At 56.8% G+C, this 57,671-nt stretch carries 45 protein-coding genes (1 of these 45 running past the window's edge); 23 read left to right on the forward strand and 22 right to left on the reverse strand.

The window, feature by feature from the left end; all coding sequences use genetic code 11:
• Positions 1–220: 220 nt before the first annotated feature.
• The 6 genes from II896_00385 to II896_00410 all read right to left on the reverse strand — a co-directional run bounded on the left by II896_00385 (position 221) and on the right by II896_00410 (position 7,978).
• Positions 221–1,273: a two pore domain potassium channel family protein gene (locus II896_00385; GenBank protein ID MBQ4443100.1), complete on the reverse strand. Its 1,053-nt coding sequence runs from the start codon at positions 1,271–1,273 to the stop codon at positions 221–223.
• Positions 1,270–2,832 (reverse strand): hypothetical protein, encoded by a 1,563-nt coding sequence (locus tag II896_00390; GenBank protein ID MBQ4443101.1) that lies wholly within the window; start codon positions 2,830–2,832, stop codon positions 1,270–1,272. Before II896_00390 ends, II896_00385 begins: the two co-directional genes overlap by 4 nt.
• Positions 2,833–2,860: 28 nt before the next feature.
• Complete coding sequence (locus tag II896_00395) at positions 2,861–4,357, reverse strand: M20/M25/M40 family metallo-hydrolase (protein MBQ4443102.1); 1,497 nt, start codon at positions 4,355–4,357, stop codon at positions 2,861–2,863.
• A gap of 11 nt (positions 4,358–4,368) precedes the next feature.
• Entirely contained in the window at positions 4,369–5,844 is a 1,476-nt protein-coding gene (locus tag II896_00400; GenBank protein MBQ4443103.1) for an MFS transporter, read from the reverse strand.
• A gap of 170 nt (positions 5,845–6,014) precedes the next feature.
• Positions 6,015–6,980 carry a hypothetical protein gene (locus tag II896_00405; GenBank protein MBQ4443104.1) on the reverse strand — a complete coding sequence of 322 codons (966 nt, stop codon included), beginning with the start codon at positions 6,978–6,980 and terminating at the stop codon, positions 6,015–6,017.
• Positions 6,981–7,054: 74 nt separating this feature from the next.
• Positions 7,055–7,978, reverse strand: coding sequence for a lysophospholipase (locus tag II896_00410; protein MBQ4443105.1), 924 nt, complete (start codon positions 7,976–7,978; stop codon positions 7,055–7,057).
• Positions 7,979–8,147: 169 nt separating this feature from the next.
• Here II896_00410 and II896_00415 point away from each other — a divergent pair, with 169 nt between their 5' ends.
• From II896_00415 to II896_00440, 6 genes are all read left to right on the forward strand, one after another.
• Entirely contained in the window at positions 8,148–9,131 is a 984-nt protein-coding gene (locus tag II896_00415) for a PCRF domain-containing protein (protein ID MBQ4443106.1), read from the forward strand.
• Positions 9,128–11,494, forward strand: a complete 2,367-nt coding sequence (locus II896_00420; protein ID MBQ4443107.1) for a hypothetical protein — start codon at positions 9,128–9,130, stop codon at positions 11,492–11,494. The genes II896_00415 and II896_00420 overlap by 4 nt, the downstream gene beginning before the upstream one ends.
• 9 nt (positions 11,495–11,503) lie before the next feature.
• Entirely contained in the window at positions 11,504–12,220 is a 717-nt protein-coding gene (locus II896_00425; protein MBQ4443108.1) for a hypothetical protein, read from the forward strand.
• A 4-nt stretch (positions 12,221–12,224) separates the two neighbouring features.
• Positions 12,225–14,105, forward strand: coding sequence for a hypothetical protein (locus tag II896_00430; GenBank protein MBQ4443109.1), 1,881 nt, complete (start codon positions 12,225–12,227; stop codon positions 14,103–14,105).
• Positions 14,086–14,304, forward strand: coding sequence for a hypothetical protein (locus II896_00435; protein MBQ4443110.1), 219 nt, complete (start codon positions 14,086–14,088; stop codon positions 14,302–14,304). Before II896_00430 ends, II896_00435 begins: the two co-directional genes overlap by 20 nt.
• A gap of 61 nt (positions 14,305–14,365) precedes the next feature.
• On the forward strand, positions 14,366–15,922 hold the full coding sequence (locus II896_00440; GenBank protein MBQ4443111.1) for a hypothetical protein: 1,557 nt from the start codon (positions 14,366–14,368) through the stop codon (positions 15,920–15,922).
• Between the two features lie 436 nt (positions 15,923–16,358).
• Here the strand turns inward: II896_00440 and II896_00445 are convergent, their stop codons facing one another.
• Entirely contained in the window at positions 16,359–18,617 is a 2,259-nt protein-coding gene (locus II896_00445) for a hypothetical protein (GenBank protein ID MBQ4443112.1), read from the reverse strand.
• 192 nt (positions 18,618–18,809) lie between these two features.
• On the opposite strand from II896_00445, the gene II896_00450 reads away from it, so the two are divergent.
• A complete protein-coding gene (locus II896_00450) occupies positions 18,810–20,009 on the forward strand; it encodes an RtcB family protein (protein ID MBQ4443113.1) in 1,200 nt (399 codons plus the stop codon).
• A gap of 102 nt (positions 20,010–20,111) precedes the next feature.
• Here the strand turns inward: II896_00450 and II896_00455 are convergent, their stop codons facing one another.
• Positions 20,112–20,441 (reverse strand): hypothetical protein, encoded by a 330-nt coding sequence (locus II896_00455; protein ID MBQ4443114.1) that lies wholly within the window; start codon positions 20,439–20,441, stop codon positions 20,112–20,114.
• A gap of 586 nt (positions 20,442–21,027) precedes the next feature.
• On the opposite strand from II896_00455, the gene nifS reads away from it, so the two are divergent.
• From nifS to II896_00480, 5 genes are all read left to right on the forward strand, one after another.
• The gene (gene nifS / locus II896_00460) at positions 21,028–22,218 is read left to right on the forward strand and encodes a cysteine desulfurase NifS (GenBank protein ID MBQ4443115.1); all 1,191 of its coding nucleotides are present in this window, start codon (positions 21,028–21,030) and stop codon (positions 22,216–22,218) included.
• A 12-nt stretch (positions 22,219–22,230) separates the two neighbouring features.
• The gene (gene nifU, locus II896_00465; protein ID MBQ4443116.1) at positions 22,231–22,665 is read left to right on the forward strand and encodes a Fe-S cluster assembly scaffold protein NifU; all 435 of its coding nucleotides are present in this window, start codon (positions 22,231–22,233) and stop codon (positions 22,663–22,665) included.
• Between the two features lie 258 nt (positions 22,666–22,923).
• Complete coding sequence (locus tag II896_00470) at positions 22,924–24,207, forward strand: O-acetylhomoserine aminocarboxypropyltransferase/cysteine synthase (GenBank protein ID MBQ4443117.1); 1,284 nt, start codon at positions 22,924–22,926, stop codon at positions 24,205–24,207.
• Between the two features lie 19 nt (positions 24,208–24,226).
• A complete protein-coding gene (cysK, locus tag II896_00475) occupies positions 24,227–25,159 on the forward strand; it encodes a cysteine synthase A (GenBank protein MBQ4443118.1) in 933 nt (310 codons plus the stop codon).
• Positions 25,160–25,253: 94 nt separating this feature from the next.
• A complete protein-coding gene (locus II896_00480) occupies positions 25,254–25,685 on the forward strand; it encodes an RrF2 family transcriptional regulator (protein ID MBQ4443119.1) in 432 nt (143 codons plus the stop codon).
• Between the two features lie 69 nt (positions 25,686–25,754).
• On the opposite strand, the gene II896_00485 is transcribed toward II896_00480, so the two are convergent.
• The 6 genes from II896_00485 to malQ all read right to left on the reverse strand — a co-directional run bounded on the left by II896_00485 (position 25,755) and on the right by malQ (position 32,413).
• Entirely contained in the window at positions 25,755–27,224 is a 1,470-nt protein-coding gene (locus II896_00485; protein MBQ4443120.1) for a DUF3794 domain-containing protein, read from the reverse strand.
• A 119-nt stretch (positions 27,225–27,343) separates the two neighbouring features.
• Positions 27,344–28,084 carry an acyltransferase gene (locus II896_00490; GenBank protein ID MBQ4443121.1) on the reverse strand — a complete coding sequence of 247 codons (741 nt, stop codon included), beginning with the start codon at positions 28,082–28,084 and terminating at the stop codon, positions 27,344–27,346.
• A 64-nt stretch (positions 28,085–28,148) separates the two neighbouring features.
• Positions 28,149–28,709: a class I SAM-dependent methyltransferase gene (locus II896_00495; GenBank protein MBQ4443122.1), complete on the reverse strand. Its 561-nt coding sequence runs from the start codon at positions 28,707–28,709 to the stop codon at positions 28,149–28,151.
• Positions 28,706–29,176: a DNA-deoxyinosine glycosylase gene (locus II896_00500; protein MBQ4443123.1), complete on the reverse strand. Its 471-nt coding sequence runs from the start codon at positions 29,174–29,176 to the stop codon at positions 28,706–28,708. The genes II896_00495 and II896_00500 overlap by 4 nt, the downstream gene beginning before the upstream one ends.
• 17 nt (positions 29,177–29,193) lie before the next feature.
• Complete coding sequence (locus tag II896_00505) at positions 29,194–30,780, reverse strand: metallophosphoesterase (GenBank protein ID MBQ4443124.1); 1,587 nt, start codon at positions 30,778–30,780, stop codon at positions 29,194–29,196.
• Positions 30,781–30,940: 160 nt separating this feature from the next.
• Entirely contained in the window at positions 30,941–32,413 is a 1,473-nt protein-coding gene (gene malQ, locus II896_00510) for a 4-alpha-glucanotransferase (GenBank protein ID MBQ4443125.1), read from the reverse strand.
• A gap of 179 nt (positions 32,414–32,592) precedes the next feature.
• Here malQ and II896_00515 point away from each other — a divergent pair, with 179 nt between their 5' ends.
• The 3 genes from II896_00515 to II896_00525 are packed head-to-tail and all read left to right on the forward strand — an operon-like array spanning position 32,593 to position 35,662.
• A complete protein-coding gene (locus II896_00515) occupies positions 32,593–33,819 on the forward strand; it encodes an SPFH domain-containing protein (protein ID MBQ4443126.1) in 1,227 nt (408 codons plus the stop codon).
• Complete coding sequence (locus II896_00520) at positions 33,819–34,886, forward strand: zinc ribbon domain-containing protein (protein ID MBQ4443127.1); 1,068 nt, start codon at positions 33,819–33,821, stop codon at positions 34,884–34,886. Before II896_00515 ends, II896_00520 begins: the two co-directional genes overlap by 1 nt.
• Complete coding sequence (locus II896_00525) at positions 34,883–35,662, forward strand: TPM domain-containing protein (GenBank protein ID MBQ4443128.1); 780 nt, start codon at positions 34,883–34,885, stop codon at positions 35,660–35,662. The genes II896_00520 and II896_00525 overlap by 4 nt, the downstream gene beginning before the upstream one ends.
• Before the next feature lie 69 nt (positions 35,663–35,731).
• Here II896_00525 and II896_00530 read toward each other — a convergent pair whose 3' ends face one another.
• The 3 genes from II896_00530 to II896_00540 form a co-directional block, all read right to left on the reverse strand.
• On the reverse strand, positions 35,732–36,835 hold the full coding sequence (locus tag II896_00530; protein ID MBQ4443129.1) for a hypothetical protein: 1,104 nt from the start codon (positions 36,833–36,835) through the stop codon (positions 35,732–35,734).
• 84 nt (positions 36,836–36,919) lie between these two features.
• On the reverse strand, positions 36,920–38,728 hold the full coding sequence (locus II896_00535) for an ABC transporter ATP-binding protein (protein ID MBQ4443130.1): 1,809 nt from the start codon (positions 38,726–38,728) through the stop codon (positions 36,920–36,922).
• A complete protein-coding gene (locus tag II896_00540) occupies positions 38,725–40,536 on the reverse strand; it encodes an ABC transporter ATP-binding protein (protein MBQ4443131.1) in 1,812 nt (603 codons plus the stop codon). The genes II896_00535 and II896_00540 overlap by 4 nt, the downstream gene beginning before the upstream one ends.
• A 386-nt stretch (positions 40,537–40,922) precedes the next feature.
• Between II896_00540 and II896_00545 the strand changes: the two genes are divergently transcribed.
• The 6 genes from II896_00545 (at position 40,923) to II896_00570 (ending at position 44,899) form a co-directional block, all read left to right on the forward strand.
• Complete coding sequence (locus tag II896_00545; protein MBQ4443132.1) at positions 40,923–41,108, forward strand: ATP-binding cassette domain-containing protein; 186 nt, start codon at positions 40,923–40,925, stop codon at positions 41,106–41,108.
• 71 nt (positions 41,109–41,179) lie between these two features.
• Positions 41,180–42,034, forward strand: coding sequence for a class I SAM-dependent methyltransferase (locus II896_00550; GenBank protein MBQ4443133.1), 855 nt, complete (start codon positions 41,180–41,182; stop codon positions 42,032–42,034).
• Positions 42,031–42,672 carry an L-2-amino-thiazoline-4-carboxylic acid hydrolase gene (locus tag II896_00555; GenBank protein ID MBQ4443134.1) on the forward strand — a complete coding sequence of 214 codons (642 nt, stop codon included), beginning with the start codon at positions 42,031–42,033 and terminating at the stop codon, positions 42,670–42,672. Before II896_00550 ends, II896_00555 begins: the two co-directional genes overlap by 4 nt.
• Complete coding sequence (locus II896_00560) at positions 42,669–43,457, forward strand: ZIP family metal transporter (protein ID MBQ4443135.1); 789 nt, start codon at positions 42,669–42,671, stop codon at positions 43,455–43,457. Before II896_00555 ends, II896_00560 begins: the two co-directional genes overlap by 4 nt.
• A 21-nt stretch (positions 43,458–43,478) precedes the next feature.
• Positions 43,479–44,270 carry a class I SAM-dependent methyltransferase gene (locus tag II896_00565; GenBank protein ID MBQ4443136.1) on the forward strand — a complete coding sequence of 264 codons (792 nt, stop codon included), beginning with the start codon at positions 43,479–43,481 and terminating at the stop codon, positions 44,268–44,270.
• 8 nt (positions 44,271–44,278) lie between these two features.
• On the forward strand, positions 44,279–44,899 hold the full coding sequence (locus II896_00570; protein MBQ4443137.1) for a class I SAM-dependent methyltransferase: 621 nt from the start codon (positions 44,279–44,281) through the stop codon (positions 44,897–44,899).
• A 61-nt stretch (positions 44,900–44,960) separates the two neighbouring features.
• Here the strand turns inward: II896_00570 and II896_00575 are convergent, their stop codons facing one another.
• A complete protein-coding gene (locus tag II896_00575; protein ID MBQ4443138.1) occupies positions 44,961–46,709 on the reverse strand; it encodes a phospho-sugar mutase in 1,749 nt (582 codons plus the stop codon).
• 196 nt (positions 46,710–46,905) lie between these two features.
• Between II896_00575 and II896_00580 the strand changes: the two genes are divergently transcribed.
• On the forward strand, positions 46,906–50,061 hold the full coding sequence (locus II896_00580) for a tetratricopeptide repeat protein (protein MBQ4443139.1): 3,156 nt from the start codon (positions 46,906–46,908) through the stop codon (positions 50,059–50,061).
• Between the two features lie 7 nt (positions 50,062–50,068).
• Positions 50,069–50,557 carry a tRNA (uridine(34)/cytosine(34)/5-carboxymethylaminomethyluridine(34)-2'-O)-methyltransferase TrmL gene (gene trmL, locus II896_00585; protein MBQ4443140.1) on the forward strand — a complete coding sequence of 163 codons (489 nt, stop codon included), beginning with the start codon at positions 50,069–50,071 and terminating at the stop codon, positions 50,555–50,557.
• Positions 50,558–50,685: 128 nt separating this feature from the next.
• On the opposite strand, the gene II896_00590 is transcribed toward trmL, so the two are convergent.
• From II896_00590 to II896_00605, 4 genes are all read right to left on the reverse strand, one after another.
• The gene (locus II896_00590) at positions 50,686–53,103 is read right to left on the reverse strand and encodes a bacterial Ig-like domain-containing protein (GenBank protein MBQ4443141.1); all 2,418 of its coding nucleotides are present in this window, start codon (positions 53,101–53,103) and stop codon (positions 50,686–50,688) included.
• Positions 53,104–53,213: 110 nt separating this feature from the next.
• Positions 53,214–56,612: a transcription-repair coupling factor gene (gene mfd, locus II896_00595; GenBank protein ID MBQ4443142.1), complete on the reverse strand. Its 3,399-nt coding sequence runs from the start codon at positions 56,610–56,612 to the stop codon at positions 53,214–53,216.
• Positions 56,609–57,166: an aminoacyl-tRNA hydrolase gene (locus tag II896_00600; protein MBQ4443143.1), complete on the reverse strand. Its 558-nt coding sequence runs from the start codon at positions 57,164–57,166 to the stop codon at positions 56,609–56,611. Before II896_00600 ends, mfd begins: the two co-directional genes overlap by 4 nt.
• Before the next feature lie 111 nt (positions 57,167–57,277).
• Positions 57,278–57,671: the 3' portion of a nucleoside deaminase gene (locus II896_00605; protein MBQ4443144.1), read on the reverse strand. Its footprint extends 56 nt past the window's final position; only the last 394 of its 450 coding nucleotides appear in the window; its start codon lies off the right edge, out of view; it ends in the stop codon at positions 57,278–57,280.

The following is a 57,671-nucleotide window of genomic DNA, read 5'->3' on the forward strand; positions in this document are numbered from 1 at the left end:
GACCGAGGTATATTGTCATCACGCTTGGCCTGCAACGCACGGTATCGTGAATCCTACCCGAATACTACCACTTTCCGCTATTACCTGTCAACGTATATACCATATTATCTTCCAATCAACATCATTCGACAATCCCCGACACCGTACACGCGCTCGGCAATCGTTCCCAAACGAAAAACCGCAACGATATTCGTTGCGGCTCTTCGTTCGATAGGACGGGTTACTCGTCGTCCGCGTCCGCGTCAGTCGGCGGGGCGGCTTCGCAAGGGGCGGGGCTGTCGGGCAAAGAGAGGGCCGCGTCTTCGGGCACGACGTCTTCGTCCTCATCTTTTGCCGATTCTTCCTCGTCGGCTTCGTCGGCGAGTGCCGCCGCCGTTTTTGCCTCTTCGATTTCGCCGAATGCCTTTGCTTTTTCGATGCCCTCGTCGTCGCCGTTGTCCTTCACTTCGTTGTAGAAGTTGACGATGATAGAGGTGAAGATGGACACGCATATAATGCCGTACAGGCCCAAAATGACCGTCAGGACGCGACCGAGGCCCGATACGGCGGCGATGTCGCCGAAGCCGATGGTCGTAATGACGGCGAAGCAGTACCACAGCGCGTCGCCGAAGTTGTGAATGCTATCCTCGTTGTTCATCAATATCAAGGAGAACGCGATGACCAATAGCAATAGGCCGATTATTATCTCGCCCGCGTAGGTCTTTTTGACGATGCGCAGGAGTATCTCCTTGTTAAATTGCGAGAAGACGGTCATGCAGATATTGACCAGACACGACAGTATGCAAACGGCGCTGGCGCCTATCGACGTCATGCTGTAGTTGCCTTCGACGTTCGCCAGGACCAAGCCGACGGTGAGGAGAATGGCCAATGCGCACATGACGAGTACCATGATATGGTAAACCTTTTTGAGTTTGCCCTTGCGGGTGATGGCAAGTATGCGCTTTACGGTAGGCACCGCAAGGTACAGTAGAGAGGGCACGACGAACGCGCGCGACGTCTCGGGAATGATGAACGCGCACAATCCCGCCACGACGCACAACGCCACGTAGGCGAATTGAATGAAATCCGTTTTCTTGTGCTGCGTGCGGCGCAGGTAGAAAAAGATGGCCAATTCGTACACGCCGAAAAACAGGAAGGCCAACCCGAGATAGGTGGCGCCGTTCGGCTCCATGAGAGAGGATTTGCTCAGGTTCATCAAAGCGACCATCAGCGCGGCGCATAGCACTGCGCTGGCAAAGATGCGTATAGCTTTCGTTTTGGTTTCCGTTTTCATAGACCGATGAATTTTTTAACGACGTCCAATTCGTATATGACGCCTTGGTATAGCGCCTCGAGGTACACGAGTACCAATATCACGAGGCCGACGAGGTTGATGACGAGGTCAAGTTGGGTGTTTTTGTGCGTTCGCGTGTAGGAGAACAGCATGATGAAGGGGATGGCAAACGTCAGAGCGACGCATCCGCCCAAGCCCCAGGAGTTGACCGCTTGCAACGCGGCTTCGAAGGGTTCTTCCATCTCGGCAAAACGCCCCGTTATGGCCGCCGCAACGACTATCGCAAGCATAAGGTCGAGAATGGCGAAGATGAAGAATTGCAACGAAACGAAAGAGGAGAATTGCCTCGAGTTGAGGTTGCTGCCCAAGTATTTGACGTATTGCTCGTGCGTCTTGCCGTTGCGACGGAAGAGCCATTCGCGCCGCTTGATGAAGAAGGTCAGCACTACGAAGATGCCGAACGTCATAGGCGGTTTAGTCGTCAATAGGGGGTATACGTAGGTGGGCAATACGATCGTGCCCACCGAGGCCAACGCCTTGACGACGATAGAGCCTACTTCGTACGCGGCGGGCAATATGGCCAGCAGGCGGAAGATGATGAGTTTCTTGCCTACGAACACCCGCTTGGGACGGTAGAGCACGAAGCAGGTGAACAACGTGCATAGAAACAAGTCGATGAAAATGTTGAAACTGAAATAGCCCGTCTTGGTGAACGCCGTGATGAGCATATCCAATAGCGGTGTGGCTTCTTCGCGCGATACTTTGAAAAGGAGCATGAAGATACCCACGGCGTAGCGGTCGTGTAGTAGCATAAACAGCGCGTAGAAGAGTATGGAAAAGCCGCCGTACAGAACGAGCAGCGAACTGAATTTGCGCGAGTTGTTGAGAATGATGGCGAAGGTGGCCACCAAGAATAGGGGGGTCATGAGGTCGCGGAACAGGGGCAGAATGATCGTCCACACGCCCACCTTTTGGGCGAAGTTCGCGTCCATTTTGGCGGCGAAGGCGCACAGCATGCCGATTTGCCACAAGATAAGGCTCACCCAGGCGATAATGCGCAAGGCGCGGTAGGACAGCGGTCCTCGATAGCGAATGTCGTTGTCTTCGGTAAGATCGAGTATACGCATCTTTTTCGCGCGTTTGCGGCGTTTGCGGCGGCTCTCGCGCTTGCGCTGTTTGGCTACGATTTGCGCTTCGTCCATAGGCGAAACGTTTTCAATAGCGGGCGCGGCGGCGCTTTCTTCCGTCGTCGAGACTTCCTCTTCGGGTGTCGCGTCCGTCGCGACCGCTTCGGTCGTTTCGGCGGGCGAACCCTCGGTCGGTTCCGCTTCGGGCGACGGCGCGGGGGCGGCCATCACGGGTTCCTTGGGCGCTTCGGGCGTTTTCGGGGGTATTTTGGTCTTTATTTTCGGCGCGAATCCCCCTTGCTTGCGCAATACGACGAGCAGGGCGATGACGACGCCGACGATGACGAGCGCAAGGCAGAGTCCCACGATAAAGGCGGGCGTCCAGAACTCTTGCGGGGTGATTGCGGCTGAAATAACGGTTGATATGTTCATAGATAGATCCTAAGCGCGTTGCGTTAGATTACTCGGCGCAGGCGTTTGAAATGAAGTTGACGAAGAATTGCACGGCACGCGCCAACTGCTCGGGGCGGATGCGCTCGTCTATGCCGTGTACGCGCGACTCGTCGTCCATACCCCACACGAAGGGACCGAAGCGGTAGACGTTGGGCGTCAGGGGCGCGTAAAAGCGCGAGTCGGTGGCGCCTACCATCGTGTAGGGCACGACCGCCACGTCGGGGAATGTCTCTTTGATGCTCGTAGCGAGCGTTCGATAGGCGACCGATTCCACGTCGGCCACGGCGGAAGGATCGGAAAATCCCAGCATATTGACGGAAGCGATCCCTTTCTTGATATAGGGGCGCAACAACTTCTCGAGGTGCTTTTTGACGTCTTCGGCGGTGTCGCCCGTCAGCGTGCGGTAGTTGATATTCAATTTGACCTCGCGCGGCAGCACGTTTCTTGCGTCCGGTCCCCATAGCATGGTGGGCGCCAACGTGGTGCGGATAAGGGCGTTGGTCACCGAGGCGGCTTTGCCCAAAATATAGCGGAAGAGGGGCGAAAACACGTCCGAGTTGACCATAAAGAACTTGAACAGGGGGTTGGTGTACGGCGCCAAGGCCAAGAAAGTCTTGCGCGTCAGGGGCGTGATATGCGAGGGCATATAGCGACGCTCGATTTTCTTGATGACCGTGGCCAATCTGCCGTTGGCCGAGGGGAAGCGGGGGCTGCTGGCGTGACCGCCTTGCCCGTGCACCACGATCTCGAGGTCTCCGTTGCCTTTCTCGGCCGCGCCGACCATGGCCACCAAGCCTTGGGCAAAGAGGGTTTTTCCCTCGATGGCCGTGCCGCCTTCGTCCAGCACGAACTCCATTTCCACGCCCTTGCCTTTGAGATATTTGACGATATTGGGCGCGCCGTTGAAACTCTGCCCCGGCTCCTCGTCGTGACCGAAACAAACGTAGATATCGCGCTTGAACGTCACGCCCTTGTTCATCAGGTACTCCAAGGCTTCCAACAGGCTGACCAAATGGCACTTCATGTCCAACGCGCCGCGACCATAGATATAGCCGTCCTCGGCGAGTTCGCCGCCGAAGGGATCGTGCGTCCACCCGTCCGCAGGGGCGGGCACCACGTCCATGTGCGACAGGAAGCACGCGCCTTTGAGGGTGGCGTCGGTGCCTTTGAGGTGGAAGATGAGGCTATAATCGGCGATGACCGCCAGATCGGCCGCCGAGGTGAAGCGGGGATAGGTGTCGAACATCCACTTGCGAAAGGCCAAAAAGGGCGCCGAGTTGTCGGCGTATTCGTCCACCATCGACACGGTTTTGAAGCGTATGGCTTCCTGCAAATGGGTGGCGGCGGCCTCTTCGCTGACGTCCGCAGCGAGTTTGAGGGGCGTATCGGTCTTATCCTTGCGGAAGGTGGCCGTGCGGACGATCAACGCCGCGAAGAACACGCAGATTGCGGCGGCGACGGCTATGCCGACTATAGCGCCGACGGAAATGCTACCCAACAACATAGTTTACCTCCTTATTCGCCATCCGTCGCCGGTTGGGCGGCGGCTCTACGCGTCTCCAATTCGGCGTGCATGGCTCGTTTGGTGTCTTTGTCAATCTTGTAGAAGAACATGGGAATAGTGCTCAGGATGCTGCATACGGCGGGCAGACCGATATAGGCGAAGAAGACGATATTCTGCATCTTGGCGGACGTCTCCCGCCCATATCCCGCGAGGCCGACCAAGAAGATGCCCACCGCCATGGAGATGCCCGTGGCCAACTTGTGGCTCATAGACAGTATGGCGTAGTCCACGCCGTCCTTGCGCGTGCCCGTCTTCCATTCTTGGTAGTCCAAAATATCCGCCGTCATAATGGTGGGGATATAGTTGTGCGTGCAGTACATGATGCTGACCAAGGCCTGTACCACCCAAATAAACCACAACGCCGTGGTGCCCGAGCGGAACGCGCTGTCCGCGGGGAAGCAAACGTAGGTGACGAAACCCGCTATGCCGAGTATGCCCGATATGACGGCGATGAGGATAAAGGACTTCTTTTCGCCCCACTTCTTGTTGATGAAGGGAATGGCCACCAACCCCAACGCGCTAACGACCGCCGAGGTAAGCCCGATGAGCCAACTGGCGTCGTGTCCGGGGTTGACCGTGCCCAAGAGGGGCAGGACGAGGCTGGTGCCCAAGAGGGCGCCGCTTGCCTGCAAGGCGATGGACTGCGCGATATTACGCCCGAAGCCGAGCATATAGCACAAGAAGACGATGCGGATATTCTTGTTCTCTTTGAGCTCGACGAACATCTCCTTGAATCCCACGGGCGCGCTCGTTTCCACCGTGACGCGTTCGCGGTTGCACCAATAGATGAGCAGGTACAATATGACGCCGAGAATGGCCACCACCAACGCCGTGACGAAGTAACTTTTGACCTTGTCGGCTTTGAGCGCGGGCGCGACCAAGGTTACCAAGGTGATCATCACCCCGGGGATGCCGAGGCCGATACTTTTGAAGGTGTTGCTGATGGCGGCCGCCTTGTTGCGCTCCTTGGGCACGGGGCTCAATCTGGCCAGCATACCTTGCGAGGGAATGTCGGCGAAACTCATGGCGATATTCCACAGAGCGGTCATGACGGCTATGTACAAATACATGACGAACTTGCCCGCCGTGCCCAACCGCTCGAAGGGGATATAGATGAACATGACCACCGTCAAAACGGCCAGCGGCGCTGCGCTCGCAAGGATAAAGGGGCGCATTTTGCCCCCTTTGAGGCGGCTACGGTCGATGAGGGAACCGATGATGGGGTCGGCGATACAACTGATGACCTTGCCCAAAAGAATGATGGCGGCGGCGACGTACAGCACGTTGGCGTCCAGACTTTGGTAGGCGTCGCGCACGAACTCCGAGTGAATGCTGTTGACGTAGCCGAAAACGAGTTGCACGCCCAATATTCCCAAGCTGTAGGCAAACGCCGCTTTGGTACTCAGAATAGCCGAACTCTTTTTCATGCCGTACTCCTTAATAATAATATACTTTATTCTATCATTTTATAGTAATCCGTGTCAATAGGGATAGCGCCGCGAATTGCCGATAAACGCATCCAAAAAAAGCCGAACGCCGCTTGGCGGACGAAAAAACGGCGAAGCCGAAGCTTCGCCGTTAAGTTTGGACAATCGCGTTATTCCGCGGTGGACGTGATGAAGAACAGTTTGCCGTCCGAAACGCCCGCCATGCCGCGCGTTATTGCGCCGACCACGACGAATTTGCCGTCCACAGACGTGCTGGCCGTGCCGATCTCGCCGATATGGTTGATGACCGCCGCCGTTTTGTCGAAGACGACGGAGGCGAAAGTCTCCTCGTTCTTGGCGGGATCCTCGACGGATTGACCGATGGCCTTGTTGAGAATGCCGAAGAGGAAACTGTTGAGCGCGTTTTTATCGTCGCCGCCTATATTGGCGTGCGTATTTTGGAAGACGATTTTGCCCGCTTGCGCGCCGTCCGCGCTCACCGTGAAGTCGGCGGCGCATACGACGTAGACGTATTCGGGCAATTTGATAATCTTGACCTTATCGAGGACGCCGCTCAACTTTTCGAGGTTGATGAAACTCTTGGCTGCGACGCCGACGACCATGCGAAGGTGCCCCGTTTGGACGCCCTCTTTGTCCGTCTTGGATACGATCACTTCGCGCACGGACATAGCGGGCGTTTTGTTGCCGTCTCCCGCGTCCAAAGCGTAGGTCTCGCTGATGACGTTATTCAGCACGTAGGCTACGGTGGTATCGTTGGCACTACGCAGATACCGCTTGTCGTACGTCGCTTGGTCTACGACCAACTGTGCGTAATTGTCGGCGTGTTCGTAGGTGCTGTTGGCAAACAGGGCTTTGGCCGAATCCGCCTCGTCCGTGGGGTTGTAGGCGTTGGCGACCACGTTGCTTTCCTTTTCGGAAAGGCCGCGGAATCCCTTGATAATCTTGATGAGTTTGACGTCCGCCAAACCGTACTCTTCCACGGTGCTACCCGCGATGGATTTGTCTGCCAAGTGCAGTTGTTTCGGCGTCAGATTGAGCAAAACGATGACGCCGACCGCGATAATGACGACGAACACCAATAGGGATATACAGCCGCGCAAGCAACATTTTTTCATTGCGAAAGTCTCCTTATACGGGGTTTCTCACTATATTATTAGGGAAGATTGCCCCTTTCGTCAACCGATTTTCGTCAGATATTCGCTTTGAGGAAAGCCAAAACGTCCGAGCATACCTCTTGGAACATCTCGCTTTCGTTGAGGATCTCGTGACGGCAGTCGCCGTAGAGGTGCATATCCACCTTGGTATGTCCCGAGGCGATCAACTTGTCGCACACCTCGCTGACGCCCTTGCCGTAGTTGCCCACGGGGTCCATTTCGCCTGCGATGAGCAGGATGGGCAGGTCTTTGGGAATCTCGGCGTAGCATTCGGGCTTGGACACTTCGCGCAGAATGTCGAAGAGGGTGATATAGCCGTTGAGCGTAAAGAGGTAGCCGCAGTCGGGGTCGGCGATATAGGCGTCCACCACCGTGGTGTCCTTGGTGAGCCAATCGAAGGGGGTGCGCCCCGCGAACTTCTTGTTGTAGGCGCCGAAGGCCATGCCGTCGATGAATTTGCTGCGATGCTTCTCGCCCTTGCAACCGGCGATCATCTTAGAGAGGGCGATACCGATGCCCACCGCGGGATTGCCGCCGCCCGTGCCGCAGTAGATGGCGCCGGCGAGGTCCTTGCCGTACTCGCGGGTATATTCACGCGCGACGAAGGAGCCCATGCTGTGGCCGAAGAAGAAATAGGGCAGGTCGGGATATTCGGCGTGCGCCTTTTCGTACAAGGTGTGGCAGTCGGCGATCATGGTGTGCCAAGTGTCCTTGCCGAAGTAGCCTTTGTCCTCCTCCGAGGCCACGCTCTTGCCGTGCCCGATGTGGTCGTTGGTGAAGACGGCCAAGCCGGCGTCCGTCAGCACCTTGATAAAGGGCTCGTAGCGCTCGAAGTGTTCGGCCATGCCGTGCGCGATCTGGAGTACGGCGACGGGATCGCCTTCGGGGACGTATTTCGCGGCGTGGATGTTGCACAGGCCGGACGCGGAAGGGAAGTAGAATTCGGTTTTTTCGTACATAACGGTACCTCCAAACAATAAATCTATTATCTATTATACCATTGAAAGCGCGGTATGACAATAGCCATTTGAGATATTTTTCGCGGTTTTCGGGGCAAAAGCGCGCCCAACGCGGGTTTTTACCGCCCGAGGTCTTGCGTAGCGGGGCAAAATGTGGTACTCTTATGATATGGACGACAGCGTAAAGAATCTTTTGAACAACATGCGGGAAGCCGCCGAGCGGGCGATGGAAGTGCAGGCCGAATTGGAATTGCCCGAGACGGCCGCCGACGCGCGTTACTATCAACACCTCGGGCGCGAAGCGGCGCGTTTGGCGCCCTACGCCGAGGCCTATCGTCGGCTCAAGAGCGCGGCGGACGCGTTGGATAGGTGCCGGTTGGAAAAGCAGTCGGCGGAAGGGGAGTTTCGCGCGCTATATCAAGAGGAAGAAGACAGGCTGTCGGCCGAACTGAAAGAGGCCGAAGCCAATGCGGAAGCCCTCGTTCGCTTGACCGAACTGGGCGGCAACGAGCCGTGCGTTTTGACGGTCAAAGGCTCCGCCGTCAATAAATTCGGGGTGGACGTCCTACGCCTTTATCGTCACTATCTCGATTTGTCGGGTGTCAGATACGCTGCCGACGAGACCGCCGAGGGCGGTACCTTGACCGCCGAGGGCGGGCTGGGGCGCTTGCACTTCGAGGCGGGGTTGCACAAGCGTTCGGACGGTGCGTCCTGCACGGTGACGGTGATGCCTGCCAAGCCCGAGGGCGAGGTGTGCGTATCGCCCGAGGATATCCGCGTGGATATATTTTGCTCGAGCGGCAAGGGCGGTCAAAACGTCAACAAGGTGGAGACGGCCGTGCGCATTACGCACGTTCCCACGGGCACGGTGGTCACCTGTCAGGACGAGCGGTCGCAACTGATGAACAAGCGCCGCGCGTTGGCCACTTTGGCGAAGCGCCTCGGCGAAGAACGCGCCAAAACCCTCAATCAAGCGTACGTCTTGGAGCGCGACGCCCAAATCAAAGATAGGTCCAACGCCATTCGGCGTTACGATATAGCCAACAACAAATTGTGCGACACCCGCACCAACGTCTCCGTCCCGCTCAAAGAGGGAATGCGGGGCAAAATAGAGCGACTGATCTTGTCGGTCGCCGGCAGTCATACCAAATGAACTTTACCGTAAGTATAGACGCATCCACGACGGTGCTCAGCGGGCGCTATCGCGTATACAAGACCGAGCGCTTCGTCAAGCAGACGACGCGGTTCAAGCATACCGACAAAATGCTCGACGCCGTAGCGGGCGGGCTTTTGCTTGCCATGGCCTCGTTGCCCCTGACGGACGGCAAGGGATTTTGGAGTGTCGCCACCGCCGACCGCTTGCACGTCTTTTGGGTGCGCCTTACGGCGGACAGTCTTATCTTTTGCGGGTACGACTCCACGATGGAGTCCATTTGGCAGGAGGACACCCGCTTTGTTTCCTTTTTGTCCGCGCATACCGTCTTTGACGTGACGGTGAGCGAGGGCAGTCCCGCCTATCCCGAGAGCGATTTCGACAAGTTGTACAAGTTGTCCTTGACGGACGGCGTGTATTTCCCTTGTCTCAATCCCGAACAGCGCGCGTTGGTCACGTTGGAGGACGTCAACGTCCTCGTACAGGGCGTGGCCGGCAGCGGCAAGACCAACGTGTGCATCGACAAGATTCTCTTCGCGGCGTGCCGCGGATACGGCGGCAAAGTGCTGTACACCACCTATTCGAGAGGGCTTTTGTTGGACACCAAAATGCGCGTGGAGCGGTGGAAAGAGAATCTCGTATCCTTGGCCGCCGCCATGACGGCGGGCACTGTGCGGTACGTGGACGAGGACAGACAAGCCGCCGTCGTCAATCGGCTGGGGCTATATCTCGCGGAGGATTGCACGGACGCGCTCACGCGGAAGTTGCGGGAGATAGCGGCGTGGCTGGACGACCACGTGGACTATCGGCTGGTGCAGGATATTTATACGGCCGTCACGGGCGAGCGCGTTGCGATGGCGGACGAGGAGTACTTCGTGCGTACCTATATGGGCGAAACGCGCAACTACTACCTCACGGGGCGGTTGGACAAGATCAAGGCCTTGTCGCCCGAGGTCATTTACAAGGAGATTTTCGGCCTCATCGAAGGGTGGTGCGATCCGAGCGAACCCCAAAAGACGCTCACGAAAGAGCAATACGCCGCCTTGCGGCAGGACAGTTTTTCCAAGAGCGAGTGCGACACCATCTACGGCATCGCCGAGGACTATCGCAAGCACCTCGCCAAAGCGGGGCGAGAGGACAACAACACTCTCAGTCGCCGACTGCTTGCGGGTACGTTGCCGCGTTATAGCCTCGTCGTGGCCGACGAGGTGCAGGACTTCGCCGAGGTGACGTTGGTGCTGTTGGCACGCATGGCGTACAAGACGTTCGCCGTAGGCGACGCCTTGCAGATGATCAACCCCTCTTTCTTCAATTTCGCCTATCTCAAGCGCCTTCTTTTCGAGCAGGAAACGGCGCGCGTGTCCACATTGACGCACAACTACCGTTCGGGACGGCGCATACAAGAAGTCATCGAGGCGCTGGGCGCGCTCAACGAGGCGCAATTCGGCACGCACAACTTCGTCTTGAAGGGCGCGGCTTTTGCGGACGACGGGTATACGGACGCCTACTTCGTCGCGGACGACGACGCGTTTCTCTCCACCGTGCGCGAGGCCGACTTGGGCGACGTCACCTTTATCACGGCCAACCGCGCGGAAAAGGAGCGGCTTTTGGCCGCGTTGCCCTCGTACGAGGTGTTGACGGTCAGCGAAATCAAAGGCTTGGAGCGCGACAACGTCGTGCTCTATCGTCTGTTGGGCGCCAACCTCGCGCATTGGCAGGCGTTGGAGCGCAAGTGGATAGACCGCAAGACCGCCGACGAAAACTCGGTGTACCGCTACTATTTCAATTTGTTCTACGTGGGCGTGAGCCGTGCTCGGCGCAACCTTTACGTCTTGGAGGGGCAGACGCCCGCTTTGTTCGACGAATTGCTGATGTCCCTTACCGCCCAAACCACGACCGAGGCCGTGCGCAACCTACAGGCGGTAGCGGGCAAAAAACTCGAAGAAGCCGAGCAACTCGAGCGTGTGGCGCAGTTCATTTCGCTCGGTCAATACGAGAATGCACAGCACGCCGCCGACAAGTTGCCCAACGGCGCATGGCACGCAAAACGTATAGACGTATATGCCGATTTGGTCAACGCGGGGCGTTTGCGCGAGGCGGGCATCGCCTTTTGGCAGTTGGGTGCTACCGCCGACGCCGAGAAGTGTTTCGTCCTCGCCGGCGAGACGGGACTTCTCGATTTGATGCGCTCCACCATGGCTTCGGGCGAGGTGGCGTTCAACGTGGATATGCTCCGCTACTACCCCGATCTTGCGGGCAACGCGGCGGCGCAATCGGCTTTGGTGGACGTAGTCAAAGAGGATTTAACGCGTTTGCAGGATACACGCAAACGCTTGCATAACCGTATGAAAACACGCAAATAAGGAGAGGATATGGAACAATCTACCAATCTTAACGCTCTGATTACCGCATTCTTGGGGTACCGCGACCTGCTGGCGCCCGTATTGGAGAGTCTCGCGCAATTCGTGGACACCTACGACAGCTTGCGCAACGATATAGACCGACTTAACGACGCCTTTTCGGACGACGTCAAGGGCAAGTTGCAGGAGATTTACGAGACCTTGGCCAAGCAGGCGGCGCGGTCGGGCGATTTGGCCACCCAAATCGACCGCTTCGTCTCGTTGGGCGCGAATTACGTCAAGGAGATGGCCAAGTTGGAGACCGCTCTGGACAAGGCGCAGGACAGCCTCGCCACGGTGGGCGAGTTGGACAAAAAGGCCGAGGAGCAGTTGCAACGACTGGACGTCATCATCGCCGAGAAGCGCACCAACTACAACGTCAAAGACTTGCAGCGCAGTCTCGAAAACTACAACAACACCGTGCAAAAGGTGAGTGATTTCATCAACAAGGACGTGGGCGAGGCCTTGACGAGCGGCAACAGCAAGTTGGACGCCATTCGGTCGCAAAACGAAGTGATCGCCAAGGAGTTGGGGCGCAAGGACCAAGCCGTCGCCGAATTGACGGAAGAATACAAACTCAACAATCGATTGCTCACCAAGCTGGTGGAGCAAAACGACGTGGACAGGGCCTACCTCTACGAACTGTTGGACGCGTGGGCGGACGAGCGCGGCGTCAAGCGCAAACGCTGATCGTATGGCAGACGACGCGAAGGGCATTCTCCAAGCCGTGCGAGCGGACGACGTAGCGGCGTTCGACGCCGCCGTCGGCAAGCACAAGAACCTGTATATCGGCAGGTTTTCTTTGCTTGCCGTCTGCTATTTGTACGGCAGCCACCGTATCGTCGGGGCGTACGCGCAGGCGATGCGGCAGGACAATCCCCTTCGCTTGGATGAGGACAGGCAGGTCTACAACGATTTCGCCAAGGTGGCAGGGAAGGCTTTGCGCCTATGGGCGGGCTATTCCACCGCCGACGTGGAGCCGTTGGAGATGCTGGCGCTTACGGGGGATTGGCGTGCGCTGCGGCGCGAATTTGCCCGCGGCGGTGTATCCGCCGAAGAGGGCGAGCGCGTCGTTTTGATTATCAAGTTGCGCTACGGCGTACGCGCGGCCGTGCGCGACGGGCAACTCGTTTTGCCCCCCAAACCCCTCAAACGATCGACCGAGGGCTTACTTACGGCGTTGCTTGCGGCGCTCGTCGTGGTGTTTTTGGCGGGCGTGGCCGCATTGGCGTTGGGGCTCGTCTACCGCGAGGGCGTTCCCGTGGGCAGTCTTGCCGATTTGCAAACCGTATCCGCCGACAAGCAATACGTACTCAAACGCGACCTTGCGCTCGACGACACGGTGGATTGGTCGCATTTGCATTTGAACGGCGCGGGGCATACGCTCACGATCGACGTTTCCGCCACGCCGCATACGGACGTCTTTGACGGCGCTATCGAAAATTGCACCGTGCGCATCGTCGGGCATGACGTCACCGTCACGCAGTCTTACGCCACGCTTGCGCGCGTCAACGCGGGCAGTTTTCGCAACGTCACGTTCTCGCTGGAAAGCGCGGAGGGGTGGACGGTCACGCTCGCCGACTTCGCACGCAACGAGGAAGGGCGCGCCGAGTCGTGCGCGTTCGGCGGACTGTTCGTCGAGAATAAGGGCGAGATATGCGGCTGTACCCTTCAGGGCGACCTCAACTGGGTAGGTATGGGCGAGGTGGACGGCGAATTGGGCGGTTTCGCTTCGACCAATACGGGGCTCATCGAGTCGTGCGCGTTGGAGGGCAACGTCAGGGCCGAAACCGTAGATTTGGGCGGCTTCGTCTTCCGCAACGAGAAGGGGGGCGTCCTGCGCGATTGTATCCAAAAAGAGGGGTACGTGGTGGCCCAAACCACGTCCGTCTATCAATGGTCGCCCAAAACGGGCGGCGTCTGCGCCGTCAATTACGGCGTGGTGGAGAACGCACGCGTATACGGCGACGTCGAATGTGCCAAAGCGGACGTTTCCTTCCCCGACGGCGAAAAGATATTGGTCAGTTACGTCCACGCGGGCGGCGTTTGCGCCAACAATTACGGCGTGTTGACGCATTGTCTGGCGACGGGCGGCGTGTACGGACGCGGGGATTATACCGCCGTCTACGCGGGCGGCATTGCGGCGGACAACTACTACGACAAAGAAACGAGCGACCAACCCGCCGTACTGCGGCAATGTATCGCGGCGGGCACCGTGCGTGCGGCGGGATATTATATCAATTTGGGCGGGCTGACGGGTGCGACCTCGGGCTATCTTGAGGCCGACTGTTTCAACGGCAAGTTGGAGTACGACGCCTCGCGTGCCGCCGCCGTGTACGTTGGCACGGTGTCGGGGTACGGGCGTTTCGAGGACGCGGACGTGCCCGAGTTGTTCAAGGACGATCACGTCTGCCGCTTGTACTATCAAACGCTGTTCGGGTACAACGCCGTGCCCGTCATCGGCTACTACGAGCAGGCGGCTTCGGCCATCGCGACCTTGGTCGGCGTCACCGACCACGATGCGTTGGAGTTCGGCACGTTGGAGGCATATTGGTATGGAAAAGAGAGCGAATAAATGGTTGTTTGTCGTCTTGTGCGTATGCCTTGCGGCCGCCGTGGCGGCGCTCGCGGTCGGCGTCGTATTTTTATCGCGGATTGCGCGGACGGGCGTTGCGCCCTTCTATGCGGTGGTCTGCGCCGCCGTGGCCATGGGCGCGTCCTTCGCGTCGCTGGGCGGTGTGGCGCTTTTGTGGTATCGACTGCGCCGCTTCTGAGGCACGAATGGGTATTGACTATTGGCGCAAAAAGTGCTGTAATAGATAAAGAGGTATAGATATGAAGCGTATATTGATAGTATTGACGGTGATTATATTGTGCGTTTGTATGGTATTTGCGGCCTTTGCCTGCAAAGACAAAACGCCCGCCGAAACGAAGCCTGCGGGCGAGCAAAACGGAACGCCCGATCACTCCGCCGAGGTCACGTTGACTTCCGCCGTGACGTTGGCTGAAGCCAACGCCGCCCAAGTGAGCGACGTGCCCACCATCGCCGATTGCACGGTAGGGGAGGGCTTCGATATCGGCACCGTGCGTTTCGCCTTCTATTCGCCCGAGACGGGCTGGACCGAGGACGTGGCCAACGCCCCCTTCGACGAGAGCAAACCCACGGTTATTCACTCGCACGGGCAGGGTGCGGACGGCTATATGTTCACGCCCGACGCCTTGTACGACGAGGGCTTCAACGTCATCAGTTTTTTGTGGGGCACGCTGTCGGACGATATGGACGTGCTGCGTATCGAGTTGCGCATTTGGCAACTCATCGAGGACTACGTCGACTACGGTGACAACGGCAACGTCCGCGAGGCCGCGGGCTTCAACTGCACCGTGCCCGAGATTTTCGCGGCGCGGTATTGCGATTTCTTTGCCCTGCACCCCGATTATAACTTGCCCATTCGCTTGACGGGGCATTCCTACGGCGGTCAACTCACGTTCGCTTTGTCGACCTATTTCACTAAATTGTTCCTGTCCCATCGTTTGCCCGCGCGCCTGTTGCCCGAGCGTTACACCTTGCTGGATCCTTATTTCGACAACTACGCACAGGACTTCGATTGCCGCTGGCTGGGCGTCAAAGTGCCCTATAGTTCGGTCGGCATGGCGCTCTATTGTCTAGAGAACGTCATTACGCCCAACAACGTGGCCATCGAGATGCTGCGCACTTCCAATTTGGTGGAGTTGGCGTGCATTATGGGCATCGACGACGACAACTCGCCCGATTACTTTACCCAAATGAAACCCCTCTTCCGCGTGGTGGAATTGGCCAACAAGAACGAGTTGCGCAATCAATTCAGCAGTTCCATCACGGGTTCGGGCTTCCTGCACACCATCGCCAACGATTTCTATTTCAGCCCCAACGCCCGCACCCTTTACGCCGACGCGGACGGCGTGGCTATCTTCGGCAGAGCCAATTCCGCCTCTCTCGTGTTGGCCACGCGCGGGATGCGCTTTGATTTCAACGTGGACCAAGAGGATTATCGTCGGTACGAAAACGTCACCGTATGGCGCACCCAACACGAGGCCGTGGAAGAGATGAGCGCAGAGGAGTTCGACGCGTATACCGTCGTTTCGGGCATAGTCGCCCGCGACGCCAACGCCAACGGCACTATGGACGAGAAAGCGGCCGAACGCCTTACGGGCGTCACCGTCATTTTGAAGGATCAGGCCGACGGCAGCGTGCAGACGGCGACGACCGCTTCGGGCTTCTACTCCTTCCGCGTCAAACGCGGCGCCACCTACACCCTCACTCTCAAGGCCGAGAATTATCAAGAGAAGACGGCCACCATTACGGCCTCTTCCTTCGTCAACCTCGCCGACTTCGCCCTCGCCAAGAAGGGCTAAAAACGTATGCGGACGAAAACGAGGCGCACCCGAAAGGACGCGCCTCTTTTTTTGTATATGCGCGTTAAGCATTACCCAAAAAGGCAATGAAAGGGGGCGTTTGCGATATCGTTCGGGATATTGCGTGAGAAAAAGCGCGGCGGCCGTTGACAAGGCGGCGGGCGCCGACCGTTCCGACATCGTCTATCTGGACAAGATACCCTTGCTGTAAGCGTGCGGTTTGATTGATTTATAGGGGCGTTTCCGTATTGGGTAACGCCATTTTTCTTCCCCTCTATACGCAAAAACGCCCCCTACGTAGGGGGTGTTTCGTGCAAAAGGCGTAGAAAAGTCCAATCATGCGTATTCGTCGAGCGGGTTTTTCCGACGCAACGGTTGCGGAACGGTACGACGCGTGGTATAAATGGGCCCAATCGAACGGGATGGGGAGCGGAGATTACTTCGACGCTTTTTCGGCGGGGATGGCCGACTCGTCGCGGACGTAGAGTTGGAAGCCGCATTGATCGAGGAACCAGTAGGCGTCGTCGAGGAGTTGATAGTCGTATTTCATCACGTCTTGCGCCAGTTCGGTAGAGCCTTTGATTTCCGCGGCGATGCGGCGGAAGGTTACCAATCCCTCGTAGGTAGACAGGTTTCCGTGGTGGCGCAGGAGGATGTTTTTGCCCTTGGTGGGTGCGCCGTCGGCGTTTTTCTCTTCTCGAATTTGTTGCAAAGTGGCGGGGATGAAGCCCTTGCTTATCATAAAACTATTCCAGCGATAGTGCTCCTGCATGGCCAAATTTCTACGGCGTGAGTCGGGGAAGTTGAGGTCGTATTCGATGATATGCTTGCCACGCGTGGTCAATTTGGGGTCGAAGCGGGGCATATCGTCTTTGGCGTAAATGCGCAGGTATTCCGCCTCGGTCAGTGCCTTGACCTCTTCGGTTTTGTCGCAGTAATCCAAGCCCATCAAGTGCAATTTGGTACGAAGGCTCAGACAGCAGTAAACGTTGGATTCGCGTTCGACGTGCGGCATGGAATTGTGCCATTTTTCCATAGATTCGTCGTGTGCTTTTTGCGCGGTCTCGGCGTCCACTACGCTGAGTTTGCGCGCCTTGATGTCGCTTTCGAGGGTGTAGGTTTCGTCGCGCAGCATCGCCATTTGATACAAGCGGTCGTTGAGAATGTGGTCAAGGTTGTACACGGTGGCGTCGAGGTCTGCGATGATGTAGCAATTCTCCTTTTGCATAAAGCTGTACTCTTTGCACCAAGTCTTGGCTTTGACGAAGATAACCATATTGTACGCGCCCCATTCACGCCGTTTTTCGAGTAGTTTTTGGGCCAAATCGAGGTTAGCGAGGTCGGAGCCAAAGGCAATAATCACATAGTTGACGTCGTCCTTGCCTTGCGTGACCAATTGGCGTAGCCGCGCGTAAAACGCGGGTGAGTCGATGCTCATACCGTAATAGTATTCGTGCGCGGGTTCGGCGGGTAGGGGCAAAAAGTTCTCTTTAGGTAAGCGGTCGTTTTCCGCGAGGACTACGCCCTCGGGCGGATTGATGCGGTACAAAACTTCATCACGATAGCGATAGTAATTATGATTGAGATTTTTGTTGTTGCCGTTGTCCTTGTCGAAGATGTGGTAATTGACCTGTTTGAGCACGGCGTCTCCCGTCTCGGCGCGGGTGAGAAACTGGTTGTTGGCGACCGAGGTCATAAATATTTTTTGATTGGTATCGCCGAAGCCCACCAGCATGACGTTGAGATTCACGTCGGGTTTGACGAGGGACGTGGCGTAGTCGATTTGACGCGCGTCCATGAAATGCGTGAGGGGGTATTTGTCGATAAAATCGGTGGCGATTTGTTGGTAGCGATCGACGTAGCGAATGATGCCGGAACCGTGGTCTACCAAGTCGTCATAGAGGTCGTCGTATTGCGAATTGCCGAATACGTATATCTGCAATGTCGTGCCGATGGATTGCAACGTTGCTTCGTCCAGGGTATGCAAATAGTCGTAAAATTGACGGCAGATATGCAGGTTGCGCTCGTCGTCTTGGGTGTTGATGATGACGACGTGGCGTGCAAGGGCGGCCTTTTTGGTGAGGCGTACGACGGCATCCGTCACGTCGTTGCCGCTGCCGATAGAGAAATACGCTACCTTGCGGGCGTAGTAACTCGTGCGCACGTCCGCGGGAATGCGTTCTTCGACGATAAGTTTGGCGTAGTCGAGGGCGCTTTCGTAGATGGTGACGGAGGTGGGGTTCGCACCGATGATGATGAGTTTGGCGCGGCGCGACGTCAAGAAGCGCAGATTCTGCCAAGACGCCCATATGTTTTGGTTGAAAACCGAAAAGGACAAGAGGAGCATATTGAGCGCCACCACGACGAAGAAGGAGTAGACGACGCCCCGATAAAACGCGTTGACGGCCATCAGACCGGAGATAGAGGCAACCTCGTATTTGAGCACGATGGTAGTGACTGCTTTGTTGATGGCGGCCAGGAGAGCGGTGGCGAAGTCGTTGCCGCTATAAATATGTCCGACCACATACAGCGGAACGGAAATAAAATAGATCAGGAATCCTTTGCCTTTTTTGAATCCGCGGACGAATGCGATGCGGTCTCTTCTGTTTTTGACGATGAGCGAGATGACGACGTAGAGCACCAAAGTCGCCATCAATCCCAAACATATAGCCGTTGCGATATTGTAACCGAGCATAATATATTCTCTCTTAAAATCATTTACAATATTATAGCATAGAAACGAATTGTTGGCAATATCATTCAACCTATTGCGCGAGAAAAAGCGCGGCGGGCGTTGACAAGGCGGCGGGCGCCGACCTATAGTAAGAGAGTATTTGCTTCTCACGCAAACCATGCGGAGATAACGGATACGAAGGGGGTAATTACTATGAAAACCATATCGAAAACCATCGTAGGCAAATACAACACCGCCATCGTCTTCACCGAGCAAGTGGAAGACGGCGCCGTGGAGCAAATCAAACGCTTGTGCGATTTCGAGCCCTTCCGCGACGCCAAGATCCGCATTATGTCCGACGTGCACATGGGCGTGGGCTGTACCATCGGCACCACTATGACCATCACGGACAAGGTCGTGCCCAATATGGTGGGCGTGGATATCGGGTGCGGTATGCTCGTGGTCAAGTTGGACGCCAAGGCGGTAGACTATCCCCGTCTGGACGAGTATATCCATCGCAACATTCGCTCCGACACGAGCGTCCGCGACACGGCGCACGATTACGCCGCCCGCATAGACCTCGGCGAGTTGCGTTGCAAAAAATACGTAGACCTCTTCCGCGCCGAGCGCAGTATCGGCACGTTGGGCGGCGGCAATCACTTCATCGAGATCGATCGAGACGAGAGTGGCGACCTCTATTTGGTGATTCACTCGGGTAGTCGCCATTTGGGCGTCGAAGTGGCCGATAGCTATCAACGCGCCGCGTTCGAGCGCTTGGGCGGCAAGTGGGGCACACGCGGCTGCGAAGTGGTGCTCGAACGGATGCGAGCCGAAGGCGAAGAAGGGAACGGGTTGCCGCAAAAACCCCTATACGTCCCCCAGGAATTGGCGTACGTCGAGGGGGAGTTGATGGACGATTATCTCCACGATATGCGCATCACCCAGCGCTTTGCCTCGCTCAACCGCAAGGCGATGGCGGACGACATTTTGCGCGGTATGGGGCTTGCGAAATGCGACGAATTCGAGACCGTGCACAACTACATCGACCTCGAGCACCGCATCTTGCGCAAGGGCGCGGTGTCCGCCGAGAAGGGCGAGCGCTTGCTCATTCCGCTCAATATGCGGGACGGCAGCCTGTTGTGCGTGGGCAAGGGCAACGAGGAGTGGAACTGTTCGGCGCCGCACGGCGCGGGGCGTCGTCTCAGCCGCAGTTGTGCCAAAAACACGTTGAGCCTTGCCGAATACCACCGCGAGATGGAGGGCATATACTCCACGTCGGTCAATATGCGCACGCTGGACGAAAGCCCCATGGCCTACAAGTCCATGTACGACATTCTCAAAAATATTCGTCCCACCGTTGCGGTGGTGGAACGCATCGTGCCCACCTACAACTTCAAAGCACCCGAAAAATAATACAGCACCCATTCACATCACCCGAAAAACAAAAATACGCCGTCAAGAAATACGATTCTTGGCGGCTTTTTGTCGGTATGGGTGACGATATGATTCGGCGTTTTATTGTGCGGGATCTTCTATGCGGTCGGCGGACGTTTCGTTTTCGGCGTGCAATATGCGGCAAATCGCCTTGCGCGCCCCGTGTTCGGCGAGATTCATAATCAATCTGTCCGTCCCGTCTTCTGCGTTCAGCGGCGTAAAACCATAGGCCGCCAATTCCCCGTTGATATAATCGATCTTATTTTCTTTCGTAGTTTCCGTGTTTTTTTCGGTGAGTTTCCAAAGCAAAAATTCTTTTCTCGTCAACGGATTATCCGTCTTTGGCTCACATTGTAAATCCCGCAACGCGCTACCGTCCATATTGAATAGGCACAGTACCGTTGTCGGCATATTGTAAAAAAGTCGCATTGCCTCTCGGCTCAAAGTGTTGGTATATCTATCGTATAAGGGGTTTTCGTCGTTGCCTATATTGACAAGCGTTTGCACTATTAGGCTGCGTATTTCGTCTATATCTTTGCTCGAAGCGGCGGCTTCGATCAGCATTCTGTTGGTTCGCTTCGCGATCATCGGCCTGAGGCTCGATAGCTCCTTCTGCATGGTTGCGATCAATTCTTTTCCCATCGCCTTTTTTCGTTCGGCGCAATCGGTACTTGCCTTGGTAAATTGCAGGTACCATTCTCGATTTCTGTCATTCATTTTCTTATTCGCCCCGTGAATAGAATGGGGGCACCTCCTTCACTATGCTTTAATTATAGTCCGTAAAAACCCGTTCGACAATAGTCTCGGGCAAATTTTTTTTCGTTTGCCTCCCGCAAAACACGAATCGCGCCCGCCGACAACGCCGCGAAAAAGAATTTTCGTGCAATCGCTATCAACCTATTGACAAGGTGGGTAAATAGCGATATAATGCAACCGTACGAGGGGTGTACGGGTATGCCGCCCTCGTACGAGGATATTATTGATAAAGAGGTAACGTATGCAAGTATATCTGGACAATGCGGCGACCACCGCGATGAGTCAAGCGGCCGTAGACGCTATGACGCCCTATTTTCGGGAGGCGTACGGCAACCCCTCCAGCCTGCACTCGATGGGCCAGCGCGCCAAAGAGGTGTTGGAAGAGGCGCGGGCGAAGGTAGCCGCCTGTTTGGGCGCGGACGTCGGCGAAATCTATTTTACGTCGGGCGGTAGCGAAGCGGACAACCAAGCCATTCTTTCGGCCGCCGAAATAGGCAAAAGGAAGGGCAAAAAACATATCGTCACGACGGCGTTCGAGCATCACGCCGTACTGCACACTTTGAAGAAGCTCGAAAAAGAGGGCTTCGAGGTCACCTATCTCTCGGTGGGGCGCGAGGGCAACGTCACGCCCGCGCAGGTGGCGGACGCCATACGCGAGGACACCTGTTTGGTCACCGTGATGACGGCCAACAACGAGATAGGTTCGGTACTGCCCATAGCCGCCATCGGCGCGGTGTGTCGGGAGCGGAAAGTTTTGTTCCACACGGACGCCGTGCAAGCCGTCGGGCACGTTCCCGTAGACGTGGCGGCGATGCACGCGGATATGCTGTCGCTGTCCGCGCACAAGTTCCACGGGCCCAAAGGCGTGGGCGTGTTGTACGCGCGCAAAGGCGTTGCGCTTACCCATCTGATAGAGGGCGGCGCGCAAGAGCGGGGCAAGCGCGCGGGTACCGAGAATATCGCGGGCGTCGTGGGGTTGGCGACGGCACTCGAGGAAGCCACCGCGCATTTGGCGGAGAATATGGCCAAGGTGGCGGCTTTGCGCGACAGATTGATAGAGGGACTCCGTGCTATCCCGCACTCCGTACTCAACGGGGACAAGCAAAACCGCCTGCCCGGCAACGTCCACTTTTGCTTCGAGGGCATAGAGGGCGAGAGCCTCTTGTTGCTCTTGGACGAGTACGGCATCGAGGCGTCCTCTGGCTCGGCGTGCACGTCGGGTTCGTTGGATCCCAGCCACGTATTGCTGGCCATCGGGCACCCGCACGAGATCGCGCACGGCTCCTTGCGGCTTACGCTTAGCGAATACACCACCGCAGAGGAGATCGACTACGCGTTGGATATCATTCCCAAGGTGGTGGACAGACTGCGCAATATGTCCCCCGTATGGCGGGACAAGATCACGGGCAAGAAGCCCTTTATATTGGAATAAGGAGAGATAATTATGGCTTTGTATAGTGAAAAAGTGATGGATCATTTCCGCAATCCGCGCAACGTGGGCGTTATCGAGGACGCCAACGGCGTGGGCGAAGTGGGCAACGCCAAATGCGGCGATATTATGAAAATATATCTCAAGATAGAGAACGACGTCATCGCGGACGTCAAATTCGAGACCTTCGGCTGCGGCTCTGCCATCGCGTCCAGCTCTATGGCGACCGAACTCATCAAGGGCAAGCCCCTGTCCGACGCGCTGACTTTGACCAACAAGGCGGTGGCCGAGGCCTTGGACGGTTTGCCCGCCTACAAAATGCACTGTTCGGTGCTGGCGGAAGAGGCCATCAAGCGGGCCATTCTCGACTATTACAAACGCGCTGGCATTCCCTATGACGAGGAAGCGTTTCGCGAGGTGGATTGCTGCCACGACGGAGCGGACGATTAGAGCGCGCTATCCCTATCGACGAGGAGACCGAAAAAATCGGTCTCTTTTTTTGCAAATGCGTGAAAATCGCTTGACCGAGTAACGTTCGTTGTGGTAAAATCATATTAACCTACGAGGTTGATAGGCAAAAGGAGAATGTATGAAAAACCAGTTGCGAATACTTGCGCGTAAAGATTTCCGTTGCGGACGAATGTGCGGACGATGTCGATAGCAAACGAACGAACGATATCATTCAACCGACCAAAAGGAGATAGTATTATGGCAAATTACAAATTCGAAACTTTACAAATACACGTTGGGCAGGAGCAGCCCGATCCGGCGACGGACGCGCGGGCGGTGCCCATCTATGCGACCACGTCCTACGTCTTTAAGGATTCCGCGCAGGCGGCGGGGCGATTCGGTCTGACCGAGGGCGGCAATATCTACACCCGCTTGATGAACCCCACGAGCGACGTGTTCGAGAAGCGCATCGCGGCCTTGGAGGGCGGCGCGGCGGCACTCGCCACGGCTTCGGGCTCCGCGGCCATCACCTACGCGATACAGAATATCGCCACGGCGGGCGATCACGTCGTATCGTCCACCAACTTGTACGGCGGCACGTACAACCTATTGGCGCATACCCTGAAAGATCAAGGGCTGTCCGTGACCTTCGTGGACCCCTCCGATCCCGCCAATTTCGCCCGCGCCATTCAACCCAATACCAAGTTGCTGTATGCGGAGACGTTGGGCAACCCCAACTCGGACGTCATCGACATAGAGGCCATCGCCGACGTAGCGCACGCCAACGGCATTCCGTTTATCGTGGACAACACCTTCGCCACCCCGTATCTATTGCGCCCCATCGAGCACGGCGCGGACGTGGTGGTGCACTCGGCCACCAAGTTCATCGGCGGACACGGCACGGTGATGGGCGGCGTGGTCGTAGACGGCGGCAAATTCGATTGGGCGCAGAACGACAAATTCCCCGGTCTCAGCCGACCGAATCCCTCCTATCACGGCGTGGTATTCACCGAGGCGTGCGGCAATTTGGCGTATATTCTCAAGCTACGTACCACCCTTATGCGTGACCAAGGCGCGGCCATATCCCCCTTCAACTCCTTTCTCTTGCTGCAAGGGTTGGAGACCTTGTCTTTGCGCTTGGAGCGGCACGTGGAGAACGCGTTGAAAGTGGTGGATTATCTCAAAAATCACCCCCAAGTGGAGAAGGTCAATCACCCCTCGCTCGAAGTGGGGCGGCAAAAGGCGTTGTACGACCGCTATTTCCCCCACGGCGCGGCGTCCATCTTCACCTTTGAGGTCAAAGGGTGCGCCGCCGACGCTAAAAAATTTACCGAAAGCCTCGAACTGTTCAGCCTGTTGGCCAACGTGGCGGACGTCAAGTCGCTGGTCATTCACCCCGCGTCCACCACGCACTCACAGCTGTCCGACGAGGAACTGTTGCAGGCGGGCATCAAGCCCAATACCGTGCGTCTGTCCATCGGCACCGAGCACATAGATGACATTATCGCCGACCTCGAAAGAGGATTTGCGGCCATCAAATAATCATAAGGAGAACGAAATTATGGCAAACATCTATACTTCCGCCGATCAGTTGGTCGGCAAAACCCCTCTTTTGGAACTCACCCACATAGAAAAAGCGCTTGGCTTGCAGGCGAAGATTTTGGCGAAGCTGGAGTATTTCAATCCCGCTGGCTCGGTCAAGGACCGTATCGCCAAAGCCATGATCGAGGACGCCGAGGCGAAAGGGCTATTGTCGGCCGACTCGGTCATCATCGAGCCGACCTCGGGCAATACGGGCATCGGTCTCGCGGCCATCGCCGCGGCCAAAGGCTATAAGATCGTCATCGTGATGCCCGAAACCATGTCGGTCGAGCGTCGCCAACTGATGAAGGCCTACGGCGCCGAACTCGTGCTGACCGACGGTGCCAAGGGTATGAAAGGCGCCATCGCCAAAGCGGCGGAGTTGGCCGCCGAGACGCCCAACAGCTTCATTCCCGGTCAATTCGTCAACCCCGCCAATCCCCGTATACACCGCGAGACCACAGGCCCCGAGATATACGAGGATACGGACGGCGCGGTGGACTTCCTCGTCGCGGGCGTAGGTACGGGCGGCACCATCACGGGCGCGGGCGAGTACCTCAAGAGTCGCAATCCCGCCGTCAAAGTGGTGGCGGTGGAGCCGAAGACGAGCGCGGTGCTGTCCACGGGCGTGGCCGGGCCGCACAAGATACAGGGCATCGGCGCGGGATTCGTGCCCGACGTTCTCAATACCGCCGTGTATGACGAGATCATTCCCGTCGCCAACGAGGACGCCTTCGCTACCGGCAAACTCATCGGCAAGTCGGAGGGCGTGCTGGTGGGCATTTCCTCGGGCGCGGCGACCTGGGCGGCCATCGAATTGGCCCGCCGTCCCGAAAACAAGGGTAAGAATATCGTGGTCATTTTGCCCGACACGGGAGATAGGTATCTATCCACGGCGCTATTCGCGGATTAACGACGGCATATCTTTGGGAAAAGGGTAGATTTTTGCGGATAATGGTTGTATAATGGTCGTAGACCGCACCGCCCAACCCCAAGGAGGTATCGTTATGAGGATTTCGACGAGAGGAAGATACGCTTTGCGCGTAATGATAGATTTGGCCGAACACAACAGCGAGAAGTATATCCCGCTGAAGGACGTCGTGGCCAGACAGGATATTTCGCAGAAATATCTCGAGAGCATTATGACCGACTTGTCGAAAGCGGGTATGTTGGACGGTCAGCACGGCAAGGGCGGCGGGTATCGTCTGAACCGCAGCCCCGACCGCATCACCGTGTTGGAAATATTGCAGGTCACCGAGGGCGACCTCGCGCCCATCGCGTGTCTCGACCGCGCATCCGAGCCTTGCGCGCGAGCGGCCGAATGCCGCACCCTGCCTATGTGGGAGAAACTATATACGATGATACGCGACTACTTTGACGGCATCACCTTGGCCGACCTCATGCAAGAGGGCGGCGGCGTGGACGATTACGTCATTTGACCAATACGACAAAAGGCGCGTCGCAGATGCGGCGCGCTTTTTTCGTGTATGGTTTACGGGTTTATGCGCTCAGTCCAAATCGCGGTGACGGAAGACCACCACGCGGCGGAGTTGCCCGTCCTCTTGCGGCTCGGCCAAGGCGGGGTTTTGGCGTAGCAGTTCGGAGGGGGCCACGTGCACGGCGCGGGCGACGTCCCACACGGATTCGTCGGGTGCGGCGAAGTAGACGGACATCACGGCGTCCGTATTCGTCCGCTCGGTCGCTTCGATGGCGGTGGTATAACGCACGAGGGTGGGGCGGTAGCATTTGACGGAGAACAACAAAGTCATTTCGACCGTGCCTCCCACGGCGCTCACGTCCAGAGCGATGGCTTCGCCCGACAAAAGGCAGTTCTCGGATACGCCTTCGGAGGCGAACGCGGTTGAGAAGGGCATCTCTACCTCGGTAGCGTCGTACGCGCCTTCCTCGGTGCGGTACAAAACGCTCGCTACGGCCAATCCTTCCACCGTGATTTGCCCGTCGCCCGCTATCAGGTTGGCGACGTTGACGGTGCTCGCCGTGGCGGCGATAGCGCTTGCCGATACGGGCAGGTCGTCGCCCACCTTGGCGGTGATGCGCTCGGTGCGTGATAGTTGCCCCGCGAAGCGGCGGCATACGAAACTGTCGCGGCGCACGACGAGGTCGCAGTCGGCCACGTAGGCGTCCGCCACCAGGACGTAATCGTTGCGGTTGACGCGGTAGCCCCTTGCCGCCAGCACCATTTCTATGCGCAAGACGTTGTCGTCGTCCTCGCCCGTCAGCACCAATTTGGCCTGCTTGGTCGCGAGGGTAATATCCACCTCGCCCTCCACGTCCAACTGTTCGGCGAAGTCGAACGCGATCTCCTTTTCGCGCACCTCGCCTTGGGTTTTGTACACCACGACGGCGGCCACTTTTCCCTCGACCGTGGTACTGTCTACCCCCATACGTGTGGCGGTATGCAGTGCCTTGGCGTCAAAATAGAGCACGCGATCCACGCCCGTGCCCACCTCGACTTCTTCCACCAATTCAAAGGTGCTGTCGGGGATGGCGGTGAGGGTGACGGTGGAGATTTCTTCTTCCAGACACTCGCCCTCTACGGCCGCTACGGCGTCCGCTTCGTGCGATACGACGGCCAATACGTTGATCTCGCACACGGCTTCGAGTTGGATCCTGTCGGCCGAAAGGGTGTAGTCCGCGTCCAACACGCCCGCCGTGGCCGAGGCTTCGCCCACCGCGATGGCTTCGTCCTCTACGTCCATATCGAAATCGGCGAAATAGTCCAATCCGCAGGTCTTGCCCTCGCCGTCCAGATAGAGGATCTTGTAGGTCACCTTGCCCGCCGCTTGCGCTTTGCCCTCGACGGTTTCGACCGAGGTGACTGTGGCGCCCACGTTGACCGTGAGCAGTTTCGTGGCGCCGCCTCTATCCTTGAGGTCTATCTCGGTGCGGACGACGGTTTGGCCCTTGGCCACCCATTGCATACAATCGTTACGAATGTTTTGATAATTGATTTCCATATCCTTGCCTCCCTAAGTTTTCGCCATACTATATGCGGCGGGGGCAAGTTATAGAACAAAAAAACGCGGCGAAAGTCAAATCGCCCGCGTTTCCGGTTTGCCGAAGAAAAACGGCAACGCTACTTCTTTACCTGAAAGAGGCGGTCTTTGAGCATATATTGGTTGTAGACGGTGGGATCGTCGGAGACGACTTTGCGTTCGCGCTGGGGTTTGGCGGGAATGCCCGCGACCAGGGTGTAGGGCGGCACGTCCTTGGTGACGACCGCCGAGGTGGCCACCATCGCGCCCGTGCCGACAGTCACGCCGGGCAATACGGTGCAGTTGGTGAATAGTTTGGCGTAGGCGCCGATATGCACGGGGGCGTAGGTGCGCACCATGTGGTCCACCTCGCTGTGGTTGTGCGAAAAGATCTTGACGTACTCGGTGAGCATGGCGAAGTCATCCATCGTTACGCCGCCCTTACTGTCCACGTACACGCCCGCGTTCCAACTGACGTTGTCGCCCAATTCGATTTGATTGCCGAAGTTGAAGCGGCACCCTTCCGCGCACACGAAGCCCTCGCCACACCGCTTGAAAAGGCGCTTCGCTATCATTTGACGGAAAGGAATGGCAAAGGCGCAGTTGATACCCCAAGGTGTTCTATCCAACAGTTCCCACACCACGTGCAGGCGGTGTTGCTCGGGGGTGTAGGGGTGCTCGTCGTAGAGGGGCATATAATCCGTCCACAAGCGCATACCGTCGAGGGTTTCCTCGTCCGTCGTCAGCCCCAATTCGGCCAAAACGGCCACGGCCTTGGCGGCGGTCATCTCCCCCTCGAAGAGGGCTTGCATCGTTTCCAATTTGATTTGTACTTTGTCCATATCGTTCTCCGTTTAGTTGAACTTTAACTATTTTCGCGCAGTTTGGTTTTAATACGAAAGGCGTTTATTGCAGTTTGCGGATAAATACGGGGATGGGCGGATCGCCCTTCCAGTTGTGGAAGCGCGCCACGACCACTTGGTAGCGGCTGTCGTCCAAGGTCGCGAGGAAGGGCAACAGGCTATCCCGCTCCTCGTAGCCCGAGTCGCCGCCGTAATATATGCCTATGGTCATCAATCCCCCTATACGTAGTAGGGAAAGTCCTGCCAAAACGGCCGCTTTGGTGCTGTCGAAATGAGTAAAGACCATGTGGTCGCCCTTGGGCAAATAGCCCAAATTGAACATAATGCAGTCGACGCTGTCCTTGGGGCGATAGGCCGCCATATCGGCGTGACTCGACAGGACCACCTCGGCCTCGAGTCCTTTCTCGGCGAGCAGTCGGCGGGTGCTTTCTACCGCCTCTTGCTGGACGTCCATCGCCAGCACGTCGCCCGAACTGCCCACGAGTCCGCACAAAAAGGCCGTGTCGTAGCCGCGCCCCGCGGTGGCGTCTATGCAACGGTCGCCCGCTTTGACGTGGGCGGACACTACGTCGTGAATGAGTTGAAGGGGAGAGATAGCGTTCATATCGTTTTGATGATTTGCCAAGCGGCAACGAGGTCGTCCAATCGCCATCGGGCGTTGGCGGGGGAGGTGGAGGGTAGCAAGGTCGCTTTGTCTACGTATTGCGGGAAGTGGCGCACGAACAGGTCGTAGGCCGTCCGTCCGTTGAGGAAGACTCGGCGTATAGGCGCGCCCTCTACGAGCGCCTTGAGGTCGGTGGGGCGCACTTCGCGTATGGTGGCGTCGGCGGAGCCCACGATGGCGCACCGCTCCACTACGTCGTACAACGCGACGTGACGCACGAGGAGCAGCCGCGCTTTTTCGTCCTTGTCCGCGCCCACGAAGTCGGCGTCGAACAAAGCGGACATCACCCGCCAAAAGCGATTTTGGGGATGCATATAGTAGAAGCCGTTTTCTTTGGACTTCACCGAGGGGTGCGAGCCGAGGATGAGCACGGTACAGCGCTCGTCCCACACAGGGCGAAAGGGCATCTGCGACGTGGCGCCGCCTATCTCGTCATGGTGTACGTTCCTTGCCATACGGGCTCCTTGGCGCGGGTGTTGTAGGCGGTCATACGCACCACGCCGTCGTGGAACTCGACCACGCTGTAGGTCAGGCTATGGCCGATAAGTCCCGCCGAAATGCCGCCGCACCGCAGTACGGGCACGTCCACGCCGTCCACGCCGTTTTGGAAGAAGTTGAGGTCGTGTTTGTGCCCGGACAGTTGGAAGTCGGCGCTCATCGCTTGCAGGCAATGGTTGTAGCGCACGACTTGCGCCTCTGCCTGTGCGTTCTTGACGCCCTCCGCCACCGAGGCGTAGTCCCACACGTGCACCAACACCACGTCGTAGCCGGCGGACGCCGTTTGTCCGGCGAGCCAATCCAACTGCTCTTCGCGGTAGGGGATATAGCGCCCCACGCCCGCGTATTTTTCTTCCTCGAGGTCCACGTTGCAACTGCCCGAATCCAGCACCGTGAAGGTGTAGTCACCGTAGGTGGTGCGGTAGTAGAGGCTGTCGAAGCCCAACAGGTAGGCGAGGTCCGCGCCCATCTCGCAATGCGTGTCGTGATTGCCCTTGGCGTAGAGAACGGGCACTTCGCCGTGCGAGAGATACCACGCGGGGTAGAGCAAAAAGTCGGATATGTCCAACTCCTGGTGCACGAAGTCCGAGAAGTCGCCGAGCATCACCACCACGTTGTAGTCGTCCTGCCGTACCGATTGGAATTTGGTGCGGCTGAGGCAATGGTTGTCCGTCACGACGGCCATCTTCACGTCCCCCGTGGGGCGTCCCTTGAAGGTGCGTGCGGCCGTAATGGTCTTGCCTCGCTTGGCGAAATAGGGGGCGTTGTCGCAAAAACGCGTGGCGTGCACGGTGTAGGTGTTGCCGTCGAGGTGCTCGTAGGGCACGTTGGCGTGGTGTATGGTGCGGGCGGAATACAGCCTGCCGTAACTGGCGTCGTCCACCTCGTACTCTACGCCTGCGTAGGTGTAGGTGACGTAGCCCGAGGAGATGGTGGACGTACTCCACACGATACTGTAATCCTTGCCCGTGTCGAAGACGATGGGCTCGCTGACGAACGTGAAGGGTTCGATATTCCAAAACTCGGCGGCCACCAATAGCAGTCCGCAGAGGGCGTATACCGTCACGATGATGGCGATGCGGATCTTGTCGGTAAGGTGCGGTATGACGAAAGCGAGCGACAACGCCGCGCCGAAGCCCAAAAGGAAGGGCGCTTCTTTGTCGAAATAGAACCGCGCCATAGGTATGGACGAGGATAGCAAGATGAGTATAATGACGTTGGCAAGGGTGCACAGCGCCGTGGCGATGGCAAAGGCAAAGTACAGCCCCACCACGACCTTATGCTCGGTAAAGGCGCGACAGATGCCCAAGTTGCGCACGAACAGCAGGGACAAAACGCACACGGCCGCGACGATTTGGAAGATGCGTAGGCCGTAGTCTATCCCCCACACGGCGGTGGCGAAACTCGGGTGAAAGTCGGTGGATAGATAAAACAAAAACGGATTGAAAAACGCCATCAACCCGATAGCCAACGCCACGGGACGGCGATAGACGAAGCGCTTGATACTCTCCATATTTCTTACTCCTTGGTGGATATAATCAATTATATCACTTCGGCGTGCAAATTGCAAGATACCCCGCCGCATTTTCTTTCGCGTTGCTGTCGAGGGGCGTGATGGGGCTATGGTAACAAAAACCCCGCCACGCGGCGGGGTTTTCGATACCAAATAGGCATTATTTGCTACGGCCGAACTCTTTGTTTTTGGCCTTAATGAGGTCTTTGACGCGCTTGGACGGAATGCGCTTGGCGCGCCACGTCCAGTTGCCGTAGGGAATGGACGGGGTGTTCATACGCCCCTCATCGTTGGTGAGGCCCAACCAATCCTGCAAGGGAATGACGGCCAGATTGGCGCGGGAAGCCAAAGCCATATCGATGAGGGCTTGGGTGCGCGTGCAATGATGGGTGGGACACTCGCGCTTGAAGCGCGCCAGCACTTCGCCCTCCAGATTGCGGCAGAAGGTGCGCGTGCAGTCGCTGTCGTGCGAACCCGTGTAGACCACGCAGTTGTCGGTGGTGTATGTGCGGGGCAGGTACTCGGCGTCCTCGTCAAAGAAGGCGAATTGCAATATCTTCATGCCGGGGTAGCCGCAGAAATCCAACAGGTCGCGCACTTCGGGGGTGATGAAGCCCAAATCCTCGGCGATGATGCGCGTATCGGGCAACTTCTCCTTGATGGTGGCGAAGAGTTCCTTGCCGGGGCAGTATTCCCAATGCCCTCTACGGGCGTTTTCGTCCCCGAAAGGAATGCTGTAGTAGCCCGCGAAACCGCGGAAGTGGTCGATGCGCAAAATGTCGTAGAGGCGCATATTGTTGCCTATTCGCTTTACCCACCAATCGAAGCCATGGCTACGCATAACTTCCCAATTATAGATGGGGTTGCCCCACAGTTGACCGTCGGGGGAGAACCCGTCGGGCGGACAGCCCGCCACCACGGTAGGATTGAGCCTTTCGTCCAAGAGAAACAGGGAGGGATTGCGCCACACGTCCACGCTGTCGTAGGCCACGTAGATGGGCATATCGCCGATGATCTGCACGCCTTTTCGGTGGGCGTAGGCCTGCACCTTGTGCCATTGACGGAAGAAGGTGTATTGCACCCAACGCCAAAAACCCATCTCGCGGCGGAAGTCGTCCGCGTGTCGCTTGGCGCTGTCGTAATACTTGTATTCGTCCTCCCACGAGGACCAGGGGCGATACTCGTGCGCCACTTTGAGCGCCATAAACAGAGCGTAGTCCTCCACCCATTCGTTCTCGCGGCAGAAGCGGGTGTACCACGCCTCGCCTTTGAAGCGGGCGTACGCCTTGCGCAAAAGGTCGAACCGCGTATAGAAGAGCCAACCGTAATCCACTTTGCCTTGCGGACAACGGGCCGACTGCGCCTCGCTCGCCGTGAGAAGCCCCTCGGCCACCAACTCGTCAAGGTCGATGAAATAGGGGTTGCCCGCGTCGGCGGCGGGAGATTGATAGGGACTGTCGCCATAGGCGGTGGGATTGAGGGGCAAGACCTGCCAGCAGGTGGTTTTGGTGGAGGCCAAAAAGTCAATCCACCGATAGCAAGGACGGCCGAACGTACCGATGCCGTAGGGAGAGGGAAGAGAGCTGACGGCCATCAGGATGCCGCTTTTTTTTGTAAAACCAAAATTATCCATAAGACACCTCGCTATCATTGTAAAATGGAAAAAAGAGCGTGTCAAGCGGAAAAGAAATATTTGTCGATAAACCGTATGCTTCCTATGCAAAGAAGAGCGCATTATATTGACAACATCGCGCTTGCAATCTATAATTATAATATGAAATATGGGCTAATCGCCCGCTTTGGAGGTATACTATGGGATTAATCAGAGCAATCGCGTCTTCTATCGGCGGCAAATTTGCGGATAGCTGGCTGGAAGTATTGGAAGCGGACAATATGGACGACAATACCGTATTCACCAAAGGAGTGTTGGTGCGCAAGGATTCCAGGCGCAACAACAACCGCAAAGGTGAATCGGATATCATCAACAACGGCTCCATCATCCACGTCTACGACAATCAATGCGTGCTGTTGGTGGACGGCGGCAAGATCATCGACTACTGCGCCGAGCCCGGCTACTACAAGGTGGACAACACCGCGTCGCCCTCGCTGTTCAACGGCGAATTGTGGGAGTCCGTTAAGGAGACCTTCCGCCGTATCAAGTTCAGCGGTGTGCCTTCTGCTTCGCAAAAAGCGTTCTTCATCAACTTGCAAGAGATCAAGGGCATCAAATTCGGCACGCCCAACGCGGTCAACTACTACGACAGTTTTTACAATGCCGAGTTGTTCCTCCGTGCGCACGGCACGTATAGCATCAAAATCGTGGATCCGTTGAAGTTCTACGCCGAGGCCATTCCCCGCAACGCGTCGAGAGTGCAAATTCAAGACATCAACGAGCAATATCAAAGCGAGTTCCTCGAGGGCTTGCAGACCTCCATGAACCAAATGAGCGCGGCGGGCATCCGCATCAGTTTCGTCACCTCGAGAGCGGCGGATTTGTCCCGCTATATGGCGGACGCTCTGGACGACAGCTGGCGCGACAAACGCGGTATGGAAATCTTGGCCGTCGGTTTGGCGAGCATCAGTTACGACGAGAAGAGCAAAGAGCTCCTCAATATGCGCAACCAAGGCGCTATGCTCGGCGATCCCAACGTGCGCGCCGGCTACGTGGCCGGTTCGGTCGCGCGCGGTATGGAAGCGGCCGGTTCCAACTCGGCCGGCAGTATGAACGGCTTTATGGGCGTCGGCATCGGCGCGTCTATGGCGGGCATGGCCGGTATGATGGGCGGCGCGGTAGGCGGCGCTATGGGTACCGCCGCACCTGCGGCACCCGCGGCGGGCGCGGCCCCTGCGGCAGGCAGCGGCGCGACGGCGGCTCCTGCGGCGGGCACTTGGACGTGTGCTTGCGGCGCGGTCAACTCGGGCAAATTCTGCTCGGCTTGCGGCAAACCCAAACCCTCGGGCTGGTTCTGCCCCAACTGCGGCAGAAGCAACGACTCCTCGATGAACTTCTGCCCCGACTGCGGCACGCGTAAACCCTAATGGAACCAGAAGTATTTGAAGATTCGAAAGAAGCGTCCTCGCTTACCTGTCCCGGATGCGGCGCTCCCATCAAATACGATCCCGAAAAGGGGGAGTTTTGCTGTGAGTACTGCGGTAGCAGTTTCTCCTATCAACAGATGGAGGAGTATCGCCGCCAAGAAGCCGAGGCGAAGAAAGAGGACGAGGCCTTCGACGCGCAACTTCGGGAGTACGCTTGTCCCTCCTGCGGCGCGTCTATTTTGGCGGACGAGACCACCGTGGCGCAGTTTTGCGCCTATTGCGGCAATCCCGTTATTCTCAAAGGCAGGGTGACGGGGCAACTCAAGCCGCAGAAGATCATTCCTTTCGCCGTCGGCAAAGAGAAAGCCATCGAGATCCTCAAGGGAGTGCTGTCCAAAAAGCCCTTTGTGCCCAACGATTTCAAGCGCGAGTCCACGTTGGACAAAATCACGGGCATCTATCATCCTTTTTGGATGACGGACGCGGATACCGATTGCGCGTTGAACGCCGACGCCACCAAGGTCAAGGTGTGGGTGACGGGCAACAAGCAATATACGCGCACCGACTACTACGACGTGTGGCGCCGCGCGGACATTCACTTCGAGGACATTGCGACCAACGCGTTGCAGAGCGCGGACAAAGTCTTGATGGAGGGCGTGCTGCCCTATCCCGTCGAGGCGCACCGCGACTTCGATATGAGTTATTTGTCGGGCTTTTTCGCCAAGCGCAACGACCTCACGCGCGAGGACGTCAAGAGCGAGGTGGCCAAACGGATGCGCAGCTATTCGCAGCAGCTCCTCTCTGGGACCATTCGCGGGTACGATACGGTCAAGGTCACCAAAAACGCCGTCATCGTCAACAAGTGCAACTGGGACTACACCCTTTTGCCCATTTGGGTGCTCAACTACCGCTATCACGGCAAGACCTACGTCTTCGCCATCAACGGTTATACGGGCAAGATGTTCGGCGATTTGCCGCTCAGTCGGCCGAAGATGGGCATTACCTTCGGTAGCATTGCCGTAGGCTTAGCCACCGTCCTCAGTTTGATAGGAGGGCTTCTGCTGTGAAAAAATTGCCTGTCATTTTACTTTTGATAGTAGTAGCGGTCGTTTCGGTGCTGGCCTTTTCGGGGTGCGTAGCGGACAAAAATCGCACGACCTTCCTATATGACGAAAAGGGGTTGTTCTCCGCCGAGCAAGTGGCGCAAATCAACGAGGCGTGCGCCAAGACCACCAAGAAGTACGGCGTGACCATGCTCGTGGCCACCACCAATCGCACGAATAACTTCGCGGATATGAACGGGGAGCAATTCCTCGCCGCGCAAGGGCTCTCGGACAAGGACGACTATATCCTCATCATCATCAACGCCAATGGCTACCAAGATAACTACCACTTCGACCTCTACAAGTACGGTCGTGCGGCCACGCGTTTGTCCGAGGGCGAGGCGAGCGACGCGATATGGTCTATCTACGGCGACTACATCGTGTCCAACGATAGCGGCGTCGCGGCTGACGGCGTGGTGGGTATGCTCAAAATGTTGGGCAAATCCTACGACGGTATGCCCCTGTGGCTCAACATCGTCATCGGCGTAGCCATCGGCCTCATCGTGGCGGGCGTGGTAGCCGCGCGCATTTCCAAGGGTTACAGCCGCAAGCGCAAGAACGAGACGTATCCTTTGGATAAGTATTGTCAAATGGCCCTCAACGGGCACGAGGACAAGTTCCTCCGCAGCACCACCACCGTGGTCGTTATCAACAATTCCTCGGGCGGCGGTCGCAGCGGCGGCGGTGGTTCCCATTCCTCGGGTGGCGGCGGTGGCGGCGGTCACGCCGGCGGCCGATAAGGGCAGATAAATAAATGTTAATAAAAACAGCACAACTCACGAGGTTGTGCTGTTTTTAACACTATTGGATTATTTTAATTCATTAAGCCATTCTCCGAGAATATCCTTGATATCCATAACTTCGTTATATTCTTTTCCTTCATCTTTTAATATATCAAAGAAATTATATTTACGCAAGGTGCTGTGTTTTATGATTAGGCAATGTTTAAATTGAGTCTGCATACATCCTAATTCATATGCGACATTTGGACTAAAAGCATTGCAATCTTCAGGTTCCTCAAAAACTGCTACGCCATATTTACAAACATAAGATAAAGCTATTGGATTGTAAACATCATGAGTTAAGTCGTTTTTATCTGCAAAAATGCAATTATATCCTTTTTCAGCTACCCATGTTTGTATTGCAGGGCGTAGTATAGAATTATTATTTCTATATCGAATCATTATAAAAATGTTTTTATCGTAGTCTTTTCTTTTTATAAAGTTACGCATAACTTCATATTGTCCGGCAATAGTTTCTCCAAGATGAATGCACTCTCCGTTGTGTAAGCGAAGAACACCTTGAATTGGTTCGTTATATAAAGTAAGGAGTTGACGTATTAACCGATGAAAACAGTTTGGATCGGAGTTGTTTATAATGGTGTGTTTGTAGATTGGGACATCCTGCGATGCGTAGTCATTCCAAACCATTTCATTTCTAGATAACCTGTCCGCTATGTCTTCTTCTGAATATCCCTCGTTTTTTAATCGTTTTTGCACAAGGAGCATATCCGTATAAATGAAGATAGGTATAACGTTATACACCTTATCATATCTCTTAACAAGTTTAGTTATAATATCTACGTCGCGTATAATAATAAAAACATTCTTACATGTAGACAACTCTTTTTCTATTTCATATAATGAGAAACCATATCTATATTTTATTTTACCACCATACTCATATGAGATGAACATATCTCCGATACTGGATTCTATTTGTTCGAATTGTTCATCTGAAACAAATTGTAAATCAACATTTAATTCACCGTCTTTTTCTCTTTTTCGTTCGGGGCGGGTAGTGTATTTTTTAATAATAACAGCATGAAAAGAGTTTTTTTTGTCGTTTAGATAAGATACGGCATCTGATTTCCCCGTACCGGCTAAACCGTCGATTATGAATAAGTTCTTCATATGTTTCCCTCCATCACTTTTTGATTATTATACCACAAATAAAATGCATTGCCACATTAATTGTTTGTGTTTAATAGAGTTAATTTAGCCCAATATCGCTTTGGTCTTTTCGTCCTCGTATTGGCGTTGGTAGAGGGTGCGGTAATAGCCGCCGAGGGCGAGCAGTTCGGGGTGAGTGCCGCGCTCCACGATCTTGCCGTTCTTGACCACGAGGATGCAGTCGGCGTTCTTGACGGTGGAGAGGCGGTGCGCTATGACGATGGACGTGCGGCCTTTGATGACCGTGTCGATGGCGGCTTGAATACGCGCTTCGGTGAGGGTGTCCACGGAGGCGGTGGCTTCGTCGAGGACGAGCAGTTTGGGGTCGCACAGAATTGCTCTGGCGAAGGCGATGAGTTGCTTCTCGCCCGTGGACAACAGGTCGCCGCCCTCGCCCACGTCGCTGTCTATGCCCTTCTCCAATTTGGCCACCACGTCGGTGGCGCTCACGGTTTCGAGCGCGCGCCGTATATCTTCGTCGGTGGCGTTGGGGTTGCCGTAGAGGAGATTTTGGCGAATGGTGCCCGAGAAGAGGTGGGGCGTTTGCAGGACGTAGCCCACGTTGGCGTGCAGCCAATTTTGCGACCGCTTGCGGATATCCTTGCCGTCCACCAATATTTGCCCTTCCTGCACGTCGTAGAAGCGGCATATCAAATTGACCAGAGTGGACTTGCCCGCGCCCGTTTCGCCCACGATGGCGACGTTGGTGCCGAAGGGGATATCCAGGCTGAAGTGCTCGAGCACGGGCTCGGTGCCGTCGGGGTAGGTGAAGGTGATATCGCGTATCTCGATATCGCCCTTCATGGGCTCGAACGCGTCGTATTGCGGGTGGAATTGGTCGCCGTACAGCATCTTGACGGCGGGCGTATCCACCACGTCCGGCTCGGTGACGAGCAGTTTGTGCACCCGCTCGATATTCACCTGGCAGGTGATGAGGTCGCTCACCGCGTCGATGAGCCAGCGCATAGGCTCCATCATGCCTTCGGCGTAGCTCATAAAGAGGCTGAACGTACCCACCTCTTCCTCGGCGAGGTAGCCACCCCGCCACAGGACGATGGCCAGCCCCACCGAAGAGGCAAAATTGATGGTGGCGGCGAAGAGACCTCGCAGGTGCGCCACGCGCAGGGTTTTGCGGCGAATGTTGGCGGTATCGCGGGCAAACGCCGACTTCATTTTGCCCTGTATCACCAAGGTTTTGATGGTCTTGGCACCCGTAATGCCTTCGTTGAAGTCGGAGGTGATGATGGAGTTGAGCTCGCGCACCTGACGATTGCCGCGCACCAATTTGCCTTGGAAAATGCCGAACATCACGGCCGTTACGGGCAGTACGATGAGCACTAGTAGCGCCAACCGCCAATTGACGGCCAGCATCACCACGATGGAGCCCAAGAGGTAGGAGCCGTGCCACACGCCGTCCATCAGGCTCCAACTCACCAGCATACCGATTTTGGACGTGTCGCTCATCACGCGCGCGTGAATATAGCCCACGCTGTTGGCGTTGTAGTAGGACAGGCCGAGGGTTTGCAGTTTGGCGAAGGCCTCGTTGCGCAGGTCGCGGTTGATCTCCACCTCGGTGCGGAAGGCAAAGGACAGCGCGATGTAGTTGACGAACGCCGCGCCCAGCACCGTCACCACGAAGAGGGCGATATAGTAGGGCAGAGTGTCCAACGTGCCGCCCATCACGAAGTGATTGAGCGCGTAGCGCTGGAAGATGGGCAACACCACGTCCACGGCGCTGCCCAAAAGGCCGCAGACGATCATCGTAAAGATGCGCTTGCGGTACACGCGCAGGAAGGGTATCAGATAGGGGATGCCGAAGCATTTTAGTTTGACGGAGTCGGATTTCTTTTTCATAGTTCGTCCACCCCCGCCGTTTGCGCTTGATAAATACTTCTATACAGCCCGTCCGCTTGTACCAATTGGTCGTGCGTGCCCATTTCGCATATACGCCCTTTCTCCAATACCACGATGAGGTCTGCCTTGCGCAAGGTGGATACGCGGTGAGAGATGAGGAAGATGGTCGCCGTGCCGAAGCGGCGCTCGAGGTTGGCGCGTATGATGGCGTCCGTCTCGGTGTCCACCGCCGACAGCGAATCGTCGAAGATGAGGATGGGCGCGTCGTCCGTCAGCACGCGCGCAATGGCGGCGCGCTGTTTTTGCCCGCCCGACAAGGTGACGCCGCGTTCGCCCACCTGGGTGTCGTACCCTTGGGGGAAGGCGTCGATGGTTTCGTCCAACCGTGCGGCCGCGGCGGCTTCGCGGATGCTCTCCAACGTGATGCCCTCGTGCTTGATGCCGATATTTTCACGCAAGGTGCGCGAAAAGAGATAGGGCTCCTGCAACACGATGCCGATATGCGCTCGCAGATAGTCGGTCTTGACCTTGCGGATATCCACGCCGCCTATGGTGATGCGCGAGGCGGGGTCTTCGAGGTCGTACAGTTTGTCCAAAAGGAGCATGAGGGTGGATTTGCCGCTCCCCGTGCCGCCCATAATGCCCACGGTAGTGCCCGCTTTCACCGAGAAAGTGACGTCGTGCAGTAGTTCGGGGCAGTTGTCGTAGGCGAAGTTGACGTGCTCGAAGGTGACGTCGCCCGCCATATTCGTCTCCACGGCGTCCACGGCGTCCTTTTCGGGCTCGGAATTGACGACGTAGCCGATACGCCCCAACGCCACGCCCGCCTTGCTCATCTCTGCGAGCAGTCGTCCGAGCATACGCACGGGCCACACCAGCATACCGTTGTAGGACATAAAGGCGATATATTCGCCCACCGTGATGCCGCCTTGGACGGCGTACACCGCGCCCGCTACGATGACGATCATCAATTCCAATCCCGTTATGACGTCCAGCGAGGCCCAAAATCTGGCCATAATGCGGGCAAGGCGCACGTACAGCCCCGTATATTCGGCGTTGTGCTTCTCGAACTTCTCGCGTTCGTAGCCCTCGCGCCCAAAGGCACGCACCACGCGCACGCCCGTCAGGTTTTCCTGCACCAGGTTGGACACCTCGCCCTCTTTTTCGTCACACTCGGTAAAGGATTTTTTGATATGTTTGTGGAACAAGAGTGAATAGAGCACGACGAGGGGCATCAAGGACACCGCGATGGTGGCCAACTGCCAATGCATCGAATACATGAAAGAGATGGACATCACGGCCATGACCACGATGCGCACGATGCCCGTCAACTGCTCGGACGAGAAGGTCTTCAATGTCTCCACGTCCGAGGTGCAGCGTTGAATGATATCGCCCGTGTGGTTGCGCATATGCCACGAGAAGGGCAGGTGGGAGATACGCCCGTACAATTCGTCGCGTATGTTCTTGGTGAAGGTCTCCGCGCCCAACGTGTTCATCACGCGGAAGAGGTATTGCGCCACGAACGCCACCAACGCCACGCCCAAAAGGACGAGCGCCAAGATCCACAGATTGTCTTTGAGGTACGCCGCACCGCCCAACGCGGACAAAAAGGTCGTGGCAAAAGAGGACAGCGAATCCGTCGGCTGTCCCATGATGACGTTATCCAAAGCGATTCGGATAATTTGCGGCGAGACCATTCCCGTGAAGGTGACGACGAGCATAGACGTAACGCCCAATGCAAACGCCCATTTGCTCCCCCGCAGGAAGTGCCACGCCAAGCGTGCGTTGCCCGTACCTTTCTTTTTCATGCTCCTATCATATCATAAAAAAAATAATTATACAAATACTTTTGCCGGCGTATTTCCGCCGAAACCCAAAAGGACGGCGCCTCAAGGCGGTCGGCACTCCCCAAATGATGTTTTGGCCGCCGATCGCCCCGCATAATACGCGCTTAAAATATGAATGTGAAATCATCTTCATATTTTGTTGACTTCACCGAAAAGAATGAGTATAATTCAGTTGAAATCGGATAGGGGGCGGAAACGCCTTTCCCCGAGAAGTGGTCGGCGTGGGCCGACGAAAGGCGGTGCGGTATGTTTATAGAGGTGAAGAACGCAAAGAAACAATACGGAAAAGGCGAAGCGGCGGTGTGCGCGTTGGACGGCGTTGACTTTTCGTTGGAAAAGGGAAAGATATGCGTCATTCTGGGGCCGTCGGGCTCGGCAAATCCACCCTTCTCAATATGATCGGCGGGTTGGACTCGTTGGACGCGGGCGAGATATCGGTGGACGGACAGGACGTTACGCGCCTCAACAAAAAGGAACTGACGACCTATCGCAAGGAGAGTATCGGCCTCGCGTTTCATTCTACAACCTCATAGCGGACTTGACCGTGGAAGAAAACGTGCAAAACGAATATGGTGGAAAGTCTAAAGGACAACAGGAAATAGATATGGAAAAATCGTCGAAATATCACATTGAAAAAAACAGCGTGCAGGAGACTTTGGTGATACCCCTCTACGGGCGCAAACTATGCACCGAGCAATTTCCGCATTTGTTCCAAGACAAAAAAGCGGTGGAATTGATAGACAAGCTCGACTATGACTTCGCGGATTTGGAGAAGAAGAGCAAGGGGTTCGCTCACCGCTTCGGCGCGTTGGAAGTGGCCATGCGCGAAAACGACTTGACGTGGGAAATCAAGGACTATTTGGCGGGACACCCCCAGGCGGCAATCGTCAACTTGGGGTGCGGCTTGGACCAGACCGCCGAGAATTGCGACAACGGCGAATGCAAAATCTACAACGTGGATTTGCCCGACGTGATAGCGGTGCGCAACGCCCTATTGCCCGAAGAGAATAGGGTGCGCAACGTCGCCGCCGACCTCAACGAGATAGGGTGGTTTGACGAGATAGACGCCACGGGCGGCGTGGTCTTCATCGCGGCGGGCGTGTTCTATTATTTCAAACGCGAGGCCGTGAAGCGGCTCTTTGCCGCTATGGAGAAACGCTTTGCGGGCGGCAAGTTGTGCTTCGACGCCGCCAACAAAAAAGCGGTCAAAATCATGCTCAAAACCTGGGTGAAAGAGGCGGGCATCACCTCTATCGAGGACTATTTCTATATAGAGGACGCGGCGGTCGAATTGTCCCCGTGGTGCAACGCCTCCCGCGTGTCGAGTAGAGGCTATATGCTCGGCTACAACGACCTCGAGGACAAATCCGTGCCGCCTCTTTTTCGCCTGTTGGCGAAAATCGGCGACGACAAGATGAAGATGCAGATCGTGCGAATAGATTTCGGGGGGAAGCAATGAGGTATTTCGGCCTGCCTTTGGGGATGAAACTCGTTTTCGGCGGCTCTTTCAAGAAGAACCTGTCCGTTTTCGGCTACGATAAGAAGACGGCGAACGCCATCGCAAAACGCGCAAGCAAGCGCTATAAATCCATCATCGCCGACGTGCCCGACTTTGAGAAAGGCGACCGCTTCCAAGTGAATATCGTATCCTGCGCGCAGTTTGCGGCGTTCTATCTTTCGCTACCCGAACGGCAAACTTTGGCTTCTGTGACCGCGTACTACGACAAGGCGATGATGACCAAGACGATGAAGCGGTTTTGCAAAATGATGGGCAAGAAAAAGTTTTCCCCGAAGGACGTTGCGCGAATGCGAAAGACCGAGGCCTTCCGCGCCGCGGACAGGAACCCTTTTTCTTGGAATATGACCTTTGAGCCATTCGCGTCCGACGCGGGCTACTGTGCCAAATTCACGCATTGCGGGATATGCGTTTTACTGCAAAAACTCGGCATACCCGAGGTAACGCCCGCTATGTGCGCTTGGGACTATGCGATGGCCGAAGCGGGCGGGGTATGCACGTTCACGCGGCAATACACTTTGGCGACGGGTGGTCCGTACTGCGATTGCAACTATCACAAGAATATACGGGTGCTGAAATGACAAGTATGGGGATTACGATATTAGGCTTTGCATTGATATTCGCGGCGACCACGTTGGGCGCGGCGGTCGTGTTTTTCTTCAAAAAGGACATACCCGAAAAGGTCAACACCGTATTCTTGGGCTTTGCGGCGGGCATAATGGTCGCCGCTTCGATATGGTCGCTTTTGCTCCCCTCGTTGGAGGGAGCCGCCTCGTGGGGGCAGTGGTCCTTCGTCCCCGCGGCGGTGGGCTTCGTGGTCGGCGGACTGTTTTTGGTGCTGATAGACAAACTCGTCCCCCACTTCCACGTGGGTACGGCGCAGGAAGAGGGCGTACACAGCAGACTGCCCAAGTCCACCAAAATGTTTTTGGCGATGACCATTCACAATATCCCCGAGGGGTTGGCGGTGGGTTTCGCCTTCGGCGGTGCGGCGGTCGCGGGGACCGACGCGGCGTTGCTCGCGGCGTTGGGGCTTGCCATCGGCATCGCCATTCAAAATATTCCCGAGGGGGCGGCGGTATCGCTGCCCATAAAAAACGTGACGGGTTCGAGGGCAAAGTCCTTCCTTTTGGGTATGGGCAGCGGCGCGGTCGAGCCCGTGGCGGCGGTGGTCGGCTACTTTTTGGCGACGGCACTCGCTGCGGCGCAACCCTGGCTACTGTCCTTTGCGGCGGGCGCGATGATATTCGTGGTAGCCGAGGATCTCATCCCCGACGCCAAGCTGTCGTCCCACCCGCATTTGGGCACCTGGGGCGTGATGGTCGGCTTCGTACTGATGATGGTGCTGGACGTGGCGTTAGGTTAAAAACAATAAAAGGAGATATATATGAAACCGAATTACAAAAATTGGGTGCCTACGGGCATGGTGTTCGGCTATGCGGCGGGCGCTTCGGCGTTCCTCGCCTTGACAATCGTCTTCGCCGTTTTGGGCTTCGTCAATCGGTGGACGTGGGCCATAGCGTTGTTCGCCGTTTGCGCGTTTATATGCGTGATACTGTGCGTTATCACCGCCTATATGGCGATGTGGCACAACGCCTTTTCCTACACGGGACGGCGGCAACTGTCCAAGTATATCGTCGAGGGAACGGCCGCCTACGCCAGCCTGCCCGAGGGCGGCAAGTGTTTGGACGTGGGGTGCGGCAGCGGCGCTTTGACCATTGCGGTGGCCAAACGCAACCCGCAAGCCGACGTCGTCGGCGTGGACAGATGGGGCAAGGATTACGCGTCCTTCTCCAAACCGCTATGCGAGCATAACGCGCAAGCCGAGGGGGTGACGAATACGTCTTTTGCGCGGGGAAACGCGTGCGAATTGCCTTTCGCGGACGAAACCTTCGATGCCGTGACGAGCAACTACGTCTACCACAATATCCCCTCCAAGGACAGGCAATCCATTTTGTTGGAGACCTTGCGCGTACTCAAAAAGGGGGGTACGTTCGCCATTCACGACCTATTCACCGCGCAAAAGTACGGGGATATGGCGGCGTTTATCGCCAAGCTCAAGACGATGGGTTACAAAAAAGTCGAATTGATAGATACGACCAACGGCAAGTTTATGACCAAGAAGGAAGCCAAACGCTTGTTCCTTGACGGCTCGAAACTGCTGGTCGGCAAAAAGTGAGGTGAATTATGGGATTGATGAACAAGTTTTTCAACCAAACGCGCAAGCCCGAAGGCAAGTTGGGCAAGATGATGCTCAACGGTATGAACGGGGGCGGACACGCCCGCCTCGCCACCTTCGGCATGCAACTATTGCCCGACGAGGGGCCGACGGCCATCGCCGAATTGGGGTGCGGCGGGGGGCGCAATATCGCCGCGTTGCTCGACAAATACCCCACGGCGCGCGTCACGGGCGTGGACTATTCCCCGCTGTCCGTGGAAACGGCGCGGGCGTACAATCAATCGAACGCCGCGCGGTGCGAAGTGGTGGAGGGCGATATAACGGCGCTTGCTTTGCCCGCGGAAGCCTACGACCTCGCCACCGCCTTCGAAACCGTGTATTTTTGGGGTGATTTGGCGCGGGCGTTCGCCAACGTGTACGGCATTCTTCGAAAGGGCGGCCGTTTCCTTATCGTCAACGAATCGGACGGGCGCGACAAAACGGGCAAGAAGTTCGAGAAGATCATCGACGGCATGACGGTGTACACGCCCGAGGAATTGCAACGCTATTTGCAGTTGGCGGGCTTTTGCAAAATCGTGTTGACGCATCACTCGGCGAAGCCGTGGATTGCCGTCCTTGCCGAGAAATAAGCATACGAAAAACGACTATCCGTTGCGATAGTCGTTTTTCGTTTGGGGTATGCTTCGCCGCTTAACCCAAGAACTTCTCTTTGAGAGCGGCGATGAGCACGCTTGCCTTTTGGTCGGCGGCCTCTTTGGTGTCGCCTTTGGCCGAGACGTACACTTTGAGTTTTGGCTCGGTGCCCGAGGGACGGGCGCACACCCAATCACCCGAGGCGAGGGCGTAGTACATCACCTTGCTTTGGGGCAGGGTAATGGCTTCCGTCCTGCCGTCCGCATAGGTGCGCACACGGGCGTTGTAGTTGTCGGTATAGGCCACCTTGTAGCCCGCCAAGGCGTCTATCTTCATCTTTTCCAGGTTGTTCATCTTGTCGGCCATCACCGCCATACCGTCCAACCCCGGGAACGAGGTGGATTCGCTCTTCTCGGTGTAGTAGCCGTGCTTTTGGAAGAGGGCTTGCAAGCGGTCGTAGACGGACACGCCCTTGTCCTTGTAGTAGCACACCATCTCGGCGAAGAGCATAGCCGACACCACGGCGTCCTTGTCCTTGGCGTGCGTGCCCGACAGATAGCCGTAGCTCTCCTCATAGCCGAACATAAAGGTATACTCTTTGGATACCGCCCAGTCGTTGATCTTCTCGCCGATGAACTTGAATCCCGTCAGCACGTCGAAGCAGGTCACGCCGTAACTTTGGGCGATCTGCTTGCCTAACGAGGTGGTGACGATGGTCTTGACCACGGCGGCGTTACGGGGCAGCGTGCCCTTCTCGGTGTGGCGCAAAAGGATGTAGTCCATCAGTAGCGAGCCGATTTGGTTGCCGTTCAACAGAACGAACTCGCCCTTGTCGTTTCGTACGGCCACGCCCATACGGTCGGCGTCCGGGTCGGTGCCGATGACCACGTCCGAGCCGAGTTTATCCGCCAATTTGACGCCCAAAGCCAAGGCGTCGGGTTGCTCGGGGTTGGGCACCTTGACGGTGGAGAATTCGGTATCGGGTTTGGCTTGCTCTTCCACCACGTCGAAGGGAATGTGCATTCTCGACAAAATGGTGGTCACGGGCACGTATCCCGTGCCGTGAATGGGGGTGTAGACGATGCGCAGGCTCTTGCCCTGCCGTTCGACGGCTTCGGGCGACAAGGACAACTTCTCGATGGTGGCGTAGTAGGCTTCGTCCACCGTGCGCCCCACCACCGTGATATGCTCGCTGATGGGTTGGTCGTCGAGCCCCATTACCTCTTCGCGGCACTTCGCCGAGACGGGCTCTTCGGCTATACCGAAGTAATCGGCCCGCTCGATGTATTCCACCACCTTGGCCGTGTGCTCGGGGCTCATCTGCGCGCCGTCCGCGCCGTAGACCTTGTAGCCGTTGTATTCCTTGGGATTGTGGGAGGCCGTGATCATAATGCCCGCCGTCGTGCCGAGGTAGCCGATGGCAAAGGAGCAGAGGGGCACGGGGCGCACGTTCTCGAAGAGGTAGACCTTGACGCCGTTCGCGCCCAGTACGCGCGCGGCCGCCAAAGCGAACTCGTAGGACATACGACGGGTGTCGTAGGAGATCAACACGCCGCGGCGCATAGCGTCTTCGCCCAATTCGGTGATGAACGTCGCCAATCCCACGGTCGCACGGCGCACCGTGTACAAATTCATACGGTACGTACCCAGGCCGATCGTGCCGCGCATACCCGCCGTGCCAAACGCCAAGGGCAGGGTGAAGCGGTCCGCCAATTCCTTTTCGTTGCCCCGTAAGGCCGTCAATTCCTCTTTTTCCTGCGGGGTAACGCAAGCCAACCACCGCTCGTACGTCTCTTGATAACTCATACATGCCTCCGTTTTGCGCACACGTGCGCATAATCTAATTATACCATACATTATGCCAAAATCAAGATTTTTCTTAAATCCGTTAATTTTTTGCTTGCCGTGTCGCGCGGATAGCCCCGCGGCTATTGACGGACGGGCAATTATAGCCTATACTTACTATAGATATCAAAGCCTTTACGGGCACAAGGAGCAAAATATGCGCACCGTACGAATGATGATATGCTACGTTCAAAATGACAAAGCCGTGGCCGAGGCCATAGCACGCCTAACGGACGGCATGGTCTTTGACGACCTCGACGCGAAGGTAGAAGTCGTCTATATGGACAAGCCCCTCGTGGGCTGTGCGAACGATTGGGTGGAGTGGTCGACCGTCAACGTCAAACGTGCGGACATCGTGATGCAGCTGTGGACGATGCACACGATGACCTCGGCCGGCAAATATATCGCCGACGAGTTGGCGTTGGCAAAGGTGGAAGGCAAGCAACTGATTATTCTCGACGAGGCGGGATACTATATGTACACAACCAAGTTGCAGGGGCTGTCTCAGACGGTCAGCGTGACCTATCTGCCCACCTTGGAAATGAACGAGCACGTCGAGGGGGTTGTTCTCTCCGTCCTTCGCGACCGCGTGTACAAATGTCTAAACGGCATACAGCCCGAGTACCGCGCTCCCGTGGTATGCATCCGCCAGAAGGAAAGCGTGGGCGAGCCCGACGCCAACTTCGTAGGGCGAGAGGCGGAATTGGCCCAAATCGAGCAATACTACCGCGAGGGCAAGAAAGTCGTGATCGTGCATGGCGAGGGCGGCATCGGCAAGACCGAAATAGTGCGCCGCTACGTGCAGGAGAAAGGCCTGCGGGACCTGTATGCGTACAAGTTGTGCAGTGACGACCACGACCTGAGCTTGGCGACCGAAATCGTGTCCCTCGGCTACAATCGCGACCTTACCGAGGAGGAGCGGCGGCTGAGCACCTTCGAGCAGGCCAAGATACGTATCGACTCCATGCGCAATATGGACAAGCGCTTTATTTTGGTGCTTGACAACTACAACGCCGACTTCGACCACGGCGAAAATCGCCGCATCCTCGACTATTTGGCCGAGGCCGTGCCCTTCCTCGTGATGTTCTCCTCGCGCACCGAGAGCCGCAATCAATCCATCGGGCTGGTGGAGGTGGAAAGCCTGCCTATGGAGCGGCAAAAGGAACTCTTCTATAGAGAGAGCGGCCTCGCGCCTTCCCCCGACAACGACCGCAAGATAGAGGCCCTGTCCCGCAGTATCGCCGGCCACACCATGACCTTGGATCTGTGCGCACGGTTGGTGGAGAAGGGGCGCGCCACCGTCGAGACCCTCACCGAGGACTTGCTCGCGGTCGCGCGCAAGATAGACACCGCCAAACTGCAGAACGAGGACGTGGGGCGCGCCACCGTCAACGAGCACCTGCTACACCTCTTCGAGTTGGCGGATATGAGCGAGGGGCAGCGGGATCTACTGTACGCTCTCTGCTACTTCTGCCAACTGGGCGCCACGTTGGAAGAATTGGAAAAGATTCTCGAAAGAGACGCCGAGGACGACCTCGACTACCTCGAGGCGATAGGCCTCGCCAAGCGTGACGCCCGCCGCTACCATCTGCACCCCTTGGTGGCGGGGTTGGTCAACCGCAACTACCACGAGGGGCGTGCGGAATTAGGCAACGCCGCCTATAGTTTGATATGCGACGACTACAAGCCTTTGCAATACGATGACAGCGTGACCGAATCGGCACGCAAACGCGCCTATTGGGCGCACCTCGTCGGCGTGCTTTCATATAGGCAGACCGACCGATGGCCTTTGGCGGTCTCGTATTTATACTTGGGCAATATCGCCGAAACAACGGGCGACTTCAAAGAGGCCAAGACCTGCTACGAGCGTGATATAGAGATACGCGAGCGCTTGGATGAGAAAAAAGGAAGCCTCGACAATCTGCAAAATTTGTCGTATACGTGTAGGCGCTTGGGAACGGTCCTTAGCGCTTTGGGCGACCTTCAAGCGGCCAAGACCTCCCACCGGCGGGCATTGGAAATGCGCGAACGCTTGGTGGAGGAACTGCGTGAGTACGGTTTTAGTCGGCGTTCCTTGGCCGAATCGAGTATAGCCGAGTCATATTGTGATTTGGGCGATATCGCCCTTGACGAGGGAGACTTGAAGCAAGCTAAGTTGTACTACGAGCGTGCTATGGAGATAGACGAGCGCTTGGCGGTGAAACTGATGAAAGCGCCCAATGTTATGAAGGATTTGTCCGCTTCGTGCGTCGGTTTGGGCGATATCGCCGAAGCAGAGGGAGACTTGAACCAAGCCAAGTCGTACTACGAGCGTGCTATGGAGATACGCGAGCGTTTGGCGGAGGGGTTGGGCACGCCCGACAGCCTGCGGGATTTGTCCGTCTCGTGCGACAAATTGGGTGACGTTGCCGTGGCCGAGGGTAATCTCCAAGAGGCCAAGTCGTACTATGAGCGGTCTATGGAGATAGATGAGCGCTTGGCGGCGCAGTTGGGCACGCCCGACAGCCTGCGGAATTTGTCCGTCTCGTGCAGCAAATTGGGTGACGTTGCCAAGACCGAGGGTAATCTCCAAGAGGCCAAGGCATATTACAAGCGGTTTATGGAGATAGCCGAGCGCTTGGCGGCGCAGTTGGGCACGCCCGACAGCCTGCGGGATTTGTCCGTCTCGTGCGACAAATTGGGCGATATTGCCCAAGCCGAGGGAGAACTCCAAGAGGCCAAGTCGTACTATGAGCGGTCTATGGAGATATGCGAGCGCTTGGCGGCGCAGTTGGGCACGCCCGACAGCCTGCGGAATTTGTCCGTCTCGTGCGGCAAATTGGGTGACGTTGCCGTGGCCGAGGGTAATCTCCAAGAGGCCAAGTCGTACTATGAGCGGTCTATGGAGATAGATGAGCGCTTGGCGGCGCAGTTGGGCACGCCCGACAGCCTGCGGAATTTGTCCGTCTCGTGCGGCAAATTGGGCGATATTGCCCAAGCCGAGGGCGAACTCCAAGAGGCCAAGGCATATTACAAGCGGTTTATGGAGATAGCCGAGCGCTTATCGGAGACGTTGGGCACGCCGCAATCCTTGGACGACCTATTGGTAAGTCACGCCAAATTGTTCGCCCTCTCGTTCGATACGGACGAATTGGCTTGGACGCTGGGTATCGCCTGCGAATTGCACGCCGCAGGCAAGGATTTGCAGGGGCGGTATGATGTCATTTTTGATATAATACGTGAGCAATACCATATAGAAACGAAAGAGGAACTTGACGCAAAGGTTGCCGAATTGTCGGCGCGGTATGCGGAACTGAAAGATAAAAAGGAGTAGCAAGCGTATGAACATCGTATTGGTAGAGCCGGAAATACCGCAAAATACGGGCAATATCGCCCGAACGTGCGCCGCGACGGGGTGCAAGTTGCACCTTATCAAGCCGCTCGGCTTCGACATTAGCGAGCGTGCCGTCAGGCGGGCGGGGTTGGACTATTGGGACAAGTTGGACGTCGCGGTCTACGAGAACTGGGACGACTTCGTGGCGAAAAACCCCGCGGCGAAGTGCTGGTTCGCCTCCACCAAGGCCGCGCATTGCTACGCGGACGTGGCGTATCAATCGGACGACTACCTCGTCTTCGGCAAGGAGACGAGGGGTTTGCCCGAGCCGCTTTTGGCCGCCAACTACGAGCGCTGCGTGCGCATTCCCATGCGCGAGGGTTTGCGCAGTCTCAATCTCTCCAACAGCGTGGCCGTCGTGGTGTACGAGGCGTTCCGTCAGTTGGACTTCGCGGGACTTACGGAGGAGGGGCACCTCACGGGCAGGAAGGATTAGGTTGCCTTGCGGCGGCGAATGTAATGGATTGCCAACGCAAAGCGAGATAGTTGCCTTCGGCAACCGAAAAGAAAAAGGCTGTTGAGAAATCGTCGTTCTCAACAGCCTTTTTGTTTGCTTGGGCGAAATTATTTGTTGTTCTCTTGCAACTTGTTCAGCATATACTCGTAGCCCTTGGGATTGTACTTGATGTTGGACTCTTCGTATTTGGTGATGAAGTCTTTTTGGAACGCGGCGTAGTCGGCGGACACTTTCTCGGAGAGGAGAGAAGCACCCAACTCGGCGGCGACGGTACCCTTGTTGTAGTAGGTGACGTTGGCGCCGTCCTGGACGGCCAAGCCCTTGGTCGCGTCCGCGTCGTAGTCGTAGCTGTTGTAGATGTAGTCCAGACCGAGTTGGTCGTAATTGGTCTCACCCACGGTGGTCTCGGAGACGGTGCCGAAGTCGTCGTCCACCGCATAGGCGGTCAGCACGACGAAGTGGATGCCGTACTCGGACACGCACCAGGCGTAACCGCCCACGCCGCCACGCGCGCTCTCGATGAACACGCCCTTGGCTTCCAATTCGGCCTTGGCGTCGGCGAAAGATTTGCCATTGTAGGTATCCCTGCCGTTGTAGGCGGCCAAGGTGTCGCACGCCAACTCGAAAGCCTCTACCATACCGCTCTTCTCGTTCTCGGCGGTCATCAGGTAGCCGTACTCTTTGTTGGTGATGGAAGAGAAAGCGCCCGAATCCTCGTTGGCCTTGTAGATCCACTCGTTGATGGTGGAAAGGAGAGCCTGACGATACTCGTACGCGTTGGCGGTGACGGTGGCGTCGTTGTTGACGGTGTTCAAGGCGTTCTCGATATCCGCGATGACGTCAAGCACGTTGACGGCCTCTTGGTTGAGGTACTTCTTGGCGGGGCAGTTGACGCAAGGACAATTCTCGTCGCAGGCGTACCACTCGTCCAAGGTGGTGTAAGAGGGACGGTCGGCGCCCGCGGGCAAGACGTAGTTCTTGCAATGGGGGCAGGTGCAGGTCTCCGCCTCGCAGGTGGCGTTCTTGTCGTAGTCGGGGTTGGAGAGCCACACTCCTATCTCCTTGGCCTTGTTGACGGTGAAGTCTTGGATGGCGGTATCGTTGGCATTCTTGGCCGACTTGAAGGCGCTGATGGCGTTGGATTGCTCTTCGGTGAACTTGAACAGCACTTGGGACACGTAGTAGTAGCCGTAGCTATCCTCGTGCACGGGTTGCAGCACGGCGTCTTCCAGGCTGCTCATATCGCCCTTGACGAAGGACTTGACGGCCAATTCGGCTTTGCGCTCGTCCACCACGCGGTTGTACTCGGCTTCGAGCTCGGCCTTGGTGAGGGTGATTTGCTCGGCCTTGGTGTTCTCGGTAAGGGAGCGTAGTTGGTTGACCATATAGGAATACAAATAGTTGTCGTAGGTGCGGTAGTTGTCCTCGAGATACTTCGTGAGACGGCTCATCGCGCTACGGGCGAACTTGTATTCTTTGCGGGCCTCGGTGAGTTCGGCCTCGGTCATACCTTCCTTGATATAGTCGGCCTCTTTCACCTCGAAGGAGTATTTGGCCTCGAGCTTGGTGTCGTCGTCGGCGTTGTCTTCCTCGTTGGAGGCGGCTTGCTCACGCGTGGGGCGAGCGGTCACGATATCCACGGTGAAGGTGGCGGATTTGCCGCCGTAGGTCACGGTGATTTCCTGCGCCTTGGCGGCGGAGGACGCGCTGAAGCCCGAAGTTACCAAATACTTGGTGGGGATTTCCACCGTGAGGCCGTGCGCGTCGTTGGCTTCGGCGTAGTTGGCTACGACCACCAAGCCGCGGGTGTCCAACGTGGCGTCGCTATCTACTTCGTAGATAAGGCGGTAGGGTTTTTCCTGTATGGAGATGGACGTGAATCCCTCGGGCGTGGTGTCCTTCTCGGTGCCGTCCAAAGCGGCGTACTCGGCTTTGACGGTCTCGAGATAACTGTCGAAACGGTCTTGCATATCCTTGTTGGCCGAACGGATGGCGCTGTTGACGTAGCTGTAGTCGGTGTAGCAGGCCATGATGGTCTCCAACTCGGCGATACGCTCGCTGTAGAAGCGATTGAGTTCGCTCATTTGGTTGAAGTTGTAGGTGTGCCCCTTGGTGGAGGCGGCTTTCATCGCTACGACGCGTGCGTCGGCGTCGCCCAATTCTTTTGCGTAGGCCTCGGACAGCGTTTCGATGCACAAAAGACTGTACAACGCGCTCTTGGCCAAGGACTTGTTGCTGTTCTCAAAGGTCTCGTCCAGGTTGGACATATAGCTTTGGAACTGTTCGGCCGAGATGTAGCCGTATTGGTAGTAGGTGTACAAATAGTTGTAATAGCTGTAGAACTGATTGTACAACTCTTCCACGGATACGATGGATACGCGGTCGGCGTAGTTGACGGTGGCGGTCACTTGTTTGCCCGCCCGCTCTTCGTTGACGGGGAACATCTTGGTGCCGCAGGCCGTCAAAAGCACGGTGCTGACTGCGAGAATCATAACGATGATCACGGTTAAGATAGTTTTTTTCATGTTTTCTCCTTACGTGTACGCGTGCATTTGAGTGTCGCGCGCGAAATTACACAAAACAATTATACATAAAACAATGGGGATTGGCAACAATATTTACGCGTTTTTTGTCTTTATTGGCTATAATTTCCGCCTACGTAGCGCAAAAATCGGGTGACCAACTGCATTTTGTAAGCGATACTCTCCTTCTTTTGCACGAGTTCGAGGGCCGTTCCCACCCAAATCGCCTGGCATTCGTCCGCGATTTTTCTCGTGGCGGCGGTGACGGCCACGCTCTCGGTGTAGTCGGCCGACACGAAGCGCACGCGGCAGAAGCGGCGGTCTATCTCTATTTTCTGCACGCCGACTTTACTGCCCAATACGCGCAGCAGCGAGACGGACAAGAGGTTGTCTACCACCGTGGGTATCTCGCCGTACAATTCGGCTATATCTTTGCGGATGGCGTCCCGTTCGACCTCGTCCGTAAGCCCCGCTATGCGGCGGTAGAGTTTCAGCCGCTCCACTTCGCCTGCCACATAGTCCTCGGGGATATAGGCGTCGCAGTTGACCGATACTTCGGTATTGGTCTCGGGCGCGACGATCTCGCCTTTCAAGAGGGCGATGGTCTCCCGCAATAGGCGGCAATACATATCGTAGCCGATGCGCTCCACGTGTCCGTGCTGTTCTCGTCCGAGCACGTCGCCCGCCCCACGGATCTCGAGGTCCATGAGGGCCAGTCGGTAGCCCGAGCCCAAGCCCGCGTTGTCGCACAAGGCGTCGAAACGCTTGGCCACGTCGCCCGTGGGCACGTACCCTTCGGGGTAGGTGAAGTAGGCGTGCGCCTGCCTCGTCGAGCGTCCCACGCGGCCCTTGAGCTGGTACATTTGCGCGAGTCCCAGACGGTTGGCTTCCAGCACGAAGAGGGTATTGGCGTTGGGTACGTCTATGCCGTTTTCGATGATGGTGGTGGCCAATAGCACCTGCGCCTCTTTGTTGTAGAACTTGTAGATATTGCCTTCCAACTCGTGCGCGGACATTTGCCCGTGCCCCACGACGAACGTGACTTCGGGCAGGAGTTTTTGCAGTTTGCCGAGGCAATGGTATATCTTCTCCACGCTGTTGTACAGCACGAAGACCTGCCCTCCGCGGTTGAGTTCGGCGCGGACGGCGTCTTCCAACAGTGCGTCCGAATACTCGCCGACCATCGTCTCCACGTCCCGCCTTCCCTTGGGCGGGGTGTCCAATACGCTGACGTCGCGGATGCCCGACAACGCCATGTGCAAGGTGCGCGGTATGGGCGTGGCCGACAGCGACAGCACGTTGACGTTGTTGCGCATGGTCTTGATTTTTTCCTTGTGCTCCACGCCGAAACGCTGCTCCTCGTCCAACACCAATAGGCCGAGGTCGAAAAACTCCACGTCCTTGCTGAGCAGTCTGTGGGTGCCGACCACCACGCTGACGGTGCCCTCGGCGAGCCCTTTGAGTATCTCTTTGGACTCCTTGGCGGTGCGGAAGCGCGAAAGACACGCCACCTTGACGCCGAAGGGCAGTAGGCGTTGGGCCACGGTCATGAAGTGCTGTTCGGCCAATATGGTGGTAGGCGCGAGAATGGCGGCCTGCTTGTTTTCCATGATGGTCTTGAACACGGCGCGGAGGGCCACCTCGGTCTTGCCGAAGCCCACGTCGCCACAGATGAGGCGGTCCATCACCCGTCCCGATTCCATATCGCGTTTGATTTCGGCCACCGCGTTGAGTTGGTCGGGCGTTTCCTCGAATTCGAACGCCGCCTCGAATTGCCGTTGGAAGGGGGTGTCGGGCGGATAGACGTAGCCCTTGCTTTGCTCGCGCTTGGCGTACAACTCCAATAGGTCGAAGGCGAGTTTGCGAATGCTCGCGCGCGCCTTGGCCTTTTGTTGTTTGAATTCCTCTTTGTTGGGGTTGGACAGTTTGGGCGCGGATTCCGAGCCGGCGTAGAGTTTCAACAGCCCCATTTGGTGCATAGGCACGTAGATTTTGTTTTCGCCCGCGTAGCGAAGCACCAAATAGTCCATTTCGCCCACGTAACTTTTGACGTGCTGTACGCCCATACATTGACCGATGCCGTACTCATCGTGCACGACGTAATCGCCCGGTTTGGGCGCGACCACGCGCTCTTGGGGCAGGTTGGTCAGGGCGGGCACGGTGGTAAGGCACATATCCTGCGTGCCGACCACCACGCACTTGGCGGCAGGGAAGACGAAGCCGTTGTCCAAGCGCGTTGGCACGAATTCCGCCCCCACGTCCCCCGTCAATGCGGTCATCGTCCTCACCCATTCGGGCGTGCCGCAGTAGAGGCGCACGGCATAGTCGCGCCGTCTGTATTCCAGTAAATCCTTGACCAGTAGGTTGATATCCTTCGAATAGGCGGGCAGATTGGTGCCGTGCAGGACGAATTGCCCTTTTTCGCGGTCCACCTGTCCTTGGGGGATGCCGCTGAATCCGAGCATACCGAAGCCGCCTATCTTGGTCATGACCACGTCGGCGGCCAAGGCGCTTTCGGCGTGGCGGCGCATGACTTCGCCCTCGGGCATCAAGCGGTCCACCCTCGCGCGCAGGTCGGCGGTGAGGGCGTTGAGCGTGTCGAACAGTTGCTTGGGTTCGTCCAATACGAACAGGCAATCGGGGGGCAGATAGTCGAAAAGGGTTTGGAATTGATCTTTGACGAAAGGCAATATCCAAGACAAGGCCGCGTCTTTCGGGTTGGCGTTCAGTTGCGACTCCACTTCGGATAGGATCTCTTCCGTGCGGCATTGCGCCTTGGCGTTTTGCAGGGGGCTGCGGGCGGCGACGATGCGCCGCATCACTTCCTTGGGGGGTAGGTCGTACAGCATATCCGTCGCGGGCAATAGGTCCACCGCGTCCGATCGCCCCATTCCCTTCATGGTTTCGGGTTGAAAGAACTTAATGCTCTCTATCTCGTCGAAATCCAATAGCACCCGCAGGGGCATTTCGGCGTCGATGGGGAATATCTCCAAAGCGTCGCCCGTCACCGAGAAAGTGCCCTTGCTTTCGGCGCGATCGCTTTGACGGACGTAGCCCATGGCGGCAAGTCTGTCGGATAGCGTGACGGGGTCCCACTTGTCGCCTACCGCCAGTCGCAATGTCGCCGACAGCAGACGGTCGCGCCGAGGCGCGTATTGCGTCAGCGCCTTGGGCGAGACGACCAACGCGTCGTAGTCCCCCTTGGCGAGCGAGAGCAGACACCCCAACCGCATACTGACGTTGCCGAGGTTGACCTGCCGCCTGTGCACGATCGTATCGAACGGCGCGGGAATGGTGCGCACCTTGCAACCCATCTGCGTGAGAGTAGTGACGATTTTGGGACACTTATCCTCTCCTGCGACGTAGACGAACTGCCGCCCCGCAAGGGTGGCTATATGCGCCCGCTGCGTGTGCGATGCGCCGTAGACGACCGTCCTGTCTTTGGTGGCGACGGACGATAGCACGTCGGCGTAGGCCGCTCGTAGGGAGGGGATGGCAAAAAAATCTTTCATTGCAATACTTGTATGGCTTTGGGTATGGAGCGCGTATCGAGATAGGCTGACAGCACGGTTTTGGCGTCCGTGGTCGCCTTGTCCCACCGCGCGAAAAGGTCGTCCTTGGGGCGGGACAACACGAAGTTGTAGAGGGACATTTCGCCCGTCGGGCGGCCGATACCTACCCTCAGGCGCGGCACGTTCTCGCCCACGCAACCCACGACGGAACGCATACCGTTGTGCGTGCCCGCCGAGCCTTTCTCACGCATACGCAAAACGCCCAAATCCAAGTCTATATCGTCGTAGACCACGACGACCTCTTGGGGTTTGGCGTGGTAGTAACCCAATAGTTCTCGCACGCTGTCCCCCGATAGGTTCATATAGGTCTGGGGCTTGGCGACGATTATTTTTTCGCCTTTGACGAACAGTTCGCACACTTTGGCGTGGCAAATGCGGCGTTTGAAGGTGCCGCCCAAATCGGCGACGAGCTTGTCCACCGTATTGAATCCCGTATTGTGATAGGTGTTGCGATAGGTCAACCCGGGGTTGCCTAAGCCGACGATAATCAACATAATGTCTCCTTGCGGTGCCGTTGCACCTCGTTCTATGGGGCGTTCGCCCTCGTTTTTGATGGTAACGGTCGTAATAGGCGGGGTACGTACCCCCGTTTTTCGCGCCGTCTGCTATTTTTTGCGCTTGTTGCGGAAGAAGTCGGTCAGCAGCCGTCCGCATTCTTCGCCGAGTACGCCGCCGACGACGGTCATACGATGGTTGAGTTTTTTATCCCCGATGAGGTCGTACACGCTCCCCATACAGCCCCCTTTCGGGTCGTATGCGCCGAAGTAGACGGCTTTCAATCGACAGTTGACGACGGCGCCCGTGCACATGGCGCAAGGCTCCAAAGTGACGTACATCTCGCACTCGTCGAGGTACCAGTTGCCGCACGCTTTGGACGCTTCCGCAAGCGCCAATATCTCGGCGTGCGAAATGGCGGAGTTGTCGCGCTCTTTGCGGTTGGCGGCAGCGGCGATCACCTCATCCCCGCGCACGACGACGGCGCCGACGGGTACTTCGTCG

It is taken from the genome of Clostridia bacterium, assembly GCA_017394805.1.
Lineage (GTDB): Bacteria > Bacillota > Clostridia > Christensenellales > CAG-1252 > RUG14300.

Coding starts and splice junctions, on each gene's coding strand:
- II896_00385 (MBQ4443100.1), bottom strand. CDS start 1,273: ATGAAAACGGAAACCAAAACGAAAGCTATACGCATCTTTGCCAGCGCA.
- II896_00390 (MBQ4443101.1), bottom strand. CDS start 2,832: ATGAACATATCAACCGTTATTTCAGCCGCAATCACCCCGCAAGAGTTC.
- II896_00395 (MBQ4443102.1), bottom strand. CDS start 4,357: ATGTTGTTGGGTAGCATTTCCGTCGGCGCTATAGTCGGCATAGCCGTC.
- II896_00400 (MBQ4443103.1), bottom strand. CDS start 5,844: ATGAAAAAGAGTTCGGCTATTCTGAGTACCAAAGCGGCGTTTGCCTAC.
- II896_00405 (MBQ4443104.1), bottom strand. CDS start 6,980: ATGAAAAAATGTTGCTTGCGCGGCTGTATATCCCTATTGGTGTTCGTC.
- II896_00410 (MBQ4443105.1), bottom strand. CDS start 7,978: ATGTACGAAAAAACCGAATTCTACTTCCCTTCCGCGTCCGGCCTGTGC.
- II896_00415 (MBQ4443106.1), top strand. CDS start 8,148: ATGGACGACAGCGTAAAGAATCTTTTGAACAACATGCGGGAAGCCGCC.
- II896_00420 (MBQ4443107.1), top strand. CDS start 9,128: ATGAACTTTACCGTAAGTATAGACGCATCCACGACGGTGCTCAGCGGG.
- II896_00425 (MBQ4443108.1), top strand. CDS start 11,504: ATGGAACAATCTACCAATCTTAACGCTCTGATTACCGCATTCTTGGGG.
- II896_00430 (MBQ4443109.1), top strand. CDS start 12,225: ATGGCAGACGACGCGAAGGGCATTCTCCAAGCCGTGCGAGCGGACGAC.
- II896_00435 (MBQ4443110.1), top strand. CDS start 14,086: ATGGAAAAGAGAGCGAATAAATGGTTGTTTGTCGTCTTGTGCGTATGC.
- II896_00440 (MBQ4443111.1), top strand. CDS start 14,366: ATGAAGCGTATATTGATAGTATTGACGGTGATTATATTGTGCGTTTGT.
- II896_00445 (MBQ4443112.1), bottom strand. CDS start 18,617: ATGCTCGGTTACAATATCGCAACGGCTATATGTTTGGGATTGATGGCG.
- II896_00450 (MBQ4443113.1), top strand. CDS start 18,810: ATGAAAACCATATCGAAAACCATCGTAGGCAAATACAACACCGCCATC.
- II896_00455 (MBQ4443114.1), bottom strand. CDS start 20,441: ATGCCGACAACGGTACTGTGCCTATTCAATATGGACGGTAGCGCGTTG.
- nifS (MBQ4443115.1), top strand. CDS start 21,028: ATGCAAGTATATCTGGACAATGCGGCGACCACCGCGATGAGTCAAGCG.
- nifU (MBQ4443116.1), top strand. CDS start 22,231: ATGGCTTTGTATAGTGAAAAAGTGATGGATCATTTCCGCAATCCGCGC.
- II896_00470 (MBQ4443117.1), top strand. CDS start 22,924: ATGGCAAATTACAAATTCGAAACTTTACAAATACACGTTGGGCAGGAG.
- cysK (MBQ4443118.1), top strand. CDS start 24,227: ATGGCAAACATCTATACTTCCGCCGATCAGTTGGTCGGCAAAACCCCT.
- II896_00480 (MBQ4443119.1), top strand. CDS start 25,254: ATGAGGATTTCGACGAGAGGAAGATACGCTTTGCGCGTAATGATAGAT.
- II896_00485 (MBQ4443120.1), bottom strand. CDS start 27,224: ATGGAAATCAATTATCAAAACATTCGTAACGATTGTATGCAATGGGTG.
- II896_00490 (MBQ4443121.1), bottom strand. CDS start 28,084: ATGGACAAAGTACAAATCAAATTGGAAACGATGCAAGCCCTCTTCGAG.
- II896_00495 (MBQ4443122.1), bottom strand. CDS start 28,709: ATGAACGCTATCTCTCCCCTTCAACTCATTCACGACGTAGTGTCCGCC.
- II896_00500 (MBQ4443123.1), bottom strand. CDS start 29,176: ATGCCCTTTCGCCCTGTGTGGGACGAGCGCTGTACCGTGCTCATCCTC.
- II896_00505 (MBQ4443124.1), bottom strand. CDS start 30,780: ATGGAGAGTATCAAGCGCTTCGTCTATCGCCGTCCCGTGGCGTTGGCT.
- malQ (MBQ4443125.1), bottom strand. CDS start 32,413: ATGGATAATTTTGGTTTTACAAAAAAAAGCGGCATCCTGATGGCCGTC.
- II896_00515 (MBQ4443126.1), top strand. CDS start 32,593: ATGGGATTAATCAGAGCAATCGCGTCTTCTATCGGCGGCAAATTTGCG.
- II896_00520 (MBQ4443127.1), top strand. CDS start 33,819: ATGGAACCAGAAGTATTTGAAGATTCGAAAGAAGCGTCCTCGCTTACC.
- II896_00530 (MBQ4443129.1), bottom strand. CDS start 36,835: ATGAAGAACTTATTCATAATCGACGGTTTAGCCGGTACGGGGAAATCA.
- II896_00535 (MBQ4443130.1), bottom strand. CDS start 38,728: ATGAAAAAGAAATCCGACTCCGTCAAACTAAAATGCTTCGGCATCCCC.
- II896_00540 (MBQ4443131.1), bottom strand. CDS start 40,536: ATGAAAAAGAAAGGTACGGGCAACGCACGCTTGGCGTGGCACTTCCTG.
- II896_00545 (MBQ4443132.1), top strand. CDS start 40,923: ATGCGTCATTCTGGGGCCGTCGGGCTCGGCAAATCCACCCTTCTCAAT.
- II896_00550 (MBQ4443133.1), top strand. CDS start 41,180: ATGGAAAAATCGTCGAAATATCACATTGAAAAAAACAGCGTGCAGGAG.
- II896_00555 (MBQ4443134.1), top strand. CDS start 42,031: ATGAGGTATTTCGGCCTGCCTTTGGGGATGAAACTCGTTTTCGGCGGC.
- II896_00560 (MBQ4443135.1), top strand. CDS start 42,669: ATGACAAGTATGGGGATTACGATATTAGGCTTTGCATTGATATTCGCG.
- II896_00565 (MBQ4443136.1), top strand. CDS start 43,479: ATGAAACCGAATTACAAAAATTGGGTGCCTACGGGCATGGTGTTCGGC.
- II896_00570 (MBQ4443137.1), top strand. CDS start 44,279: ATGGGATTGATGAACAAGTTTTTCAACCAAACGCGCAAGCCCGAAGGC.
- II896_00575 (MBQ4443138.1), bottom strand. CDS start 46,709: ATGAGTTATCAAGAGACGTACGAGCGGTGGTTGGCTTGCGTTACCCCG.
- II896_00580 (MBQ4443139.1), top strand. CDS start 46,906: ATGCGCACCGTACGAATGATGATATGCTACGTTCAAAATGACAAAGCC.
- trmL (MBQ4443140.1), top strand. CDS start 50,069: ATGAACATCGTATTGGTAGAGCCGGAAATACCGCAAAATACGGGCAAT.
- II896_00590 (MBQ4443141.1), bottom strand. CDS start 53,103: ATGAAAAAAACTATCTTAACCGTGATCATCGTTATGATTCTCGCAGTC.
- mfd (MBQ4443142.1), bottom strand. CDS start 56,612: ATGAAAGATTTTTTTGCCATCCCCTCCCTACGAGCGGCCTACGCCGAC.
- II896_00600 (MBQ4443143.1), bottom strand. CDS start 57,166: ATGTTGATTATCGTCGGCTTAGGCAACCCCGGGTTGACCTATCGCAAC.